The organism is Pseudoalteromonas sp., assembly GCF_036960685.1.
Taxonomy (GTDB): domain Bacteria; phylum Pseudomonadota; class Gammaproteobacteria; order Enterobacterales; family Alteromonadaceae; genus Pseudoalteromonas.
The window spans coordinates 1-57,671 of record NZ_JBALXK010000020.1; the positions used below are offsets into that span (position 1 = coordinate 1).

Consider the following 57,671-nt stretch of genomic DNA (forward strand, 5'->3'; position numbering starts at 1 on the left):
GAGCAGTATACTCACAGCGATGAATTTGGTGAGTTACCCGCCGTGTTATACCGTAAGTCTGTCTGATCAAACGCAGACCTCCAACGGCTAGTAGACATCGTTTACGGCGTGGACTACCGGGGTATCTAATCCCGTTTGCTCCCCACGCTTTCGCACCTCAGTGTCAGTATCGAGCCAGTCAGTCGCCTTCGCCACTGGTGTTCCTTCCCATCTCTACGCATTTCACCGCTACACAGGAAATTCCACTAACCTCTCTCGTACTCTAGTGAGTCAGTTTTGAATGCAGTTCCAAGGTTGAGCCCTGGGCTTTCACATCCAACTTAACAAACCACCTACGCGCGCTTTACGCCCAGTAATTCCGATTAACGCTTGCACCTTTAGTATTACCGCGGCTGCTGGCACTAAATTAGCCGGTGCTTCTTCTGCGAGTAACGTCACAGCTAGCAAATATTACTTACTAACCTTTCCTCCTCGCTGAAAGTGCTTTACAACCCGAAGGCCTTCTTCACACACGCGGCATGGCTGCATCAGGCTTTCGCCCATTGTGCAATATTCCCCACTGCTGCCTCCCGTAGGAGTCTGGGCCGTGTCTCAGTCCCAGTGTGGCTGATCATCCTCTCAAACCAGCTAGGGATCGTTGCCTTGGTAAGCCATTACCTTACCAACTAGCTAATCCCACTTGGGCTAATCTTTTGGCGTGAGGCCCGAAGGTCCCCCACTTTGGTCCGTAGACATCATGCGGTATTAGCAGTCGTTTCCAACTGTTGTCCCCCACCAAAAGGCATATTCCCAAGCATTACTCACCCGTCCGCCGCTCGTCAGCAAAGTAGCAAGCTACTCTCTGTTACCGCTCGACTTGCATGTGTTAGGCCTGCCGCCAGCGTTCAATCTGAGCCATGATCAAACTCTTCAATTAAAAGTTTTTTCTGTCTTCTCCCATAAAGAGAGCCGACACGCTCAATGAATTCTGAATTTATTTAATATCTTTCGATATTGAATTGACTGTGCTGAATAATTATTAAAATAACTATTCTGTTGGTCACTCAGCTTCTCTTTCGAGAAAACACATTGAGACTCTAAATTTTGTGTCTTACTACCTAAGTAGTTCGACTGTTAGAACTCAATCTGTACGAGTGCCCACACAGATGATTGCTTTATATTGTTAAAGAACGTTGCGATTAAAGCGCTTTGCTTTACGTCGCTAGGGCTGCGCATATTACGCTTTCCTATTTTTTTGTCAACACTTAATTTTAAACTTTCTAAAAAATCTAAACTCAAGTTTTACTCGACTTACTAAGTGACTCTTGCCTCGCTAAGCGTTGCTGTCTGCCGTCTCAGTGGGGTCGCATTATAGGGCGCCGCGAATTTTACGCAAGCGTTTTTATGAAGTTTTTTGTATTTAATTAGCATTTGGTACGCTTTTCAAGCGAACGGTATAAAAACACAGCTAAACTAGTCACAAAACAGCCCCAAGAACCAAGTTAACTTCATGGCTGACTAAGATTCCCCCTAATAAAAACTAAAATTATTACTTTAGAAAGCACATTCACACTTGAATATACATAAAATCGAATATACACTTTATCGTATATTAAATGTAAGGCGTTATTTATGAGTAATCAAACTTCAACTAAACGTTCTGTTTTATTTCTTTGTACTGGTAACTCTGCTCGCTCGCAAATGGCAGAGGCATTACTTCGTCACAAAGCGGGCGAGCTATTTGATATTTCCAGTGCAGGCACGTTACCAGAATTGATTGACCCTCGTACCTTAGATGCGCTTGAAAAGTTTGGTTTGACTATAGATGACCTTAAATCTAAAAGTGTCGATGAGTTCTCAGGCCAAGAGTTTGACTTTGTTATTACCCTTTGTGATAAAGCAAATCAAGAATGCCGTAACTTCCCTGGCGCCAAAGCACAATTAGCTTGGGACTTTCCTGATCCTAAAGAGCGACGCTGTAATAACCCTTTTGCGACCACATTAAGTGAATTAAATAATCGCTTGTCGATGTTTCTACTTTTAGAAAGCAAAAACCAGCCTAATAATAAGACGGCATCAAGCCAGCGTATCGATGAACAAATCTCTGAACTTGATACCGTTACTATTGATCCTATTTCATTTTATAAGTGCTTAACTGACGACATACGCTTAAAAACCCTGATGCTGACTAATTATCACGGTGAACTATGTGTATGCGAGTTAATGGAAGCGCTACAAGAAGACAGCCAACCAAAAGTGTCGCGTAATTTAGCTGTTTTAAAGCGAGCGGGTGTTATCACAGATAGAAAGCATGGCCAATGGGTGTTCTATCGTATTAACCCGGACCTACCTATATGGATCAAAAAAGTGCTCAGTGAAACAACTGAAAACAACCTCACACTGATAGCTAACAACCTAGACCATCTCGCGAACATGCGTAACCGTCCAAGTAAAACCGGCTTTTGTCGCTAATCTAGGATTTTACAATGCAACTTCACCCGTTTGACACATTAACTTTAGATAATGGCGCAAAGCTTATTTTTACGCCCTGCCCTGGTACCAAACAAGCATCCCTCGAAGAGTCAGTGATCACACTTAAGCAAGCCGGCACCCGCATGCTACTTACACTAATGTATGACCATGAGATTGCTAAAAATAACATTGAGCAGCTATCCACTATTTGCGCAGAGCATGATATCTCTTGGCTGCAACTGCCTATATTAGATGATGATGCCCCCGATAAAGAGTTTGAAGCGCAGTGGTTACAACATAAAGAGGCCATTCTAAACGCACTAAAGAACCAAGCAACTATTGCGGTGCATTGTAAAGGCGGCACTGGCCGCACAGGTTTAGTGATTGCGCTTATTTTATTAGCCTATGGCTGGCCTGCGGCGCGCATTGTTGAACACGTGCAATTGATCAGACCCAAAGCATTAATAAACACACAGCAACTAAATTACTTTAACTCGCAATTATAAAATTAAGGACTTAACCATGACAATAAAAGTAGGTATTAACGGTTTTGGCCGTATGGGCCGTTTATCAATGCGTGCGGCTTTTGATTGGGATGATATAGAAATCGTTCATATTAACGACCCTGCAGGTAATGCTGAAACGTTCGCCCATTTAATGACATTTGATTCTGTACACGGCAAGTGGCATCACGAAGCAAGCCACACCGACAATGCCATTATTATAAACGGTAAAGAAATTGGCTTTAGTCAAAATACTAAAACACAAGAGACTGATTGGTCACAATGCGATGTGGTAATTGAAGCTTCTGGTAAAATTAAAACAAAAGCACTACTGCAAGCTTACCTAGATCAAGGCGTAAAGCGCGTTGTTGTGACAGCTCCGGTAAAAGAAGACGGTATTTTAAATGTTGTAATGGGTGTAAACGACCACCTTTATAATAAAGATACTTACCCAATCGTCACGGCGGCATCATGCACAACCAATTGCTTAGCTCCTGTGGTTAAAGTTATTCATGAAAAGATTGGTATCAAACATGGTTCAATCACCACGATACACGACATAACCAATACTCAAACAATTATTGATGCCCCACATAAAGACTTACGCCGTGCGCGCTCATGTGGCACAAGTTTAATTCCTACCACTACAGGTTCAGCAACAGCTATCACGCATATTTTCCCTGAGTTAAAAGGCAAATTAAACGGTCACGCGATTCGCGTACCACTTACTAATGCATCTATCACTGATTGTGTGTTTGAACTTGAGCGTGGCACAACGATTGATGAAGTAAATACCTTACTAAAAGATGCAGCCGCAGGTGAGCTTAAAGACATCATGGGCTATGAAGAACGCCCGCTAGTGTCTATCGATTATAAAACTGACCCTCGTTCAAGTGTTATTGATGCACTTTCAACCATGGTGATCAACAACACACAAGTAAAACTCTACGTGTGGTACGACAATGAGTGGGGTTATGCAAACCGTACAGCTGAACTTGTGCGTAAAGTTGGTTTAGCAGACAAGGAATAAAACCGTGGATCGATTAAAAGCTCTTCCGCCACAAATAAAACAATACTTAATAATTACCGGTAATTATTGGGCGTTTACCCTTACTGACGGTGCACTGCGTATGCTTGTAGTGCTGTACTTCCACCAGCTTGGTTACAGCCCACTCAGCATAGCGATGTTATTTTTGTTTTATGAAATTTTTGGTGTGATCACTAATTTAGTGGGCGGATGGCTTGGCGCTCGGTTCGGCCTCAATAAAACCATGAACATTGGCTTGGGCTTACAAATAGTTTCTTTAGCCATGCTCATGGTACCTGTTGATGCCCTCACCGTTATTTATGTTATGGCAGCACAGGCACTATCTGGAATAGCCAAAGATCTCAACAAAATGAGCGCAAAGAGTGCGATAAAACTCCTAGTACCAAAAGATGCGCAAGGCCAGCTATATAAATGGGTGGCTATTTTAACCGGCTCTAAAAATGCACTCAAAGGGGTTGGCTTCTTTTTAGGTGGCTTGTTGCTTAACTTACTGGAGTTCCACGGCGCAATTCTTAGTATGATCATTATGCTCACTGCGGTCTGGCTATTTAGCCTCTTTGCTTTAAAAGAAGACTTAGGCAAAGCTAAAAATAAAGCCAAATTTAGTGAGCTGTTCTCAAAAAGCAAAGCAATAAATGTACTCTCTGCTGCACGGCTATTTTTGTTTGGTGCTAGAGATGTGTGGTTTGTAGTGGCACTACCAGTATTTTTAGCTGCAACATTTGGCTGGGAGCATTGGTGGGTTGGTGGCTTTATGGCAAGCTGGGTTATTGGTTATGGCATAGTGCAATCTTTTGCGCCTGCTTTTACTGGTAAAAAGTCTGGGCAAGTACCTAATGGTCGTAGCGCCTTTTTATGGGCCAGTTATTTAACCGCCATACCAGCATTAATTGCCATCGCCCTGTGTTACGACTTTTATATACAAACAACTATTATTATCGGCTTACTGCTATTTGGCGCTGTATTTGCTATTAACTCATCATTACACAGTTACTTAATCGTTAGCCTCGCCAACAGTGATGGCGTATCGTTAGATGTAGGCTTTTACTATATGGCCAACGCCATGGGCAGGTTGATAGGTACAGTGTTATCGGGCTGGGTGTATCAACAATATGGACTTGAAGCCTGCTTATGGATCTCAAGCTGCTTTATTGCGCTGGCAGCCTTACTGTCATTGGCGTTACCAAAGAGTGATCAATAGTCAATAAAATCAACGGTTGGTAAACTCTCAAAGCCAGGTTTAGCAAATAAATACCCTTGCATTAACTCAATACCTGCGGATTTTAGCCATGTATATTCTGCAAGGGTCTCAATCCCTTCAGCTAGCGGAGTGATATTTAGATCACGGAGCATATTTAAACTATGGGTAACTATTGATTGGCGTATTTTGTCTGAGTCAATATTACGGATCAGTTCCATATCGAACTTAATAATATCCGTTTGAAAATCAGCTAATAAATTAAGTCCCGAGTAACCAGCTCCAAAATCATCCGTAGCGGTTGTAAAACCTAATGACTGATAGTACTCAACGACTCGCTTTATGTGTGCGCTATCCGTAATTTTTTCAACTTCGGTAAACTCAAACATAATTCGCTGCGTAGGAAAGTTATATTTTTTAGCTGCTTCTAAGGTGGTACGAATACACCGCTCAGGCTTATAAATAGCATTGGGTAAAAAATTGATGCTAAGCATAGAATCAACTCCCAATTCAGCGGCTAAAGCAATCGCTTTTATCCGACAAAGTTGATCAAAAGTATAACGGTTATCCTCATTTACTTTTGAAATAACAGAATAGGCAGACTCACCATTAATCCCACGCACAAGGGCTTCATAGCCAAAAATAGTGTGCGCCTTACAATTTATAATTGGCTGAAATGCCATTGTGAAATCAAACCCTAAGCTTGCTTCGTCTTTACAGTTATTACAAAAGATTTTTTCACACTCTGTTAGTTTGTCATTCATGTAATAAAACCCGTTTTAGTCTAATTTATTAGCCTAGTTGAATTAAAAGAGAAAACCAGCCTTACCTTAACTCTGCCATACAGAGTTAAATTGTGAGCGCTTTATTAAATCTACGTTATAGTTAATTGCACTAATGAACTTTATTTAGAATTGTAGCCTATGTTCCTCACACGACTTATTTACGCTAGCACAAAAACAGAGCACTTCAACCCGGCCTCGCTGGAAGAAATCATTGAAAAAGCAGCATCAAATAATGAGAAAAACGATATAACTGGCATGCTCTGTTTTAACCGTAACTATTTTTTGCAGTGCATTGAAGGCTCTCGCACCAACGTAAATAAAACCTACAATAAAATTCTAAATGACAAAAGGCATACACAAATCATCCTACTCGACTACAGCGAAATAAATACTCGCGAATTTTCAAACTGGTCAATGGGCTATGTACCTACTTCAAAGCTAAGTGCCCAAATTAATTTGAAATTTTCAGGATCAAGTGAATTCAGCCCATACAAAATATCAGGAGCTAGCGCGTACATGATGATGTTAGAGCTTAAAAAATCATTACCATCAGTTTAGTAAAGCATAGCTAAACAGTTATAAATATAGAATTAATGTATTTGCTTCTAGTACTGACGTAAACAAGTAAAGTATCTCTTTATCACTGCATTGTATTTTACTATGCAAATCCCCCCTAACGCTGCACTTTGAATAATAGAAACCATGTTTCAAGCCCCCAAATATGGAACACTTAATGCATTAACTTTTTAAATCAAAGAACTTGTCAACTTTTTGCCGCTCGGGACACGCAATGAACCTAACAAATATACCTTCATCACTTCTTACAGATCCAAACTATTTAAAGCAAATACAAGCAGGCACACAACAAACAAATGACAAAGAACAGCTAACTTCTTCCACTGAAGTGGAGAATAACGATGAAAACACGGCTGAAAATAAAACTGACAACAATGAGACGGTAGAAAGTACACAGCAACAAATGATTAAAAACATTAAAGAACTGCAAGAAAAAATACGCGCACTTGAAGCTGACAGCAGCCTTTCAACAGCAGAACAACAAGCACAAAAAGCTGAATTACAAAAAGAGTTAGACAAAGAGCTGGTTACGATCCAACTTAGCGTAAAAAAGAACGTATCAACCTTGATGGGAAGTTTATTTACGTCTGCAGGAAACACCAGCTCAGGTTTATTGTTTAATCACAGTGCTTAAAACTGTTTTTAACATAGCAATGAGACATAATAAACTCATAATGAGTGTCACTAGCTTTAGTGACACTCATTACAAAAAATGCAAAGCTACAACACATCTAACGACTGATTTATTTACTTTGTTTGTCAGAGACTAGTTTTTGTAACCAATAACCATCGTGCTTCTCAAAAATATTAAGCCCTTCTTTGGTCTTGACTAAAATATTATTACCAACAGTAGTATAGTAAAGTGGGTTTGGATCAATCGATATTAATGCATGTACTCTGCCTAGCATATCATCTGAAAGATGTTGCTCTAAAATGCTAACGTCTTTAATGCCAATAGTGATGAAGTCATATAGCTGTTTAGTAGTTATCTCGGATTCTATTTTTTGTACTGAGGCATCTGCGACACCCACACAATTTGTATAAAAATCCATTCCCAACATAGTTTGTTTGTTTTCACATAACGATAAGTCTGAAAACTGTGCAAAACATGTACTTGGGAGTAATAAAATTAATAACTTTTTCATCGAGCGATCTTAATTTTATTTGACATAACATTCCCTCATTTAATAAAAATAAAAAGGTACATCAATTTTTTTTTACTTTCCACGCTTGAATTATTTTGCCGATTAGAAACAGGTAATAGTTAGTCACCTTTTGCAATTTTAAAAAGTAGCACAGAGGTAACACAGTATAATTTCTGTTAGTCGGTATTTACTTGGAAAGCTTTGAAAAGTGGTGGCCCCTCCCAGACTCGAACTGGGGACCTAACGATTATGAGTCGTGTGCTCTAACCAACTGAGCTAAGGGGCCATTTTGTATTAGCTTCTGTTTTTTTGAACAAAGGCTAAATTTTTGAAGCGTTTAACCACCACAGCGGTTAAAGCGGGTTGCAGTATAAAAAGTTTTTACTGGCTTGTCACTAGCAAAAACCTTTATTTTAACAATCAACAAGCTAACTGCTCAAATTGTAGTCGCAAAGAGCTTTTATTGGTGACTAAAGCCATTCACACGAGTACTTATATCACGTAAGAACGACTTTAGTCGCGAATGTTTTATCTTGTTCGTACCGATTCACAAAAAAGATAAAAAACGCTACGCTAAAGTTAGCCCTAAATAGCTGCCAACGCTTTGTTTTATAATGCTTACTAACTCTTTATCCATATATTGGTATTCATCAGCAATATCTAATACTTGAATATCTTTATACGTTAATAAATATCCAAATTGCGCTTTAAGTCTATTTTTGTGTTTTTGCTCCATAACAAATATGACATCAGCCCATTGCATCATTTTGGCATTCACCGTTCTCTTTGCATTAGGACTGGTGCCTGCTGAGCTAACAGCGAGCTCTGGGTGGTTTTTCCATACTTGTTCACCCGTTGGGCTTCGCCATTGATTGCGACTACATATAAACAGCACATTTGTTACGCTATGTTCCTTCATTAATTATATACTCCTTCATTAACTGAGCAGTCATGGTTTAAAGCAAACTTTTCACCTATGAATGTTTTTACAGGATTACCACGTTCAACTTCCCAGTGCTGTTGCCAACGTACTGTTTCTTGCTGAGCCATTTTGTCTAATGCTAGTTGCTCTAGTTTTTGAAACAACAACACACTTGCTAAGCGCTTATTGGCATGCTGACTACGCTCACTTTCAACACGTACCGAAATACCCGTTGCTGTGTGGGTTGCTCTGACCGCTGAATCAGTGGTATTAACATGTTGACCGCCTGCACCAGACGCGCGACATGTTTGAAAAGTTACGCCTTTATCAAGCTTACTTTCATCAATGTCGAACAGTTGCCCACTAAAAAACCAGTTTTTACGTTTATGCTTAGGCCGATACTGACTTTGACACACCCACAACATAGTACCTTGCCATGACTGAGCTAATTGCTTAGCCTTGCTATTGGCTGTTGAATCAAGTTGCAATAAAATCGATTTTAAACAGTCTCGTTCGGTTGCGCTAACAGCCTCAATAATCTCAAGCTTTACACCTTGTACTAGGCATTGTTTTTTAATCTTTTTTAACGCTAAACTGACAGCTTTACAGCACTCAATAGGTCCTTGCCCTGCTGATAATTGCAGTAATATCATGATCAACAACCTCCATTTGTTTTGAAGGTTAAAACGGGTCGTAACTTAGCGACCACTTCTATTAACCCTGCATCAACCATGTCACTTATAACCGTTTCACATTTTTTGTACGCTTGGGGTGCTTCGTCGTATAGCAATTCTTTATTACCACAAATAACTCTGCTACCTAACGCTGTACGGTATAAATCTTCGCGCTTATATTTATGGCCTAATCGGCCATGGCATTCACCACGTTGCCATTTACGCCCCGCGCCGTGCGCAAGTGAAAATAAACTGCTATTGATACTTTCCTGCACAGCTAGATCATTATCACTCAACGCTGTAAATACTGGTTTTACAAGATAACTGTAATCACCACGAGAACCAGGGATCACTACATAACCTTTATCACTCGGTGTTGCACCTTTTCTGTGTAACCAGCCATCGCAACCATTAATATTTTTAGCCGATACTAAATTATGGTTAATATCTAAGGTACACTCACCATTGGCTCGTATAGCCTCTAAAAACCGCTTAGCAATCAACTCACGATTAAGCTCTGCAAAGCGCACCGCTTCATCATGCTTGCTCATGTAATCTTTAAAGTCAGCATCACCTTCACATAAGCCATCGTGATTATGACCCGCTATATGTTCAACCAATATTGATTGCCCTAACCCACGCGAGCCTGAATGAACCAATAATTGAAGATGCTTTTTACTTAGCCCTAACTCATCTAAGGCACTTTGATTGTATATCTCATCAATAGCTTGAAACTCAGCAAAATGATTACCGCCACCAATGGTGCCCAAGGCACTATCATAACCCTTGGTAGTAATATTTTTTGCCGCTTTGCTACTTTCTATGATTGAGAGCCAACTTTCATCGAGTGGCAGCTCAATATGTGTAAATTTTTTGGCAAGTTTATCTAGATTTACTTTTGCTACTTTTGCTGTGGTTTGCCACAGCGCCATACCACAGCCAATATCGTTACCCACTAATGCAGGGTAAATTTTGTTGGTAGTGAAAAATGCAGCCCCGATAGGATACCCTCTACCTGGGTGTAAATCAGGCATGCCCGCAACACGTTGCATACCATTTAACTCTGATGTTTTGATCAGTTGCTGTATTGCCAGCCCTTCAATCCACGTATCAGCAGACGCAATAAGGCTAACTTTATCAGTTATTTTTTGGACGGATTTGCCCATAATACCAATTCCTTTTTCTTTGTTAGAAAAATAGGATTAAAACGAAATACGAATTGGCAGGTCTGGATCTATTTTGAAATCAAACGAAAGGAACGCGTTTAAACGCAATACTTACCTAAATGTACTTAATATATAACAGCGTGTTTAAGTAACAAGTTTCTTATCGGATAAGACCTGCAAAGGATGTTGATGTAATTGTCATAGTATTTTCTCCTTCACAGTTAGTTGATGAATCCAACACTTAGGGTAAGTGCTGAACAATTGAACGAGCGCATGTTAATCTGTTGTTGAACATAAAGCAAACACAAAATTATGCTATGTTTGCTTTATTTTCGATATATTCTAATTTTTGTCACTAACAATACTGCCCTGCCGCGAAACCGCAACTCCAAGCATATTGGAAGTTATACCCCCCCAACCAACCTGTTACGTCGGTAACTTCACCAATAAAATACAGGCCCTGGGCTTTTTTCGCTTCAAAGGTTTTTGAACTGAGTTCGTCGGTGTCTACACCGCCTAGGGTTACTTCCGCTGTGCGATAACCTTCGGTGCCGTTGGGTTTAATTTGCCAGTTATGAATGTAATTAGCGAGCTCGTCAATTTGGCTATGGGTGAGCTGGTTTACATTGCAATCTGGAATGGCTTTACTTTCGTGAAGTATTTCAACGAAGCGTTTTGGTAAAATAGTGGCGAGGCTATTTTTTAATGATTTTTGTGCTTGGGTTTCTCGCCATATTGCTAGTTGCGCTGTTAAATCAAGCTCTGGTAGCAAGTTGATGGTAACTGCTTGCCCTGCTCGCCAAAATGAGCTGATTTGTAATATGGCGGGGCCTGATAAACCACGGTGAGTAAACAGGATATTTTCTTTAAAACTTGTGCCGTCTTCACTACTGACGATACAAGACACGCTAATACCCGATAACCCTTCAAAGCGGTCTTTATCATGTTGATGCAAAGTAAATGGCACAAGTGCTGCCATGGTTGGTAATACTTTTAAGCCAAATTGCTCAGCAATTTTATAGCCTATTGGTGTTGCGCCTAATTTTGGCATGGTTAAGCCACCAGCGGCAACAACCAGTGACTCACAGCTGTATGATTGTTGCTCGGTGCTCACTAGATAGCCAGTATCTGTTTTTTCAACACTTAGCACTTCGTTACGAAGCGCCACATTCACACCAGCCCACTCGCATTCAGTTAATAAAATATCAACGATATCTTGCGCGCTGTTGTCGCAAAATAATTGCCCAAGGGTTTTATGGTGGTACGCCAAACCGTGTCTGTCTACCAGCTCGATAAAATCATGCTGGGTATAACGGCTTAAACACGATTTAACAAAGTGTGGATTACCACATAAATAGTTTTCAGGGCTGGCATTTTCGTTAGTAAAGTTACAACGTCCGCCGCCGCTAATGAGAATTTTACGGCCCGGCTTTTTGCCCATATCAAGTACTGTAACACTGCGGCCACGGTAACCTGCTTGCGCTGCACACATTAAACCTGCGGCGCCGGCACCGATCACTATTACATCTACTTGGGTCATTTGTTCGTCTCATCAGAAAATTTCTGCAATTGTAGCAAATTTAAAAGTACAAACTGAGCGGTATTTCACTATTTAATTATTAACAATAAAGGGTGAAAAAATAAATCCCCTTTCTGCGAACCTACAAATTAATTAATACTTTATAACCAATAAAGTAGCATAACAAAAACCATAAAAGCGTATTTAGCCATATAAACATCCTCATATAACTAAATTAGAGACATTAATAATAAAACGTTATTTTAACTATTTTAACAGATCATTTACTTTTGTTCCCCTTCACGATAATCCATCGTGGAGTAAACCATAACAATCTAGGGATCATTATGACAACAACAACATTTAAAAAATGTGCAGTAGCGCTAACGTTAAGCACGTTATTTGCTGCAACGACTAGTATGGCAAATCCAAGCCAAGCGATGATGCCATCAATGGCAGAAACCACAGCAAAACTACAGGGCCAAGATCCTCTTGGCACACGCTTTATCATCAAATATAAAAATAACGCTGATGAAATGAGCACGATGTCGGCTGCTGAAACTAGCCCATTAATGATGAACAAAAAAGCGCAAGGCTTTGTTAAAAACTTTACCAGCAAAAAAGGTAATGTTAAGGCGCAGTATGTTCGTGCAATGGCATTGAACAACCACCATGTAATGCGTGCAAATAAAAAACTGAGTGCAGACGAAGCACAACAATATATGCAAGAAGTAATAGCTTCTGGCAACGTAGAATATATTGAAATAGACCAAATGTTAAAACCATTTGCCACGCCTAATGATCCACGTTATGACGATCAATGGCACTATTATGAGCAAGCTGGCGGGTTGAACCTACCAACAGCGTGGGATACTGCCACAGGTAGCGGTGTAACTGTTGCCGTACTTGATACAGGTTATCGCCCACATATCGATCTTAATGCCAATATTTTACCTGGCTACGATATGATCTCTGATACCTTTGTTGCTAATGATGGGGGCGCTCGTGATAGCGATGCGCGCGATCCGGGTGATGCGATCAGCGCTAACGAATGTGGTTACACTCATGGCGCACAAAGCTCTAGCTGGCATGGTACTCACGTGGCAGGTACTGTTGCGGCAGTCACCAATAATGGCGAAGGTGTTGCCGGCGTTGCTTATGACGCAAAAGTTGTCCCTGTGCGTGTGCTTGGTAAATGTGGTGGTTTAACATCAGATATTGCTGACGGTATTATTTGGGCGTCTGGCGGCTCTGTTTCTGGCGTACCTAGTAATGCGAACCCTGCTGATGTTATCAATATGAGTTTAGGTGGCAGCGGCTCGTGTAGTTCAACCACACAAAACGCGATTAACCAAGCACGTAATAACGGCACTGTAATTGTTATTGCTGCTGGTAATGATAACGACAATGCCAACAACTACAATCCGGGCAACTGTAATGGCGTAGTGAATGTTGCTTCGGTTGGCCGTAACGGTGGCCGTGCTTACTACTCAAACTATGGCACATCTATCGATGTTGCTGCACCAGGTGGTGCGCAAAGTTTTGCGAATGATTCGGAAGGTGTACTTTCAACTCATAACTCAGGTTCATCAAGCCCTTCAAGTGATAGCTACCATTACTCACAAGGTACATCAATGGCTGCGCCGCACGTTGCGGGTGTTGCAGCACTGATCAAACAAGCTAAGCCAAATGCAACGCCGGATCAAATTGAGAGCATTTTAAAATCAACCACACGTTCGTTTGCAGCATCATGTAATAACTGTGGTACTGGTATTGTTGATGCAGCAGCAGCTGTTGCCGCAGCAGGTGGTACAACACCGCCACCACCAACAGGTAATGAGTTACTTGATGGCCAAGCACTAACGAGCCTAAGCGGCAGCGCAAGCAGTACTACTTTCTATACTATGACCGTACCAAGCGGCGCTTCAAATGTTACTTTCACTATGAGTGGCGGTAGTGGCGATGCAGATATGTATGTACGTGCAGGCAGCGCACCAACAACATCAACCTATGATTGTCGTCCATATAAAAATGGCAACAATGAAGAGTGCTCTATCGATAATCCAACAGCAGGCACATACCATGTCATGCTAAGCGGTTACTCAGCTTACGCAAATGTGAGCTTAGTAGGTAATTTAACAACCTCTGGTGGTACAGGTAATCCACAAGCTGGAGGTGGAACTGTCTCTGATATCACAGCAAGTGCTGGGCAATGGAAACATTATACCTTAGATGTGCCAGCGGGTATGGCAAGCTTTACCGTAACAACGTCTGGTGGCTCTGGTGATGCTGACTTATTCGTTAAATTTGGCAGTCAACCAACCAGCTCTAGCTATGATTGTCGCCCTTACAAAAATGGTAACGCTGAAACATGTACGTTCAGCAATCCACAAGCTGGCACTTGGCACATGAGTGTGAATGCGTATAAAACCTTTGCCGGTTTAACGCTTGATGCGCAATACCAACCGTAAGAACTAAAAACGCGAGCTTCAGTTGTACTGACGCTCGCGCTTTGGTGAACCAGTTTCCCCTGGTGATTTTTAGCCGAGTTTTACTCGGCTTTTTTTATTACAATTGTTCTAAAATAGCTTCTGCACGACTTACTACAAACTCTTTATCTTGTTCAACAAACAAACCAGTTACGGTTTGGTTTTCAACAATCATCGCATAACGGGTTGAGCGAACGCCACCAAAACCGGCAGTGTCTTTATCTAAACCAAGTGCTTTGGTAAAGCTGGCATCACCATCGGCAAGCATTTCAATGTGCTCGGCATTGTGTGCTTCACCCCATGCTTTCATAACAAATGCATCATTCACTGATACACAGTAAATAGCATCAACGCCATTGGCTTTAATTTTATCAGCAAGGGTAATAAATTCAGGTAAATGCGAATTAGAACACGTTGGTGTAAATGCACCAGGAACAGCAAATAACACCACTTTTTTGGCAGCGAATAAATCGTCATTAGTCAGTGTTTTCATGCCGTCTTCGGTTAATTGCGTAAGACTGATTGCTGGTAATACTTGGCCTTGAGAAATCATGTTCTTTCCTTAATCTTTAATATGAAAGCTAAGTGTAGTGTGCTTGTAATTACAATGCGATGAATTTCGTGCATACCGCTCACTATAACCCTAAGCTACTACGAATAGTGTGCATTTGCTGTTGTAAACGTTGATGAATGTCGGCCACTAATAGGCTAGATTCACTCACTTGGCCTTTCATGCTTTGCATTGACTGACTAAAGTTATCTAACAATGCATTTTGTTGTTTTGCTAACTCCATTGCTTCAAACGCGACTTTATTAGCATCTTGGGCATTATCAGCCACCCCTTCAGAGTTACGTTTAAGCTCTTGGGCATTATCTGTTTGTTGTTGAGCATCCTCTGCAAGCGCTGATATTTGCGTTGAAACCATACTAGAGTTTTCACTGAGTAAATTAAGTTGATTATTGATATCACTCAATGAACCTTGAGTTTGCCGAGCCAGCTTACGTACTTCATCAGCAACCACCGCAAAGCCACGGCCATGCTCACCAGCACGGGCTGACTCAATAGCCGCATTAAGTGCCAGTAAATTGGTTTGATCGGCAATATTGCGGATCATTTCAATAACTTGTCCTACATCTTGTACGCCACTGAGTAGCTCTTGTAGGCTGTGTAAACCTTGGCCTACTCGCTGCTGCGTATTCGAGCTGGCACTTAGCATATTTTCAGCAAAGCCTAAGCTTTGTTCCATTGCTGAAAAAGTGTGTTTCGCGTTATCAGCTACTTTGCCATTAATATCATTAACTTGTTCGCCTATCTGTTGAATATCAGCCAATAATTCTTGGTTTTGCTCAACTTGATGGTGACTGGCATCGGTTTGCTCACTGATTGAATGTAAGTGCTCGCTCATCTCCTGCATAAAGTCATTAATCACTTTTAGCATTTGCGCGCGCTCATCAGCTTCGTGGCGCTGCCGCTCAATTAGCTGATTAAAGTAAGTTGCGATTTCACCCACTTCGGTTTTTGGGTTTTTACTTACTATATTTTTTAGCTCATTGCTTTCAATTAAAAAAGCAAAACCATCTCGTAACTGTCTAAGTGGTGCTAACACTTGATTACGCTGCACAAAGTAAACACCAATGGCCAGTACCACCAACATACCGATGGCAATGCAAAACACCGCCAGCACTTGCTGTTTTAAAATACCTTGCTCGGTTTTAAGTTGCTGCTCAGCGTTTATTACCGTTCCTGAAAGCGTGCTAATTTGTTTGCGCAGCGCTTGCATACCAATTTGACGTTGCTGAGCTTGTGCAATGGTATTTTCTAAATCTCGAGGGTAACGATTTGGCCAGCTACTAAGTTCTGCTTTAATTTCATCGGCTAAATCTTCAGCTTCTTCGTCGATAAACAAACTATCTTCATCAACTTCACTCATCACCCCAAGGTTTTCAAGGTTATCTATCTGCTGCGCTAAACGATTTAGGTTAGTGATACTTTGCTGCAAATTAGCTTGCGTATCTTCATCAAAGCTAAGCAATAATTGATAAGTAAATAACGATAAAGTTGTGACTTCGCGATAGTAATCGCTGGCAAGCTGATAATAATCAGGCGCATGTGTATTTAGTTGCGCCGCTTTGTTGGCATAACCAATTAAAGAAGAAGCAGAACCCGCCATTTGCCTAAGCGCATTATCAAGCAATGCGGTTTCATTACCTGAGAGCTTACCCAAGGCACGGTATTTACCCTTTATATCGGTATCAAGCTGAGTTAATTGCGTATCTAATTGCTGTTTTAAGTCACTTGGTAAAGTGGCCAACTGGGTATTTTTTACTTGGCTAATAAGCTCCGCCGCTTGCCCTAAATACTGGCTATCGCCCTGCGCTAAATAGTCTTCAAGCAAGCCTTTTAAATCGACAAGTATTTTGTTTTTTAATTGATTATAAGATTGGTCTTGTTGTTCAAGTTTAACTAATGTTTGACTTGCCCAGTACAAAGTTCCGCCTAACAGCAGGCTGGCTAATGCCAATAAAATAGCTAGTAGTCGGGTAAATGATGACACGCGCATGAAATTAAATTCCTTTAAATAACTGTGCGTACACTATTAACTATTTATGACAACTTAATGAAAAGCAGCATTAAATACAGGGGTGTGCCACATGCTAAATTTGAAGAATCGTACTATTGTGAGTTAAAAACTGTCTAGTGAAGTCTGGGAAGTGCTGTTGTATTTTAAATGTTTTAAGGGAATGCCCTGTGCAGAGCCGCATGCAGGGAGTTTTTTAGGGGCTGTGAGGTTAGAGACTCGGGTTACCCGATTAAAGCATTTGGCAGGGATTGTCAGTGCTCTTTACCGGATGATGTATCTATTTTGACTGACACAATTCAATATCCCATAGTTTCATTAATTCTGTAATGGAATCGTTGAGATCCGAGGCATCCACTCCGTCCCTAGCTAAAATCGATACACCAAGAAGGAAACTATTAAAGGCAATTCCCATAGATCTAGCATTCGTTTTTTTGGACAGTTCACCCATAGTTATTGCGCGTTCGACGCATCGCACAAACCCTTGAAGCGTTCGTGATCGCGAGGCGGCAAGTGGTTCAGCAACGTGAGTAAACTCTGGCGAAGGTGCACTCATTGTCCCCAAAGACACCATACATCCCTTTGGATGCCCTGATTCACACTGCATTTTTGTCGAGCGGCGGAGCGTAAGCTCAACAGCGTCTCTGGGTGAAATCTCGTCGTCCCATAGAGCGTCTGTTACGCATGCGTAAGTTTCCAAGTAGCACTGTACAGCTTCATTGAATAATTTCTCCTTTGAACCGAATGCAGCGTAAAAGCTTGGTGTAGAAATCCCTCCACCAATATTAGCTTTCAGTTGGCTTAGAGAAGTCGTTTCGTAGCCATGCTCCCAGAAAATATACATAGCTTGCACAACCGCTTTCTGGCGATCAAACGTTCTAGGTCTGCCCATCTTTGCCATTTTTGTCTCCATTTCATCTATGACTTATATACTACTCGATACATAAATCATTGACAAGACTTGGTAGCTTGCTATACATTTGTATCGATCGATATATAACTATACAGGCACATAAGTGCCAACGTGTAACCCACCAATTTTTTAAAGGATAACTTTTTTGTGAATAACTCTCTCAATAAAGCAAATGAAGATCCGGATCGCTTACCTATGTCGGCACTGCTCGCATTGGCCATGACCGGATTCATTTGTATTGTCACAGAGACATTGCCTGCGGGGCTGCTGTCTCAGATCAGTGCAGGTCTGGAAATCAGCCAGGCTATAGCAGGTCAAATGGTAACGGCATATGCTTTGGGATCCTTGCTTGCGGCCATTCCCTTGACAATTGCGACACGTGGCTGGAAGCGGCGTAACGTTCTGCTGCTGACCATCTTCGGTTTCTTCATTTTCAACTCGGTTACCGCTTTATCAAGCAACTATGTTCTAACATTGGTTGCTCGCTTCTTCGCGGGTGTTGCAGCTGGACTTGCTTGGAGTCTATTAGCTAGTTATGCGCGCCGGATGGTCCAGCCCCATCAGCAAGGCCGTGCAATGGCTGTCGCTATGGTCGGTATCCCTCTTGCTTTGTCTTTGGGTGTACCTCTTGGCACATTTATGGGAGCGACTATCGGTTGGCAAACTGCATTTGGCGTCATGTCAGGTTTGGCACTTGTCTTGATCGTCTGGGTGATAGCGAAAGTTCCTGACTATCCTGGGCAGTCCGCTCACGAGCGCTTACCGTTGAAGAAAGTATTCATGAGTCCCGGGGTACGACCAGTACTTTGCGTGGTTATCACATGGATGTTAGCCCACAATATTCTTTATACCTATATTGCACCGTTTGTGGAGCAAGCAGGGCTTGGGAAACGAATTGATTTAGTTCTACTTACCTTTGGTCTTGCGGCCCTTGTCGGTATTTGGTTTGCAGGCATGCTGGTGGACCGATATTTACGGATTGCAATTCTAACAAGTCTCTTAGCATTCGCTTTAATTGCTTTGCTATTTGGATTTGGTGCTCAATCTCCAGAAATTATCTATATCGGTGTCGTAGTTTGGGGCATCACTTTTGGAGGCGCATCCACCTTTTTGCAAACCGCATTGGCCGATGCTGCAGGTAGTGGTGCTGATGTGGCGCTTTCTATGAATGTTGTTGCATGGAATTCAGCTATTGCCGGCGGAGGAATCGTTGGCGGGATACTGCTTGATTCAGTAGGTGTTAGCTCTTTCCCTTGGTCTCTGCTGGCCTTACTTTCAGTCGCATTTTTAATAGCTTGGTCATATCATTCGCACGCCTTTAAATCTGGGGCGCGTATCAGTGAAAGTTCTGTCGTTGGACATTGATTGAAAAATGTCTGATTAAGCAGGTCTGACAATGTAAGGAAGTTTGACTAAGTATTATTATTTTCGCTAGCTCTTTGTAGCGATCGAAGGTTTGAGTTACTTCGTTTTAAAACCACACTCCATAGTGGGAGTGTGGTTTTTACTTAGCTTTCGCAATAGTTAAAACACAGCCCGATAAATTTTTTATTTCATCTTTCAGGGGGATTCAACAAGAGCGTTTTAGAGTCATTTTGTTCCCAGACATTGCCTTGGAGCAAGGAATGAATGCTAAAAATGCATGATGTCGCTAACACTGCTTGCACCGACAGACAATGTCGCTGCTGTAGCTGTAAAGCTATGTTTTTATTATGTCAAACTATGGTTTCAGTGACATTGCTGGTAATAAATTTAAAAAATACGAATCAAGAATTAAATCATCGCCGCTTTTACATAAACATCAAAGCGGTTCTTTTTGGTTTTAATTTGCATGCTGGGCGTTTGGTCATTCAAAAATGGGGCGTAATCGGGGCGCTTTACAACCACTCGTTTACTGGCAAGTGGATAAGCAAATTCAAGTAATCCATCGGCGTCGTTATCTGCGCCTACTAAGTCTTGGAATACCCGCATTTCTTTTTTAACTAATGCTGATTTTTCTCGATGGGGGAACATCGGATCAAGGTAAACTACATCTGGCATACTTTCGCATTGTGCGAGTAAAGTATGGCTTGAGCCAAATACTAAGCTCATGTTTTGCTGCATCCATGGGCCAATTTCTGCGTCATTGTAAGCGCGTTGCAAGCCATCATAAAGCAATGCGGCAACAACTGGATGGCGTTCATGCAAAATGACCTTACAACCAAGAGATGCCAGTACAAAGCCATCGCGGCCAAGGCCAGCTGTGGCATCAAGTACAACTGGGGTTGCGCCTTTATTTAAACCAACCGCTTTGGCGATAGACTGCCCTTTACCGCCACCAAATTTACGACGGTGAGCCACCGCACCGGTAACAAAATCAACACTAATAGCGCCGAGTTTTGGTTCATCCGTTTTACGCAAGCTTAAGCCTTGATCATCATAATGTAATGAAAACCCTGCGGTGTTTGCCGCCCACTCAGCCAGCCCAAAACGCTGCTCTATTTCATTAAGATAAGGACGTACTTCTTTAAAAGGACACTGTATAACCAAAATAAACTCCGACCGTAAATAGCCCGCGAAGTATATCAACTGCTAAGCGCCATAGCACTAAAATAGCTCAATATCCGTTTGTGATGTAACGTCTTGAGTGTGTTCGGGGCTGGCAATTTTACTCAAACTGTCGATCAACTCACTACGCGAATCAATAATATGGTTTAGTTGATGCTTAATGAAGTCTAAATCATCATTTAAGGCGGCTAACTGTAATTGCGTTTGCTCTAATTGCGTTACTTGTAATGCCAAGGCTTGATTATCAGCGGGGCTTTGCTGCAACAGTGCCCGTAGCTCAGATAGTTGAGTTGCCAATTTTACTACGCTATCTTCACGCGCCTCGCTGCAAACAAATAACTGCGAAGCAAGCTGATTAAAAGCATTACCAACCGCATGCGCTTGTGCTAGGGCTTTTTCGTTCACTTCCATATCTTGAATTTTAGCGTTGGTGACTTCCAAAATATGCGGGAATAAATCTTTATAGCGACCATACAGTGCGGCATCATCAAGGGGCATATTTTTAATTAAAATAGATACTTTAGGATAATTAATAATTGTACGACTACTAAAATCAACAAACCGGTTTGAATAGCGGTGCTTTTCTAGCAGCTCTTGTTCGAGCGGACAAACACCACCGTCATCAGTACACACAACCCCAACATCTTGATACCAAAAAGCCACCACCACATCGAGGTTTAACGGCCGAAAGAATTCAAAAAAATAGCTCGATAACGATTGCAGATCGTGAGCGTGATAAGTTTGCCCAACATAACGCATGATCCTGCCCATATCGCCTGAGTCGGTCATGGCTATTTCCGCGGTGATCTGCGCCCGCTCAACATCATTTTTAAGCTTGATCGAATGCTGACGATACTGATACAAGATGCGAATACGTGCCATTAATTCTTCGGCATTAAAAGGTTTTACAATGTAATCGGCAGCACCGGCGTTATAGCCTTTAACCCGCTCTGGTAACTCACTCTTACCCGATAAAAACATCACTGGGATATCTTTAGTTTGCTCATTACTTTTAAGCTCTGTACATACTTGGTAACCACTTTTACCAGGCATTTCTACATCCAGTAAAATAATATCTGGATTATATTTTTGTGCTTGTCTTAATCCTTCATCGCCATTTTTAGCATGTATTAGCTGACAAAAACCTGCTAATGATTCTTCAATTACATGGTGAACATATTTATCGTCATCAATTGCCAGTACCAGTTTTGTCATGCCCCATTCCTTTTTATTAATTACCTAAAAAGCATAGTACGGAGCTATTATTTTGCGAAGAATTATTAGCTTAAAAGTAAAAAAGCGCCAAACGGCGCTTTTAAAACAATAAAATCAACTTACGATTTAGGCGGCAATACCACTGTGACGTAATAATGCGTCAACACTTGGCTCGCGACCACGGAAGTTTTTAAACAGTTCCATTGGCTCTTCACTGCCACCTTTTTCTAAAATATGCTGCATAAAGGCTTGCCCTGTTTGTGGGTTAAAAATGCCTTCTTCTTCAAATTTAGAAAACGCATCAGCCGAGAGCACTTCAGCCCATTTATATGAGTAATAACCCGCGCTATAGCCACCAGCAAAAATGTGGCTAAAACCATGTTGAAAACGATTAAACTCAGGTGGCTTAACTACCGATGTGTGACTACGCACTTCATCGAGTCGCGCTTGAATTTGGCAATCTTCGCCCGCTTGGTAATCGTTATGAATTCTAAAATCAAATAATGAGAATTCAATTTGACGCAACATTTGCATGCCTGAGTTATAATTTTTAGCCGCTAGCAGCTTATCCAATAACTCTTTAGGTAATGGCTCACCCGTTTCATAATGGCCTGAAATAAAGTTAAGTGCCTCTTCTTCATAACACCAATTCTCTAAAAACTGGCTTGGCAGCTCAACGGCATCCCATGCAACGCCATTAATGCCTGCAACCGGTGCGGCATCAACTTGCGTTAGCATATGGTGAATACCATGGCCAAACTCATGGAATAATGTGGTTACTTCGTTATGAGTGAATAATGCCGGCTTATCGCCAACTGCTTTATTAAAGTTACAGACTAAATACGCCACTGGCGTTTGTAACTGGCCATTAGCACGCACTTTACGGCCCATGCAATCGTCCATCCACGCACCACCACGTTTGTGATCACGCGCGTATAAATCAAGATAAAAACGACCACGCAAGGTATTACTGCTGTCGTAAATTTCAAAAAAACGAACATCTTTATGATAAGTATCAACGTCTTTTAGCTCTTTAACGCTGATACCAAATAAACGATTTACCGTTTCAAACAAGCCGCTTAGTACTTTATCTGCGGGGAAATACGGACGCAGGACTTCGTCTGATATTGAGTATTTCTCTTGTTTTAGTTTTTCACCGTAATAGCCATAATCCCACGCAGCAAGTTGCTCAATACCGTGTTTTTCTTTGGCGTACGCTTGTAGCTCAGCAAGCTCTTGCTCAGCTTGAGGTTTAGATTTAGCAGCTAAATCTTCTAAAAATGAGAATACCTGCTCTGGTGTTTCAGCCATTTTAGTGGCGAGTGACTTTTCTGCATAACTGGCAAAACCTAACAGTTGCGCTATTTCATGACGTAGTGCGAGTTCTTCGCTCATTATTGCTGAGTTATCAAATTCGCCCGCGTTAGGTCCTTGATCAGACGCACGGGTTACAAATGCCGTGTACGTTTCTTCACGTAATTCACGGTTATCTGCATAAGTCATAATAGGTAAATACGACGGGAAATCTAACGTAAATACCCAGCCATCTAATTCTTTGCTTGCTGCTGTATCTGCCGCAAGGGCTAATGCAGATTCAGGTAAACCCGCCAGCTCACTCTCATCGGTAATGTGCTTTTGCCAAGCTAGTGTGGCATCCATTACGTTATTACCAAATTTAGATGCCAGCTCTGATAGGCGGGCACTAATTTCGCCGTAGCGTTTTTGCTGTTCAGGAGCCAAAGCAATACCTGACAACTCAAAGTCACGTAAGGCATTGGTGATGGTTTTTTGTTGAGCTGTATTTAAGGTTTTGAACTCGTCGCTATTGTGCAGAGCATTGTATGCTTCATACAAGCCTTGATGTTGACCAACAAAAGTAGAATATTCAGAGATAAGCGGTAAACACTGCTCGTACGCTTCACGTAGTTCATCAGAGTTCACTACTGAATTCATGTGCGATACCGGAGAAAACATGCGTGAAAGCTTGTCGTCAGCTTCTTCAAGTGGCAATACTAAATCTTGCCAAGTAAACGATTTTTTAGCCAACACGTCATCAATTTTAGCGCGGCATTCACTAATGCCTGCTTTTAGCGCTGGAACAACATGTTCTGGCTTAATTTTAGAAAATGGCGGTAAGCCTTCTAAACCTATTAAAGGATTATTCTGGGTATCAGTCATGTTAGCTCTCAAGTCTGTGCAATTATGATTTTGAAGTTGGGGCGAATTCTTGAAATACAAGGGGCTTTTAACGGGTCTTGCTTATGCTATCATCGAACTAATATGACCATTCATCTTTGAGGAATAACTATGGCTCAGCATTTTGACTACATTGCAATTGGCGGCGGCAGCGGCGGAATAGGTTCAGCTAACCGTGCGGCAATGCGTGGCGCAAAAGTGGCACTAATTGAAGCAAAACACATGGGCGGTACCTGTGTGAACGTAGGTTGTGTACCAAAAAAAGTAATGTGGCATGGCGCTCAAGTTGCTGAAGCAATTAACTTATACGCTCCAGATTACGGTTTTAATGTTGAAGTAAAAGACTTCAACTGGAGCAAGCTGGTAGAAAGCCGTGAAGCCTATATAGGCCGAATTCATAAAGGCTATGACAATGGCCTAGCTAAAAACGGCGTAACAGTCATTAAAGGCTTTGCTAAATTTGTTGACAGTAAAACAGTCGAAGTAGACGGCGAGCTTTATACCGCTGATCATATTTTAATTGCCGTAGGCGGTCGCCCTAGCATTCCAAATATCCCAGGTGCTGAACACGGCATTGATTCAAATGGCTTTTTTGAGCTAAATGAACAACCAAAACGCGTTGCAGTTGTGGGCGCCGGTTATATCGCGGTAGAGATTGCTGGTGTACTTCATAGCCTAGGTACTGAAACCCATTTATTTGTTCGTAAGAGTAAACCACTGCGCACCTTTGACCCATACATCATCGACACGCTTGTTGATATTATGGCTAAAGAAGGCCCGACGCTGCATACCGAGTGTTCACCAAAAGAAGTGGTTAAAGAAAGCGATGGCAGCTTAACCATTCACTTTGAAAACGGGTATAGCCAAAACGTTGACCAAGTAATTTGGGCGATTGGCCGCACGCCAACGACTGATAAAATTAACCTAGTAGCAGCAGGCGTAGAAGTTAACGAAAGCGGCTATGTAAAGGTTGATGAATACCAAAATACTACCGCTAAAAACGTTTACGCCGTTGGCGATATCATCGAAGGCGGTATTGAGCTTACCCCAGTTGCCGTTAAAGCAGGCCGTACATTATCAGAGCGCTTATTTAACAAAGAGCTACCTGATGATTTAAAAATGGATTACAGCTTAGTACCAACCGTGGTATTTAGCCATCCGCCAATTGGGACAATTGGTTTAACGGAGCAAGAAGCGATTTCACAGTACGGCAACGAGAATGTAAAAGTGTATAAATCAAGCTTTGCAGCTATGTACACCGCCGTTACTCAGCACCGCCAAGCATGTAACATGATGTTAGTGTGTGCCGGCGAAGATGAAAAAGTAGTTGGCTTACACGGCTTAGGCTTTGCGGTTGATGAAATGATCCAAGGTTTTGCGGTAGCCATGAAAATGGGCGCTACCAAAGCTGATTTTGATTCAGTAGTGGCAATTCACCCGACTGGGTCTGAAGAATTTGTGACGATGCGCTAGTTAAAGCGCTAAAGGCTAAAGGCTAAAGGCTAAAGGCTCAAAACATAAAACCTTGCAGTTAACGCTGCAAGGTTTTTTAGTTTTGGCTGGTGACTTTACTTACTATCCATACCTACAAAGCTAATTCATCAATTTTGTTTTTTAATCTTGGTGATGCGAAATCTAAAAAGCTTTTCATTTTTTGTGGCATATATTTTCGAGATTTATGCAGTAAATGCACAGGAACTTTCGCGGGTTCAAATTCAGCTAGTATGACCTCAAGCGCGCCTTGCTCTAGTGCATCTTTAACTTGGTAATGTAGTTGCTGGGTTACACCTACTGAATTTATAGCAGCAGTAACAGCTGATTTACTATCCGTAATCGTTAATCGAGATGATATATTTACATTAAAAGCAATTGTAGAATCCGGAACAAGGTAACTCCAAGGTGGAGTTGTCATCGCCGTATTTAGTGATATACACGGGTAGTGAGTTAAATCAGCCGGTGTTTTTAACGTTTTGTGGGCAGCTAAAATCGATGGGCTTGCACAGGTTACCACCCGAATTTCACCTACTTGAGTGGCTATCATTGAGCTATCTGGTAACGCACCAATTCTAACCGCCATATCAACATCATTATCAAACAAATTAATATTTCCATCCGACAAAATTAACTGCACATTTATGCTGGAATATAAGGACAAAAACTCAGTAACTATTGGCAATACATATAATCTTCCAAACATCACTGGTGCAGTGATGACCAACTCCCCTTTAGGCTCTGAATATTCGCCTTTTACCCCTTGTTCGGCCTCTTCAACTTGCTCGATAATTGCTTTGCAAGCACGAATATAATTTGCCCCAAAGTCCGTTAACGATAACTTTCTCGTTGTTCTATGTAATAGACGCACACCGAGCTGGTTTTCAAGTTCTGATATTTTTCGGCTTAGGGTTGGCAAAGGAACATTTAGCTCTTTACTTGCCGCAGAAAAACTACCAACTTCCACAACCTTAATTAACATAGACATTGCTTGTAACTTGTCCATTGATTATCTCATTTATTGAAAATATCCTTATCAAATTTACCGTATTATCTTTTAAATAACAAAATGTCATAGTGCAGCTATCAAATAAAGATAGGAAACATACTCTATGAACACTTTATCTCCTGTAAACCCTCAAGCAGCTCTTGCCTATGATCATGTTGGTATTCGAGTCAGCAATAGACAAAAATCAGTCCACTTTTATGAACGTCTTGGATTCAAAGAAACCTATCGCATTGCAGAAGGCGAAGCGAATGAGATGGTTACTGCGAGCGGTGTTCGCATTAATCTTATTTTTAATGGTGCAAAAATAACAGGGCAAAAGAACACACTCCTAGATGAGCCGATAAAAAAACCAGGGATCACGCATCCTGCATTCATTATTAATAACATTAATGAATTTCAAGCTTGGCTATCTAAAGAAGGGATCACAATCACTGAGGGACCAAAAAAACTCGGCCCGAGAAGAATCGCTTTATTTATCCGAGATCCTGATGGGAATGTTCTTGAGTTCAATCAATTATTATCAGAGGAGACAAAAAATGAAATTATATGATTTAGAGTTATCAGGCAACTGTTACAAAGTAAGGTTATTTGCCTCACTGATCCATACACCATTAAATATTATTCCTGTTAACTTTATGCAAGGCGAGCATAAGCAAAATAAATTAATGAAATTAAACCCTTGGGGAGAAATTCCAATACTTGAAGATGGCAATATAGTGTTAAGAGATGGGCAAGCGATATTAGTCTATCTAGCCAATAAATATGGCGGTGAAGCATGGTGGCCTAGTGAAGCGTATTTACAAGCAGACGTTATGCAATGGTTGTCTATCGCGGCTAATGAAATCCAACATGGACCGAATAAAGCTCGGTTAATTAAAAAGTTTGCAGCCGAGTATGATCATGCTCAATGCGTGCTGCAATCAAATAAAATACTTACATTAATCGATTCTCACCTTATGAATAACCATTGGTTAGCTGCAAATCGCCCGACTATCGCTGACTGTGCAATTTATCCCTATATATCCATCGCCCATGAAGGAGATGTTGAGGTAGATAAATACCCGCATATTAAAGCGTGGATGAAAAGAATTGAGCAGCTACCTGGCTATATCCCTATGCCTGGTAACTAACATTGCCGCGTTTTATGCAGGCCTAAACAGTCGCTACATTAAGGTCGCCACGAAACCTTGCAGCTCTGTTGCAAGGTTTTTAAATCCATGATTATTTAACAGGGCAAGGTCAGTCATGGATGTTGTTTTAAGTATGACCAAGTCATGATTATTAGCTGGCACAAACCTTGTATTCACTTAGAAACACTGAACAACAAGCGCATTTTGTTTATGTTTACTGCGTAATTCGGTAATGATTACGTAGTCGGCTTTACATTTTTACAAGGAGGCACTGTGTCTAAGTCTGCAATTTTATATCGTATGGTTACCGATGAGCATATTTGCCCGTTTGGTTTGAAATCAAAAGATCTGTTAGAACGTAATGGCTACGATGTTGATGATCGCCACCTTACCAGCCGCGAACAAACCGATGAATTCAAACAGCAACATGATGTAAAAACCACCCCGCAAACCTTTATTGATGATACACGTATAGGTGGGTACGATGATTTGCGCGACTTTTTCAATCTGCCTAAAGCGGGTCAACAAGGCACAAGTTACACCCCGGTGTTAGCTATATTTGCAGTCACACTATTACTCAGTTGCGGGTTTAGCTATGCCAGTGGCGATACTTTATTGTCGATGCAAAACTTAATGCTGTTTATTGCACTATCGATGGCAGTTTTAGCCATTCAAAAGCTGCAAGATTTATATAGCTTTTCAAACTCATTTATTACCTATGATTTACTCGCCATGCGGATTGTGCCCTATGCTTATGTTTATCCTTTTATCGAAGCCTATGTTGCCATCGCTATGGTAGCCAAACTTCCGGCCTTAGCGGTGGCGCCATTCTCGTTATTTATTGGTGGTATTGGTGCTGTGTCAGTATTTAAAGCTGTGTATATCGATAAACGTGAGCTGAAATGTGCGTGCGTTGGTGGTGACAGTAATGTGCCGCTGGGCTTTATTTCCCTTAGTGAGAATTTATTTATGATAGCAGCGGGTATTTGGATGCTAATTAGTTGATAAACATATAACGGTTTTGCCACATTCTTACTTGTCTATCATGGTGGAATTAGCAAAATTTAGTTAGTATGGCTACGAGCTATTTTGATTAACGCACTCCCCATTAGGAAGTTATGAGTAAAGATATACTGCTACACCCGGTTTTAATTTCATTGGCAATTTTCGTTATTGCGTTTTGCCTAAAGGTGCTAGTTGATAAGTTAGCGCGACATCGCGCCGAAAAAAAGCAACGAGATATAAGGTACATTTCGCACAATATTAAGCACTTTGTTAACTTAGCAACAGTGCTGTTGCTGCTGTTTGTTTGGTCTACTGAAATCCAGAACTTTGCGCTGTCGATCGCGGCTTTTGCGGTAGCCATTGTGTTTGCCACCAGAGAGTTTATTCAATGTATAATTGGCTTTTTCTACTTGGTGACAACACGGCCATTTAGAGTTGGCGATTGGGTGCAAGTTGGTGAGTATTACGGTGAAATTGCTGAAACCGATTGGATCAAAACCACTATGCATGAAATTGACATGCATACCTATCAGTTTTCTCGCAAGACCATTTATATTCCGAATAATAAACTGATCACCAGCCCAATTAAAAACTTAAACTTTGTAAAACGTTTTACCACACATCATTTTAGTATTGTGCGTAAGGAAAGCTTTAACCCGTATCCCATCTACGCCACGTTACTCGATAAAGCGAAGCATTATTGTGAAGACTTTCATGATGTAGCAAGTCGATATAATGCAATTATCGAGCGAAAATTGGACGCAAAGATTTCTGGCCCTGCACCTGAAATACACTTTAGCACCACTGAGTTAGGTGAGTTTAAAGCAAGCTTCACGTTATTCTGCCCAACCGATCAAGCACTAGAAATAGAGCACAAGCTAACCGAGTATTTTATGGAGCTTTGGTACGATGAAGCTGCAAAAAGTGAATTAAAAAACGTACCTTAAATTCATTTATATAAGCACAATTACAACAAGCTCGTCACCATGAGAGACGAGCTACTACAGATTTTTCATCAGCAAGCAGCGAAAACGACCAACCATTACGCTCGCATAGTCGTTGCACAATACCTAAACCTAATCCATAGCCATGAGGCGATGCATCGCTTGGTGAATATTGCTCAGCAGCGGCACTGACCAGTTGGTTGGTGACTAACAATTGTTGTTGCTCTATACGAATGGTGATCGGCCCCTGCCCTGCGAGTGTATGCTCGAAGGCATTTCGCACTAGATTATTAACCGCGATAGAAAAAGCTTGTGGATGACCATAGACTCGGGGGTTTGCGAGTTGTTCGATTTCAACTTCGACCAACTTTCGACTTAGTAAGTGGCGCTGAAGATCTATCACGTTGCTTACCAGTGGCATTACTAAAAACTGCTCATCATACAAGCCCTCGTCAGTTTCACGAGCAAGACACAAGAACATCTCAATAGTGGTTTTCATATCGAGTGTTGCGCGTCGCACCCGATCCAATGTTTTCATATCAGTCGCTGACAGCTGGCTTTGCTCCAGCAGTTCAAGCGCGCCTGTAATTACTGTAATTGGTGTGCGCAATTCATGACTGGCTGAACTGGTAAAGTAGCGTTCTCTAGTTACAAAGGCACTGATACGCTCAAGTGTCTGCTCAATGGTCTTGGCAAGCATACCAACCTCATCATCGGTGAACCGGCTAGAATCAATGCGCTTGTGGTCTTCACTTGACAGTTTTTCTGGGTTAATCTCGCCGACGGCTTTAGCGAGCTGCGTTACAGGGGCAACCGCTCGTCGCATCACTATAATGCCCAGCCCAAAACCAACCATACCAAGCGTACCTACGACACTGCTAATAATAAGCAGCAACCACCAATCTTCTGACGACGAAGCCTCAATGCCTGCAACATCAAAAACCACAAATCCGCGTAACTGTTTATTGTCGATAGCTATCACGGCAACATGCAATTCTTCGCTATCGAACTCGTACAATCCCAGTTCAGGGTTTGTTTTCGCCCACTTTTTCAGTGATTGGGGTAAATTAGCGACCTTGTCATAGCCGCGCAGGTTTGTTGTTATAGAGGGATAGTTGTCGGCTGCAACCTGTAACTGTTGCGTCAGCACACGGTCTTCACTTAACCTGACCGCTGCAAAAAAAGCGAAGCCCCAGGCAATGCTAAGTACCGCAACACAAAGTGCAAATGCAATGGCGACACGTTTGCGTAAACTGTGTCGATACATTATTGCGTATCCTCGGCAATTCGATACCCGATACGATGCACAGTATGGATCAGCGGGCTGTCAAATGGCCTATCTATAGCTTGGCGTAACTTATACATATGTGAGCGAAGCGCATCACCATCGGGACGCTCGTCAGCCCACAATAAGGTTTCAAGCGTATCGCGAGCCACCACAGACGGCGCCTGCTCCATTAAGCGCTGCAATAGTTTCATACATGTTGGGTTGAGTTCGACACGTCGCCCAGCACGATGAACTTGTAAAGTGGATTTATTTAGAGTCAGTTCGCCCACAATTAACAGGTTATCGGGCTTGCCATGACTGCGTTTGTACAGCGCTTGCAATCGTGCATGTAGCTCTTGTAATGCAAATGGCTTGACCAAATAATCATCGGCTCCTGCCGCAAATCCCTTCAGTTTATCATCCAGTGTGTCTCTAGCCGTTAGCATTAGGACTGGGGTTTCTAGTTTGGCGTCCGCTCGTAACTTTTGGCAAAAGCTTATGCCATCCATACCTGGCAGCATCAAATCGAGTACAATCACATCAAACGGATTGGTCAACGCTAAGTGCATTGCACTGATACCATCATAGGCAAAATCCAGTATATAACTGTGCCTTTCAAGATAGGCGGCAATGTTTTCACAAATGTCGCGGTTATCTTCAACAATCAAAGCTCTGATCGGCGTTGCACTATGTGCGTTAACCATCTTCTATACTCCCTTACCAGGCATAATCTAATCGCAAACCTATAAGTGGCTCTGCTTCGCTATCGTCTACGACCTCAATGCCTCGGCGGTAGTCAAACTCAGTGTCGTCACTTGATGACGCTGCCGTTACGTTGATAACATCGAGAAAGGCGGTTACATCTATGGGGCCAAATGCACGTCGATAGTCAACACGAAGATTCAGCGAACCGGAACCACTTTTGCGACCAACATTACGCTCAGTGATCTCTTTAGAGTAACGTAACGGTTGGCCTGGCCCCAATACGTCTGAATGAATTATAAATTCGTCATCTGGCCTACCAGAAAGGTATTTGTAGCGCCCTGCGACTTTCCAACGATCGCTGATCTCCCAAGTTAAACCTAGAGTAGCGACATGCTCACGACTAAATTCTGCAGCTACATCACCGCGACCATCTTTACGATCAATTACAGCATCATTGTAAGAATAGGTTGCACTTGCGTAAAGGCCTTCATAAATTGCACCATTAAGGACAAAATCAACACCATAGGATGTGCCATCACCAATATTTGCATAAGTTCCGCTGGTTCGATCAAGATCAACTACTAGATCATCGAGAGTTTGATAATAAGCTTCGCTTAACAGTGACCAATTAATGCTCGGAAAATATTTGAAACCGACACTCGCGTGGGTGATTCTTTCGGTTTTGAGATCATTGGACTCGTTCGCTGCAAGCTCTAAATAGCGTGGTGATTGATGAAATAGCCCTGCTGTTGCAAAATATCTAACTGTATTACTCGGCTGCCAGTTAACGTTAAATCTAGGCGATGCGAAACTTTCATCAGCAAAACCGTCCCGTTCGAAGCGTAACCCAGTACCAAAATCCCAATCACCGAATTCAAATACCTGATCTACGTAGCCAACATAGCTGGTTTCTTTCTGGTTCATTGTGGAGTTGATGCTTTCAGGTGTTAGCACGATAAAATATTGCTCTGGATCTGGTCTAAAGTCATCTTCATCGTAGACATAGCGATTCCAATCACCATCTAAAACGGTACTGTAGTCCAGTTCAATTTGCGTTATGCGTACCCCAGCACTAAATAATCCCCATTGATTTACTGTCTCAAAATCGCTTCGCCAGCCAAGCTCAGTTTCACCTTCAGTAATGGTTATAATATCCTCCCTTACTGGGTAATCAGAGGCTGGTGTTTCTGCTGGTACAAGATCAGGATAAGCTTCACCTTCTGAGCTCACTTTGTCACTTTTGCGATAATAAACCTTGTTTGTCAAAACAGCGCTATCACCAAGCAAAGTTCGCCAAGTTAGACCATATAAATCACTATCTTGCTCAGAGTCTTGCAGCGCTGTATCTTCAAAATTAGGTGATTCGGCAACGTGTTTAACACCCCGAGTGTAGTCTTCGTGAGTATCCATCAGCAGAATTTCAACGGTGTTATCTTGATTAATGGGGATCACTGATTTTAGTATCACATCCCTTAACACTGGTTCACCAATATCTAGCTCTTCAATGGTTTCAAACAAAGCACCAAAATCTAATCGTCTTGCAGAAAAAAGCATCGTTGCATCATCTGTAATACCCATAGGCCCATCGTAACCTACTTCATAGCCGGCAAGGTCATAACGAAAGCTTGCTGAAGGACTTGGATTACCATCAGCGACATCAAGTTGCAGTAGTGATGCTGCACGGCCCCCATAAGCAGGCCCCCAGCCACCAGGGGAAAACTCAGCTGTGCTGATAACATTTGGTGCAAAAATCGAAAAACGGCCGCCTCCGCCAACATCTTGTTCTTCACCTAGTGTCGCATCAAAATGTATAGCTTTATCAAAAGGGAAGTCATCTACGAATAACAAATTATCTCTTGGTCCACGGCCACGAACACTGAAACTTGCGAACTCACTGTCAGATGCAAGCCCTGGTAACCCATCCAACGACAGCAATGGATCCGCACCACCGCCAACCGCACTTCGTAACGACTCTCTGTCAAGGTAAGTACTAGAACCTGATGAAAATACATCAGCTTGCTGTGCCCGCACTTCTACAACTTCAATAGTCTGTTCTTTAAGTGCGAATTCTAGCTTAATATTTTTACGTGTAACAACACGCACGCTCGGTTCATACAATGAAGCAAATCCACTTTTGGCTACGTTGACTGAGTAAAGGCCTGAGTCAAGTTGCGCCACAGTGATGCGACCTTGTTGATCTGTTGCTAAAGTTTGCGTGAATGCGGTTTCTCGTTTCTTGATAGTGATCTGCACATTTGCCAATGGCCTATCAGTTGCGTGATCTTTCACTATAAAGGTCAGCTCTCCTGGCGCCTCAGCCGCATGGCTAAATAATGGCAAACCTGTTAGCAATACCAACAAAGTCAGCCACGACAGCAGTCTTAGTTGCCCGTTCATATCGCTATCCCCCTAATTGTTAACCACACGACCTCTTTTAACTGCCTGCTCATTTTACTCTCCTTACAAAAATCAACTATAGCGCTGTAATGAATGTAAGGAGTCTAGCAGTGCAAATGTGACTAAAAAGTCGCTAAAATGTAAAAGTTATTTAAAAGGGAGAATTATTTTCAGCGATATCGCAAAGTTATATTGTGAAAAATTTCAAGCTGTAACAGCTCTATTATGGCAAGAAAATTAGATGCTAAAACTGCCACCACTTAGGCAGAAATACAATTAAGAAGAATTGGTTAAATTTTTAACTATAACACCGTTGCTTGACTCACTTGATTAAAACAAAGTGAGTCAAGCAGTTAATACTAGCCGCCTGTTCTAAGATCTTGCTCAAACTCGGTTTCAGTTTTCACTGGCTGGCAATGTGTTTGTACAGTACTTTTGTTTGCCTCATCTTTGTCGGTGCTAAAAATGGTATAGTTGTAGTCTGTTTCTACTTCACCACCTAGGCACTCATGCTCTGCATAAACCCCGTTTTCATAGCCGTCTTTTACCTCTTGTGATGCACACCCTGCTAGGAGTAAAAACACAATTAACACTGATAAAAATTTCATAACAACTCCAATAAGGTAATTTCTAGTAAATTATAGTTCATATTCAACATGGAATGAGGGAAGCTTGTTAAGTAATGGCAATAGTGATCTTTCTCTTATTAAATCATCACGCTCATCATCTAACATTTCTCGTTCCCGATGCAGCTCTTTACGTTTATTACTGCCAACCGTTTCGGCACTTAATTCATCCCTAATGGTATTAAGCCGCCAATCTATTTCATCAAGTCGCTGCTCTATTTCAGCTTTTCTTTCCTCAAGCTGATAACGATCATTACCCTCTTGCCACGCTTTTCTAAACTGTGTGTTATTACACACACCATTATATGATTCGCCACGGATACCCAGAGTAAAGCCATTTTCAGGTTCACAATACACAGCAAGGCCTTGCTGGTAACTTGCCTGATACTCATTTAACTGCGCGGTAATACCAAATTCACGGCAAGTGGATATGATTTCTTTGCCTCGCTCATATGTATAGCCTTGTTGGCCATGGCTATAACCTAACTGCTGCCAATTAGCTTCTGCGCACTCTTGTTGAGATAAAGAAGTACATCCTGATAGCACTATGAAAAATAACAAAAACAAAAAACGATGAGACATTTCACTTCCTAAAGTATCAGGGGTTATTCAAGTACCCATTTTGTAGCACTTTTTAAATAAAGTGAACAATATAAGTGTAACTAGATGTTTTACCTTTTAATTATCACTTTCCTTCCTTGTAACTTAATGATTAAAAATACAATTACAGAAAGTACAAAAAAAAGCCAAGATAATGGTATTAAGAAAAACGCTTCCACTAACATGCCATTCTCATCAATGTAACCACCTTGTAAATAGAAACTAATAGCGCACAATAGACTCAAAAACAAACAACCAACCACATATTTATAACGTTTAATAAATGACCACATATCAGGCTCCTCTATTTAAATGTACGTGCTGGATTAGTAGGCACATTTTTTTGCTTTATTATCCAACGGGCTATGTTATCTTTTCGCATGAACTTAACACCTGTATGCTGTTTTGCATACTGGATAAAATCATCAAGCGCTTTTACCCGTGCAGGCGTTCCTGCAATACGGTCATGAGCACTAATCGACATCATCCGTCTTCTATGCTTACCTTCGGCGTATAACACATCAAACTCATCCTTTAACTCTTGCAAGTACGCTCGAGCCGTCATAGCTGTGCTTCCTGAGTAGCGCGCAATGTCGTTATTACGAAAAGTATAAGGTACAACCACAAAAGGCTTATTATTTAAAGGTGTAAAAGAAGGCTCATCACGCGATAGATCATCAATATGATAAATAAACCCAAGCTCTTGCAAAAGCGTAAGTGTATTTTCTGAGTGTCTCATCCAAAATGCATTGAAGCCAACTGGCCGCATTCCTGTCACTTTTCGATAATATCTGCACTTTTAATATATGAAGCGCGCTCTTGTTCAACACTCATCGAATATTGTGGTGTCCATGTTTGGCCGTGACCCGATGCTTCATGCCCTCGTGAAACCACTTCTTTAGCAAGTGCTGGATTTAATTCCACAGCCCTGCCCACCATATGAGAGGTAACTTTAATATTATGTTTATCCCATAGTTCAAGTAATCGTGGGATCCCTTCATTCATCCCATACTGATACCAAGTAGGCGAAATAGTATCGTGATAACCCTGCTCTATTTGAGGAAACGGCCCTGCATCAGAGCTATCTTGTGCTGTTGCTTCAAATTGCATTGAAATAGAAATCACTAATTGTGCATCATCAGGCCAATAATCTGATTTCTCAGGTAGTGGGGCTGCATTTAATAGCTTACTGCTGCACAGTGCCATTAAAAGAGTGAGTAAAGGTAAAGCCTTCATTTTTATCTCCTTAACTAATTAACGCGGTCCTGCCGTTACTGTGATCTCGGCTGTTTGCAAAGAATGCTGATGTAAGAAAAATCCTGTAAGTGCACTTGTTGCCCCTTGTGGAACAGCTAATTTTTCTACATCCAATGCATACACTTTATAGGTGTAGCTATGCTTGCGTCCTTCTGGTGGACATGGCCCAAAGTATCCGGGCTTCCCCATATCTGTATTACCTTCAATGGCTCCTTTGGGTAAAGTCGTTGAAGATAGTAAGTTACTAGTAAGAGGAATATCATGTACTACCCAGTGCCAAAAACCACTGCCAGTTGGTGCGTCATTGTCATACACTGTCACGGCAAAGCTTTTGGCTTTCTTAGGCGCATTTTGCCATTTAAGTTGTGGCCTAACATTACTCCCCTGACAACCAAAGCTATTCCAATATTGCTCACTCTTTATTGCCTGACCTGGCTGTAAATCAGGGCTCGATAAACTAAATTCAGCTGCAAAACTGGCACTACTAAACAGCCCGCTGATCAGTAAAGTAACTACTGAGTTTGAAAAATTAACCATTTTTAGCCCTTATATTTTCAGTTAAAACGAAAGTTACTTTTGATACGCTGGGTAATCGGTATAACCTTTGGCTGTACCGCCAAACAATGTACTCCCATCGGCAATCGTGTTTAGTGGCAGTTGCTCTTGAATACGATACGGTAAGTCTGGGTTGGCAATAAAACGACGACCAAATGCAATGTAATCAGCAAGACCTTGTTCAATAAGCTGCGCACCTGAATGCTCGGTATAATTACCGGCAACAATAATCGCGCCACTAAAATACTGACGAAGTGCGACTCTAAACTCTGGTGTTACACTGGGCGCATCGTCCCAGTCCGCTTCGGCAAGATGAATATACGCAATACCAATTTGCTCAAATTGCTTTGCTGCTAATAAAATAGTGTCAATTGCTTCACTATCATCCATACCACGCTGAGTGATAAAAGGCGCTAATCTAACTCCCACTTTATGAGCTCCAATGGCATTACTAACTGCGCCAATAATTTCACAGGCAAAACGAATACGGTTTTCTTGGCTACCGCCATATTCATCTGTGCGTTTATTCGCTGAACGTCTTAAAAACTGATCAATTAAATACCCGTTACCTCCATGTATTTCAACGCCATCGAAACCAGCCTCAATCGCGTTAATTGCCGCTTGCTTATAATCATTTACTATTTCTTTAATTTCTTTAACACTTAGTGCTCGAGGGGTTGGGCAGTCAAGCATCCGTCCTTCTCCATCATCGCCTACCACCCAAACTTGTGCATCTGGAGCAAGTGCAGATGGGGCAACTGGCGTTCCATCATGATGAAATGAAGAGTGCGACATTCTACCAACGTGCCAAAGTTGTAAAAATATTTTACCGCCTTCTTTATGCACAGCTTGTGTTACTTGCTTCCAACCTTCGATTTGTTCTTGCGTGTAAATACCTGGCGTAAATGAGTAACCTTTGCCCTGAGCAGAAATTTGTGTAGCTTCAGAAATAATCAGCCCTGCAGTAGCACGCTGCGCATAATAAGTGGCCATCAGTTCAGTGGGAATATCACCCGGTTGCGCAGTTCGCGAACGGGTCATAGGTGCCATCACAATTCTATTATGCGTGACCATGCCACCGAGTGTTTTAGCTTCAAATAAGGATTCAATAGACATAACTAACTCTCTTATAAATAATGTTTATCTGGATTTAAATTAAATTTCATCACTACTAAATAGCATTTCAACCTTTATCTCTTCTGGTCCAGGTATAAATACTTGCTGCTCTAATAGCTCTGGCACGGTTCGCTCAAAGTAGCTTATACCTGTTTTCGCTAAGCGACTTTTCAATCCTTGGTAACCCATGCTACGAATGGCAATGTGCTCTACCACTCCTCGCCCTTGGATTTTGCTGTTAAATGCTGATAAGTACCCCTGTTGCGCTTTATTACCCGCGGCATTAACCAGATGAATCAAAGCAACGTTATCGCTGCCGTATAACCACGCTCCCTCGAAAGGAAAAGGCGGACGATACCCTTCACTTAGCCCAACTGAATTAATAAAGAACTGTCGCATCGCTTGGTAATCACAACTAGAAATTAATACATGATCTAAACGCATAAACTTTCTCTGTTGATAATGAGTACAACCAGTTTAACTATTTACTTAAATTTGATAATTGAGTTAATATCAAAAACACTATTCATTAATACTGAACTATAAAGAGTAAAGAACGATGGCAAAGATTGATGATATGCAGCTTTTTGTTCATGTGGTGCGCTCTGGCGGGCTTGCCGCAGCAGGGCGAAAAGTCGGTTTATCGCCTGCTAGTATGACGTCACGTATCAACCAGCTTGAAAATCACTATCAAACCCGACTCTTAATACGTAATACTCGCAGTATTAAATTAACCGAGACTGGAGAGCAATTTTATCAAGGCTGTTTAAGAGTGATTGCTGAAATTGATGCCGCAGAACAAAGTATTCAGCTTAGTAAAAACACCCTTTCGGGTAGTCTCAAAGTAACCGCGCCCTCTGACTTTGGTAAACAGTTTGTTGCCCCTGCAATAGCTAAATTTGTAGCACAGAATCCACAAGTTAAACCACACCTGCATTTAACCGATGGCTTAGTCAATTTAGTTGAAGAAGGCATTGATATTGCTATTCGCTTTGGAAACTTACCCGATAGCAATTTGATTAGCCGAATGATCAAAGCCAATAAACGCGTGTTATGTGCTTCAGCTGAATATTTAAAAATACATGGCCAACCTTTGCAGCCAAGCGATTTATTAAATCATCGCTGCCTAGTAATGGAGCGATTTGGTCAATCGATGAATGATTGGCACTTTAAAGATCAGGTAATTCGCGTGCCTGTGGCTATGAGTAGCAGTGATGGTGCGGTGATCAGACAGTGGGCAATTGATGGTGCCGGGGTTGCTCTAAAATCAATGGTAGATATTAGTGATGATCTAACTAACGGTAATTTAGTGACGTTACTTGATGACTATATTCTCGGTTTTAGTAATAAAGATAAACAACAGATTGGCTTGCAGTTTCTTTACCCATCAAGGCAATTTCAGCCACGGCAAGTTGTCGCATTTATGGATTTCTTTCAGCAGCAAATTTAACTTTGAAGATAATAGACTCTAATAAAAAAACCTTGAGAGTTTGCACTTTCAAGGTTTTATTTAGAGCGTTTGACAGTTATAAAAATTAAGCCGTGCCACCTACTGTTAGGTTATCTATTTTCAGGCTTGGCTGACCAACACCTACTGGCACGCTTTGGCCATCTTTACCGCAAACGCCCACGCCTTTATCAAGGGCTAAATCATTACCTACCATAGAGATTTGTTGCATAACCTCAGGGCCATTACCAATTAAAGTAGCACCTTTGATTGGTTGAGTAATTTTACCGTTCTCAATTAAGTAGGCTTCTGAGGCACTAAATACAAACTTGCCTGAAGTAATATCTACTTGGCCGCCACCAAAGTTAGGGGCGAAGATACCTTTTTTAACTGTACTGATAATATCGGCTTGGCTGTGATCACCGCCTAACATATAAGTGTTGGTCATACGTGGCATAGGTAAATGCGCGTATGATTCACGACGAGCATTACCCGTTGGGTTAACACCCATCAAACGCGCATTCATTTTATCTTGCATATAGCCTTTTAAAATACCGTTTTCGATAAGTACGTTGTACGCCGCTGGGGTGCCTTCATCATCGACATTTAGTGAACCACGACGATCGGCAATAGTACCATCATCAACTACAGTACACAGCTCTGATGCGACTTTTTCACCCACTTTACCGCTAAATGCTGATGCACCTTTACGGTTAAAGTCGCCTTCTAAGCCATGACCTACTGCTTCATGCAATAATACACCCGGCCAACCGGCGCCAAGTACCACTTCCATAGTGCCCGCAGGTGCATCAATGGCTTCTAGGTTTACTTTAGCTTGGCGTACCGCTTCTTCGGCATATTCCATCCAACGAGGCTTACCTTCTACTAACTCTTTAAAATAACCATAATCTAAACGTGCGCCGCCACCGGCACCACCGCGTTCACGACGGCCATCTTTTTCAAGTAACACAGAGCAATTTAAACGAATAAGTGGACGAATATCGGTGGCAAATGTACCATCACTGGCCGCGATTAATACTTCTTCATAGACCGCTGACATTGAGCTGATCACTTGCTCAGCATCGGGGGATAGTTCGCGAATATAGTTTTCAAGCTCACGTAATAAACTGACTTTGTCAGTATCGGTCATGCTTTGAATTGGTTGGTGTGGAGCAAACTGTTGTTTTGCGGCCACATCACTAAATACTTGAATCGCTTTGCTTTCGCCTGCTTCGGCAATGCTACGCGCGGCGGTTGCGGCTTTATTTAGGGCTTCGAGGTTAATCGCATCAGAGTACGAAAAACCCGTTTTTTCACCGCTCACGGCACGTACACCTACGCCACGTTCAACGTTGTAAGAGCCTTCTTTAACTAAACCGTCTTCAAGCACCCAGGATTCATGGTGACTTGATTGAAAATACAGATCCGCATAATCAACGCTATGCTGATGAATAAAGCCGAGCGTTTTTTCGAGTTCTTCTCGATTTAGCTGGCTGTCGTGTAATAAATGCTGTTCAACCGAATTCATAATAAATGCTCTCTAAATCGTTGGTGAGATTGCACTGGCATATCTCGACGAATGGCGTGCACGCGGTTTAAATCTGGCTGGCAGCCAATAAACCCGATGCCATTTGCAAGCTCGCTGAGGACATCGCCCCAAGGAGAAATAATAATACTGTGGCCATACGTTGCACGGCCATTTTCATGTTGCCCCGCTTGTGCGGCAGCAATCACATAACTTTGGGTTTCTATTGCCCGCGCTGTTAGTAACGGCTGCCAATGAGCGGCGCCGGTTACCGTTGTAAAAGCGCTGGGCACTAAAATGATTTCAGCCCCTGCACGTTGCAAGGCACTAAATAGGCCACTAAAGCGCAGATCATAACATACTGTTAAGCCTATTTTACCAAACGGCGAATCCACTACAACGATATCATTGCCCGCTTGCGTATAGTTAGACTCACGATACGCCCCCGTACCATCCGCCACATCTACATCAAATAAATGCATCTTATTGTATTGTGCAACCACATCACCTTGGTTATTAAATAATAAAGATGCTGCTAAATATTTATTATTTGTGGCAATCGGTAATGTACCAGCGGCTAACCAAATATCATACAGGCGACATAAGTCAGCTAATTGCTGTATATAAACATCGCTTTGCTTGGCAATCGCGAATGTCTGTTGGCCGCTTTTACTAAATACTAAAAAGCTTTCAGGTAAACAGACAAGTAATGGCCGAGTTGTAGGGAGTTGTTGTAACAGCTGGTTAAGTTGCTCAATGTTGGCATCAGCACACACTCCGGAGCACATTTGCAGCGCGACGATCATAGCTTGCTCCTTACTGCGTGGCTGTAGCAGCGGCATCTTTGAGTGTTAACTCATGTGATGTAGACGCTTGAGGTTGATTTTGTGCGGCTTGTGGCAATGTCACTTCACGACTCTTACGATCGATTTCTTTAACAACAGGATCGTTCATACTGCCGCTCACTTTAAAATTAATTTCTGAAATAACCCGCGCCGAGTGAATTACTTTATCTATCGCCAGTGCAGCAAGCCCAGTTACCGGATTAACCATCCACGCTACGATCACCGGAATACTTGAGGTAACTTGTGGGGCAACGGCTAAGTCGTAATCTATTTCCATGGTATTGAGGTTAGTATGGCCTTTAATGGTTAAATCAGCAGGCACGCCGTCCATTTTTGTATCCTGAGTGTAGGCAACGCCTTTATCTAGCTGCATAGTACCTTGTAGGCTGTTATAGAAAAATCCCTTCGAAAATACATCTCTAAAGTCGAGCTTTAACTTACGCACTAATGAATCAAGACTGAGCAATGAGAATACCCGTGCACCGCCATCGCTTATCTCAGCTAAGTGTCCTTCGCCTAAGCGCCAATCTAAATCACCCGACAAACTTGCTACATCAAATAAATAAGGGGCATCTTGCCACGCGAGATCAAATTTAATATCCGCAGTTGAATCTTTAACTGTAGTAGTAATATCAAACTCATCAAATAGTTCGCCAATATCATCGCTTTGCATATTACCGCTAAACTGGCTGATGCTATTTTGCCATTGGCCTTTGGCACGAAGAATATGCTCGCCTTTATCCACCACTAACTCTGACACAGTTAGTTTATGACCATCACCATAAAGTGAGGCACTGACTTTATCGAGCTGATAACTTGCTACCTTACAGTCAGCACATTCAAATTCAATGGCCGGTAAGTCGCTCAACCAACTATAGTCTTGAGCTGTTTCGGCTGGCGCTGATTGATCCGTGGTTGGCATAAAATTAACGCGCAAATAGTCGCTGGCAATATGAATTGGCCGACTTGATTTATCAAGTGGTATTAATACTTGTGAGCGGAGTTCTTTGGCGTTAAGGCGCAAGCTCAAATCATTGGCAACTGGCGCTAAGCGCATTTCAAAATCATTAAAGGCGATATCTGCTATGGTTAATTGTTGTATGTTACCGACAACTTCTTTTAGTGGTGGCAACACACCTTGTTGCTCACCCTCAGCTTGGCTAATTGTGATGATCTGCTGGATCAAATCAAGCCAAGGTAATAAATCTGTTTGCTCTAAATTTATAGCAACAGTTAAGTCTTGCTGATTTAATCCTAAATCTTGTTTGCCTAAGATGATGTGTGCATTGTTTAACACGCCGCTGCTGTTTTCTAAAATGCCATTAAAATATAAATTGTTATTGATATTGGCCGTGATCAAATTAGAGATATCATCACCTTGAACAACCGCTGTTAGCGGCCAAACCTGATCCGCGATTTTACCATAGGGGGCAGGTAACTCACTGCTCAGCCCTTCGAGTTGCGAACTAACATTAGCGCGGTAATTAAAACCATCAGTTAAAAAGTTGAGCGCCAGCTTAATGGCAACTTCACTTTCACCATGTAAGTAACCTTTTAATAAACCTTGGCCATGAGAAATTAAGGTATCAGCATCTAACTGTGCTTTGATATCAATGTCGGCACGGTAATTTTGTGCAATATTTTTACCACTAAAATTTACTTTTAGTGGCATACCTAGCCAGCTGGCTTGCGCATTTTTTAAGGTAATTTGATCATCATTAAAGTGCAACTTGCCGGTTACGCCTTCAAGCTGTAACCCTGGTTGCGCTAAATACACGGGCAGATTGTTTAAATTAACAGTGCCTTTGGCTTTTACATCAAGATCATTAAGATCGACCAGTAACTCAATATTAGCACTGGCACTGCCTTTGCCTTGGATCACTGCAAATACATTCGCTAACGGATCCGCAATAGGGGTGGCTTGAAAAAACGGTAACAGTTTTTGTGCATCAGCACGTTTATTAATTTTTACACTCAGTACATCCGCATTCATCAAATCGGCAATACTGACATGTACCGCATCAGCAACAGCTAAATTAACCAACTCCCCTTGCTGAGAATAAATGTCCATCCGCTGATTTTCAAAATGTAACTTTGCACGGCCATTAGTTACTGCTGGCCAATCTGGCGCAAATTGATAATTGGCGTTATCGACCTGCGCTAACACCTCAAACTGTCCTGAGTTATCAGCAAACGGAAAACCTGTTAATGGTCCTGAAAACAAGACTTGTGCCTGAGTGAGCTCGCCCCCCTTAATTGCCCCAGTTAAGTAATCAACTAAGTTTTTAGTCATTACTGGACGTGGGAAATAATGGCTGGCGATACTGGCATCCGGTGCGAATGCTTCGGCGTATAGATCTAGTCGCGGTTGTTCGCCCAAGGTTAACTTCATTTCGGCGGCAACGGTGACTTCGTCATTATCAAGCCAAATATTATCACTGCTTATCTGCCAACCTTGTTCGCTATTGGCTAAATCAATTTGCATATTAAGCTGGTTATATTTAATTGGCTGACTAAAGGTATCACCGGTCAGTAGTTCACTATTTTCACCAAACAGGTTTATCCGACCACGGTCTTGGTTCAGCAGTCCATCAACTAATAAGCCTTGTACTGCGGGCACTCCTTGCTCAGCAAGCCAACCTAACTGTTGCGCTTCAAACCATAATTGCCATTGCTGCGCTGAGCTAAATTGCAAATATGCATGCTCAACTTGGCCACTGGGCTGTCGAGTTAAGAGTGGCTCTAATGCAGCAAAGTCACTAAGTTGCGCCAGTTTTGTCACTAACTCAAAGTCCAGCTGTTGTAACCAAAACTGCTGTTGATTGTTATCTAGCTGTGCTTCAAATTGAAAGTCTGGCCACTGTTGTTGATCATTTGCGATGGTCAGCCCTGAGCTTTTTAAACGCCAACCTTGTTGCCAAGGATGAAGCACAAAGCCCCCTTCACTTAAACTAAATTGGTGACTTTTAGTATCTTGTTGCCAATGAATAAAACTCGGTAACCATTTAACGGTGACATCTTTGATCAAGCCATTTTCTATGCTTAACCATGACTCTAAATTGATATCTGAATTAAACTGCTCTTTCTCGGTATTTATGTATTGTGCTAACCATTTCGAGACATCAACATTACTGGCTTGCACATAAATATCGCCTAGCATGGTCTCAAGCGTTGAGCCTGTTAACGCCAAGCGCGCATCAAATGTGCCCACTGAAATACCCGGTACAGCGAGTGTGCCACTGCCTAAGTGTTGCTCTGGTTGGTTTTGCCAAACAATGTTTTCAAGAATTAAATGGCGCTCTTTACCATCACCTAGCATAAAGTTTAGGCTACTATTTTCAATAGCAAAATGCCCGGTTTCTCCAAGAAATAGCCCTTCGATCAGCTCTTTTTGCTCAAACGATACGTCACCGCTGTTTGAATCTAGCATAGTCGGCATATCAACATTGGCATGAAAGCCGTTGATCACAAAGTAACTGGATTTTAACTGTCGGGTTTTAATGGTTTCCCATATATTTAATTCAAGGCTAGCTTTAGCAATAGTCAGTGCAATAGGTGAGGTTTTATTATCTTCAAAGCTTATCTCTTCCAATACTATGGCAGGGCCTTTGCCATGCCAACTGGCGGAAATAGCACCTATTGATAAATTTACGGCAAATTTGTTATACAGGTAATCTTCAAGGTCACCTTTGTAATCATTGGCGTAAGGTAGTGTATATTTAAGAACTGAAACAACAACGGCCAGCAATACCAGTGTTATGGCACATGCTTGCCATAACTTACGGATACAAAAAAAACAGACCGTTTTTGCTTTCATTACATCATAACCACATCAAACTGCTCTTGGCTGTAGAGGCTTTCGGTTTGAATACTTACTTGCTTGCCAATAAAGAGCTCAAGCTCTGCTAGGTTATGATATTCGTCATTTAATAAAGCCTCGCTGACCGCAGGTGCGGCGTAGACCATAAACTTATCTGCAGCGTAAGCACGGTTTACGCGGACAATTTCGCGCAGTATTTCGTAGCATACGGTTTCCACGGTTTTTTGCGAACCACGCCCAGAACAAGCCGGACACACATCACATAAAATATGCTCAAGACTTTCACGGGTACGTTTACGGGTCATTTCCACTAAACCCAGCGCAGATAAACCATTAATATTTGATTTAACGCGGTCTTTGCCCAGCGCCGATTCTAATGAATGTAATACGCGGCGTTTGTGCTCTTCGCTTATCATATCAATAAAGTCGATAATGATAATGCCGCCTAAATTGCGTAGCCTAAGTTGACGAGCAATCGCCGAGGTTGCTTCAACATTGGTATTAAAAATGGTTTCTTCAAGATTACGGTGACCTACAAATGCCCCCGTATTTACATCAACTGTGGTCATCGCCTCAGTTTGATCGATAATTAAATAGCCGCCCGACTTTAAGGTTACTTTGCGGTGTAGCGCTTTTTGAATTTCATTTTCAACATCAAACAAATCAAAAATAGGCCGCTCACCTGGGTAATACTCTAATGCCTCTGAAAGAATAGGCACAAACTCTGCGGTAAAGCTTTTCAGCTCTTCATAGGTAAGCTTTGAATCAACCCGAATACGCTCCATATCTTCACCTACGTAATCACGTAAGGTCCGAAACGCTAGTGTTAAGTCTTCATGAAGAATGCTTTCTTTACTGGTTTTTTTACGTTTAGTGACAATTTTTTTCCAGAGTTTTTTTAAAAACTCTGCATCGTGACGCAACTCAGCCTCACTGGCCCCCTCTGCGGCAGTACGGACAATAAAGCTGCCATCTTCGTCGCCATATTCACCAACAATGCTTTTTAAGCGCGAACGCTCTTCTTCAGTCTCTATACGCTGGCTCACGCCAACATGGGTGGCGTCGGGCATAAATACTAAGTAGCGCGAAGGAATTGTAATATCGGTGGTTAAACGTGCGCCTTTAGTCCCTAACGGGTCTTTAACCACTTGCACCATAATGTACTGGCCTTGGCGAACGAGTTCACGAATGTCTTGTACTTTTTTGATTGGCTGCTCGTCAACACCTTCAACAATCGAGGCGCTGTTAACAATATCCGAGGCATGTAAAAAAGCAGCTTTATCTAAACCGATATCTACAAATGCGGCTTGCATACCCGGTAATACACGGCTTATTTTGCCTAGGTAGATATTGCCAACAATACCTAGGTTACCAATGCGCTCTAGTTGGATTTCTTGCAGTACACCGTTTTCAATCAGGGCAACACGGCTTTCACTTGGGGTGACGTTGATCAGTAATTCTATACTCATGTTACCTACTTAAGAATTCGCTTAATAATTTTTCGCACTCATATAAAGGTAAGCCGACAACCGCAAAATAGCTACCCGAAATATGAGTAACAAAGCGCCCGCCTAATCCTTGAATGCCATAGCCGCCGGCTTTATCGTGTGGCTCACCACTTTGCCAGTAGGCTTCTAATTCTTGTTCTGAGAGTGTTTTAAAGCTCACTTGCGTAGTTACAACACAACTCATTACCTGTTGCTCAGTAGCAAAGGCGATAGCGGTTAACACTTCATGGCTGCGACCTGACAAGCGTTTTAGAGTTGCCATAAAATCGGCTTTATCTCGAGGTTTACCCAGAGATTGGTTGTCAATCACCACCACAGTATCACTACCAAGCACGGGGCGATCGATGTATCCCATCGTAACCCCTGTTTGGGCTTTTAAACGCGCTAAACGTTCTACAAGTTCAACTGGGGTTTCATCTACTAATGGGCTTTCATCGGCATCAACACTAAATTGTGAAAATTCGACGCCAAGCTGAGTTAGCAACTCTTTGCGCCGAGGCGAAGCTGACGCTAAATAAATGGCGGTTTGCATTATCTGATCCTGAAATGACGGCGATATTTACGTAGCAATAAGAAAATCCAAGGCCAACTTAACATGCCAGTTACGACCGGCCATAAATACTGCGGGTTAAAATAAACATCCATTAAAAAGTGGTTCAACCAAAACTGCATTAAGTGGTAGAGCGTTAAAAATAAGCCAACCAGAATCGCTTGCTGCCAAATTGAAAAATTACGGATCTTTTGAAAGTTACTGGCAGTGACAAAAATACAAATTGAATAAGTCAGTGAATTAATACCCAGTGGTGAGCCAGTAGCCAAATCAATCAATAAGCCAACCACCCACGCAGTACCAATATTTAATCTATGCGGTACCGCTAAAGACCAATACATTAACACCAATAACACCCAATCTGGGCGAAATGGTTCAAACGAAAATGGTAATGGCATCAATGCCATGATCAACGCAAAAAAGATGCTCACGGCAATCAATAAAAAGTAACGACTATTCATTGCTGATAGTTTCCTGCTGATTGCGCCATAACACCACTAATAAACGAATGCGATCCAACTGTGCAATTGGCTCTGCGTAAACTTGTGCAAATGGCTGACCTTCATCGCGATTTATTTCAGTTACCACTGCAACAGGGTAACCCTCAGGAAATGTACCGCCAAGCCCTGAAGTCACCAACACATCGCCAATTCGTACATCTAAACTGTGCGGTACGTGGGAGAGTTTAACTGAATTAATTTTGCCAATACCTTCAACCACAGTACGCACATCATTACGTAAAATACGCACTGGTGTGGCATGGGTTGTGTCGGTCATCAGTAATACACGAGAAGTTGTAGAACCAACTTTGGTAAGTTGCCCAACAACACCCATTTCGTCAATAACCGCTTGTCCTTCACTAAGCCCATCAATGGTGCCACGGTTGATCACCACTTGATGACTATAAGGATTTGAATGTACCGAGAGTACTTGTGCGATTATTTTACGATTAGAATGTTTAGCTGAAGAACCCAATAGCGCCCGTAGCTTTTGGTTTTCTTTGTTTAAGAATTGATATTGCTGGAGTTGTTCACTTTGCAGTAATTGCTTTTTCTTGAGCGCTTCGTTTTCTGTGAGCAATTGATCGCGCGTGTGCAAGCTTTTAGCGCCAAGACTAAAGACTTCATAAGGTAGGTTGGCTAAATACAGTAACGGGCTCACTAGCGTGTTTAAACTGGTGCGTACTGTAGTGCCTCCTTGGGTATAACGATCGCCTACGATCAACATAACACTCAATACGACTGCGACAAAAAGCCGCAGTTGTAAAGAAATGGTACGCCCAAACATTAATTTCATTAGTCGTAACTAAATACGTCACCACCGTGCATATCAATCATCTCAAGGGCTTTACCGCCGCCACGTGCTACACAGGTCAATGGATCATCAGCAACCACAACTGGAATGCCGGTCTCTTCCATTAATAAACGATCTAAATCTTTAAGCAATGCACCGCCGCCCGTTAACACCATACCTTTAGCAGAGATATCTGACGCCAGCTCTGGTGGCGATTGCTCAAGTGCAACCATAACTGCGCTAACAATACCCATTAATGGCTCTTGTAAGGCTTCTAAGATTTCATGCGAGTTAAGCGTGAATGAACGCGGTACACCTTCAGCAAGGTTACGGCCACGTACTTCAATTTCAATCGGCTCATCCGTTTTAAATGCAGAACCGATTTGATGCTTGATGTTTTCAGCAGTTGCTTCACCGATTAAACTACCAAAGTTACGGCGTACGTAGTTGATAATTGCTTCGTCGAACTTATCACCGCCAATACGCACTGATGATGAATAAACCACACCGTTAAGTGAAATAATAGCAACTTCAGTCGTACCACCACCGATATCAACAACCATAGAGCCGGTTGCTTCTGATACAGGTAAGCCAGCACCGATAGCAGCAGCCATTGGTTCTTCAATTAAATACACTTCGCGAGCACCGGCCCCCATTGCTGATTCGCGAATAGCACGCTTTTCAACTTGCGTTGCACCACATGGTACACAAATAAGGACACGTGGGCTTGGGCGCATAAAGTTATTATTATGCACTTGCTTAATAAAGTGTTGTAACATTTTTTCAGTTACATAAAAGTCAGCAATTACACCGTCTTTCATTGGGCGAATAGCTTTAATATTACCAGGCGTTCGGCCAAGCATTTGCTTAGCTTCAGTACCTACTGAGGCTACACTTTTAGGACCACCAGCGCGCTCTTGACGGATCGCAACTACAGATGGTTCATTAAGGACAATGCCTTCGTCTTTGACATAAATTAGGGTGTTGGCTGTACCCAAGTCGATCGATAGATCGTTTGAAAAAATACCACGGAGCTTTTTAAACATGAGGCTGGATGACCTTTGAAAAACGTTCTTATGTTAGCTAATGCACTTTAACATGCTGAATCAGTTCGGCAATAAAAAGTACAGCTACCTTTGTTAATTGGGTAAAAAAGGAAGCATTGCTTCCTTTTTAAATTATTTTTTACCGTTCGCGTACAAGACGAAAACCGATATAATTTGCACGAAAGTCTGGTGCCAAAATCAAACGAGTTGAGGCACGAGCTAAACTAGGCGCAAAATTCCACGCCCCACCACGAACAGTTACATCCGATTGTTCAGCTGACTTATGAGTCCATTCCCATACATTTCCTACCGTGTCGTAGAGACCAAACGCATTAGGTGCAAATGAGCCAGTTGGCGCTGCACTTTTGTTTGACCATTCACTACCACACCAACCACAATTGGCTAAATTCTTACCTATTTCATTACCCCATGGGTATTCAGTCTTCGTACCAGCGCGTGCTGCATACTCCCACTCCACCTCATTAGGTAATCTATATTGCTGACCTGTTTGTCCAGACAACCAATCCGCATATGCTTTTGCATCATTGTAAGTTAAGCACACAGCAGGAAAATCACTGCTTTGTTCAAAACCTGGATTGCGCCAATTTAAATTAACTTCCCACACTGGTTCGCCATTTAAATAATAAGCACAGCCACGATTGCGTTCAGCTTCTGTTTTATAATTCGTATTAGATACAAATTGCTGATAAGCGCCTACTGTCACTTCTTTATTTTGCATAGCAAATGAGCTTGCAATGGTTTTTTCAACAACGGGGCGTTCATTGGCAAGACCATTACCGTTGATATCGCCCATTTCAAACTTACCAGCTGGAATTACAACCATTGCAGCAGCGGCATTACCACCTAGCGCAGTACTGGTTACTGGTGTCGTATTACGTTGCTCGCTAGTGTATGTCGGTGCAGCAATCGACTCAGGCTTTTTTACCAACTTAGCGTGAATTGTCTGCGGCTTTCGCAAGTCAACACGAACGCGATAAGGTTGATACCCTTGCTTACGCACTTCAACATCATGGATACCGCTTGGTAAAGTCGTTGCCAAACGTGTTGAACCAAAACTAACACCATCAATAAACACTTCGTCATCATACACATTTGAACGCAGTGTAAACTCAATCATTTTATTTGCGTCTACCTGCGGCTTAACCGTCGGCATTGGCATAGGTTTAACTGAATAATCATGTATCGGTTGCTCGCTCATACGCGACACCGAAACATTGGCATTATCCTTACTATCACTGAATGTTAACTGACTATCAGTAAAAGTCGTCTCGTAGCTGGTTTGATAACCAGTGCTAAGGGGTGTGCCATACTCTGAGCAATAACGATTATCAACGCTCAATAAGTTACATAAACGGCTGCTGTTTACATCGCCACGCATAGTGACACTTAAGTTTACGTTGTAATTACCTTGACCACTAAATGCACTGTTAACCACATGGCTACTTAAAACCTGTACCTGAGCACCCGCCATATTACGCTTGGGCTCGACTAAACGCTCTTCCGTTAAGTTAGCAAAGATTTGATCAACAAAACGTTTGGTGGCTTTTTGCAGGCCCATTTGCTGGCCACGTTGCTCACACGCTGCTAACGTTTCTGTCCGTTTACAGTTGATTGTATGATTAACTTCTAATGTGCCTTCTCGGGTAAATTCGTTGCGTAAACGCTCAACTCGGGCTGTGGTTAGTTGTTCTTTTAGGCTTTCGAGTGTATTTAACTGGGTATGTTTTGCTACGCGAATTTGTTCAATGTCTTTGCGGTGGGATGCAATTGCCGCCAACTGCATCGCGATATCATCTTTATTTTGCTTGTGATCAACCACAGCCTGCTGATAGCGCGCTTGTGCTGCACTAATATCAATCGTGGGATCGTCAATTAAACGACGATACATTTCATTCATGGCATCAAGTGCTTGATTTTTTTCTTTATCTAGTTCAGTTGAGCGAGTTCTTAATAAATCAAGTTGGCTTTGTAACTGACTTTCTTCTTTTAAGTGTTTTTCAAGTATCTGTGTAGCGTTATCGTATTCAGCTTGTTTAATACTGATCTCAGATTCAATTCCAGTTACTGTGGCTGTATCTTGTGCAAATGCACTCGATGCAAACAAGCTAGCTGAAATTAACAGAGATAAAGGAGCAATTCGCATATATTCCATTCCCAAAAAGCGGCAATTATTTGGTCATTATTTATTTTTTATAATTAAACTCTTATGCTATGTACTTGCAAGGCAAAACACAAGCTTTGTTCAAAAATTATCTGAGTTTACAACTATTCCCGCACTTCATTCCAGTAAATAACCGATTCATTGCTTGAAAACTGCTTATTTTCCACTCCAAACACGAATCATTTTCTTGTCCTTGCCTAATTTGTTAATCTTGCCTGCCATTTATTTTAAGTTACCACTGTGAATTTAATACCTGAGTCTGCATTGCAAACAATCACTAGCCTATTGCTAAGTGAAAAAAAAATATCCTTATCAATAAAACGTGACGATCAACTACACCCGTTGATCAGTGGTAATAAATGGCGCAAACTTAAATACAACCTCATTGCCATGCAAGCGCAACAAAAAACTGAATTACTCACTTTTGGTGGTGCATTTTCAAATCATATCCATGCCTGTGCGGCTGCCGGAAAGCATTTTAACTTAACAACCCATGGTATTATCCGCGGCCCTGAACTTGACCAGCAAAACCCAACCTTACAATTCGCCAAACAATGCGGTATGCATCTGCACCCAGTTACCCGCTTAGAGTATCGTGAGCGACACAATGCTGATTATTTAGCGCAATTACAAAATCGCTTTCCTAATGCCTACCTATTGCCAGAAGGCGGTACAAACAAAGCCGCTTTGCTAGGCTGTAAAGAACTTGCCCAATCATTACCCGTCGCCGACTATGTTATCTGTCCAACGGGGAGCGGAGGCACACTGGCTGGGTTAATTGAAGGGTGTAATAACAGCACTCAGGTTTTAGGAGTCGCGGTATTAAAGCAAGCTGAGTATTTAATCGATGAAATAAAATCGCTCAGCCCAGTAGCAGCACAACAACAAAACTGGCAATTACTCACCCAGTTTCATGGTGGTGGTTATGGTAAGTTTAACCCTGAACTTTGGCAATTTTGCCAAATGATGCAAAGCCAACAGCAACTTCCGCTCGAGCCTATTTACTCAGGAAAAATGATGTTCGCTTTATGGCAGCTAATCGCTCAGGATTATTTCCCTAAAGGCAGTAATATCATTGCCATTCATACCGGTGGCCTGCAAGGATTAAACGGGCTGCGTTATCGTGGCTTAATAACTTGAGTTCATGCACTTAATGAGCTAAAAATCAATTTACCGTCACATTTGTAAACTCTTGCAAAGGTTCGGTAAAGTAAAACCCTTGTGCACCAAGCACGCCCTGCTTTTTAAGCATATTGAGTTCTTGTTGGGTTTCCACGCCAACACCGTATACGGGTAGATTTACTCGCTCGGCCTTGGTGACAATTTGTCGTACCAGTTTTTGTTGTTTTAGGTTCTTATCGATATTGTGAATTAAATCGTAGCTTAGTTTTAGCCCTTTAATCACTTTAAAATGCGTTAATAAAGGGATTTTATCGCTTGATGATACATTATCAATTAGCACAGAGCTGCCAACCGATCCAATCGTACTAAAAGCAAATTTCAACAACTGTCGGTGTTGATAAAAATCGACTTCAGATATCTCAAACTGTAATTTATTAGTCGCTGGCACATCTTTCATTATTTCGCCAAACCACTGCCAGTAATCATCATCAAACCAATTAAAAGCATGTAAGTTAATGCTTACCGTTAAAGAGCTTGGCTCACTTTTTAATAATTTAATAACGTGTTCCAATACCGTTTTATCCAACAAGGTAATTGCGTCATCACTTTTCAATTGCGGAATAAATTGCCGAGCCGACAACATACCCAGTGATTTATGACGAACTCGGATCAACGCTTCATGTTGCAATATATCACCACTGGCAAATTCAAACAGCGGTTGGAAAAAAAGCATAAACTTCTTTTTACCAATGTAATCAGATAGATTTTCAGAACTATTAGCCAACACTGTTGAGCGCGTGTAATTAAATGGCACACGATGAATATGCTGCCAGGCACTTTGTTTTGCGAGGGTTAATGCTGATCTTGTTAATTGATACACGATTGTTTGGTCAGCACCATCACGGTAATTACACACTCCTATTTTAATTTCTTTACGGGATAAATCGCCACGATAGAGCAAAGATGCCTGATAAATAGTTTGGTGTAAGCGCTTAGTGTAAGTATCAATATCAGTCTGAGGTATATTCTCTAAGGTAATTGCCAAACCGCCTGATGATAGTAACTTCACAGATACCCGCGACAGTTCTTTAAAGCCTTTAACTACAATCAGTTTAAAGTGACTTTCTAAGTCCACGTTAGCTGGAAATGGCTGCGCCCAATAAAGTAGAGCAAAGAGGTGGTTATAATTATTTTGAATGCCATACATACCTTTGATTGCTGCATCATCTGAAGATACCGGCTGCGGTTTTGTCGCAACAGTATTGTCGCCAGCTATCGCCATATTATTAACAGGTAAGTTCACAGCCAGCTGTGTATTCAAAGCGTTAAAATCGTTAATTTCAGCAACTGTATCGCGGCGTTTAAAAAGCACTCGCCACCAGCGATATCCCCATAGAATCGCGCCAATCATCACTAAATTTAATAAAATAAACAGGTGACTTTCTACAATCCAAAAAGGCCAATGATAGAGCTTTAAGCTCACCGTTTTATAGTTGAAGGTTTCACTATCTTCCGTCATAAAGGCTGAAAAATGAAACGGCATACGCCCTGGCTCAAGCATAAAACCATGATCGTCAGCAAGTGCAGCAATGATATCTCGATCTGCGACTTGCTCTAGTTTTAGGTTATATACTTGCTTCGCTAATTGGCTGCCTTCGATGTGTACTTTTTGATGCAATATCTCGCCTAATAAGAGATTAAATATCGTTAGTAAAAGCATAAAAGCAATCACATAAATACTTAGCATCCGTACTTGTGCATTTTTAAATTGAGTCACCATGGCTGTTACGCTGTTTGTACTAATAGCTAAAGTGTTGTTCAAGATCCTTATAAACACAAGGCTACAGCATGATTAAAGATGGTTTTGGATTCGATAGTTCGAGTAAAAAAGCCAAAACTGACGCTTTTTTAAAGACCTATGAATTTTAAGGTTTCAAATAAAAAATGTAATCAAGTAAGTGGATAACAGACAAAAATTTGTTGGCATGTGATTTTTGCTAACAAAAATAAAAAAGGGTCTGTAAAAACAGACCCTTAATAATAATTACTGATAGTTCACATCCGTTTAGAACGGGATGTCGTCATCAAAGTCGATTGGTGGTTCCATCGGGTTTGATGCGCCGCCTTGTGGGGCATTTTGTGGTTTAGGTGCAAAACCGCCTTGTGGTTGACCGCCACCTTGTGGAGCATAACCGCCACTTTGGTATTGGTTATTTTGCTGCGGTGCTGGTGCGGCTTGCTGGCGAGCTGGTGCTTGTTGTCCAGCTGGCGCGTAACCACCACTTTGTTGTGGTGCACTTTGCTGTGGTGCACTTTGCTGATAACCGCCACCTTGTTGTGAAGCGCTTTGCTGCGGAGCACTCTGCTGTTGGCCGTAACCACCTTGAGATTGACCGCCTTGGCTTTGCTGTTGGCCACCTTGATAACCACCACCTTGCTGGTCGCCACCACGGGCACCTAACATTTGCATCTGGCCAGTAAAACCATCTACTACGATCTCAGTTGTGTATTTTTCTTGGCCTTGTTGATCGGTCCATTTACGCGTTTGTAATTTACCTTCAACGTAAATTTGTGAACCTTTACGGCAGTATTCGCCGACAATTTCAGCTAATTTGCCAAAAAATACCACACGGTGCCATTCTGTTTTATCAACCATTTGACCGGTGTTTTTATCTTTATAGCTATCAGACGTTGCTAAGGTAATATTCGCTACACCATTGCCATTAGGCATATAACGTACTTCTGGATCTTGACCTAAATTACCAACCAAGATTACTTTGTTCACACCGCGTGCCATGGACCTTTCTCCTATAAACGTTATATTAAACCAGCCGCTTTTCGGGCTTGGTCTAGGTCAAATTCTTTATCATCAATCTTTAAATAGCTGCGATTCTCTTCGCATACTACCGTTGCTTCTATTACACCTGGTAAAGCAACTAAACGAGATGCAAGGGTTTGCGCTTGCTGCTCATTACTTAATTCTGTCATTAAGCTTATCATTTTACTTCTTGGCGGGACTTGCATATTCCACGCAAGGATAAGCCATATTAACCCAACAACTGCGGCTGCGGCAAACACTGCTTGAGCAGTTGTTGATTGCGCAACGTAACCTCCTAAAATACCACCTAAAAAAGCACCAAAAAATTGCGCAGACGAAAATACTCCCATCGCTGAGCCTTTTTGATTTGCCGGTGAAAAGCGCGATACCAATGCAGGCATAGTCGCTTCAAGAAAGTTAAATGCCACAAAATAGGCCAACATACATAATGCCATACCTATAATGCTATCAACCCATAACGCCATTGCGGTCATACTCATAGTCAATAATGCAATTGAAGCGATAAAGGCCTGTTTTTCTTTTTCTTTGCGAATGGCGATGATCATCATCGGTGCCATTAACAAAAAGCCAAAGATCAATACCGGAATATATATTTGCCAATGTGCTGATGCCACCAGCCCATTAGTAATTAACTGCCCTGGTAGGGCAACAAAAATAGTCGTTAGAGTTAAATGTAGCAACATAATACCTACATCTAAACGTGCTAATTGTGGGTGTTTAATCAACTTTTTAATATCAGTGAAGCTGGCTAATGTATCGCCTTTGGGGGCTTTATTAACAGCTTTAGGCACTAAAAATAGCACGATAAAAATACCCAAGATAGCCAATGCAGCCGTCAACCAAAATATACCTGCAATGCCCCAAGCAGCGGCGACCATCGGGCCAAGTAGCATGGCAACAGCAAAGCTCATACCAATACTCATGCCGATAACGGCCATCACTTTTGGACGTTGTTCGTCACGACTTAGATCAGAAGCAAAAGCAAGTAATGAACTAGCAATCGCCCCCATTCCTTGTAATGCACGGCCAACAGTAACCATTTGCAAGGAGTCCGCAGTCGCGGCAATAACCGAGCCTAAAGCAAATAAACACAAGCCCCCAACAATCACTTTTTTGCGGCCTATTTTATCTGATAGCCAACCCATCGGTATTTGTAACACCGCCTGTGTTAAACCATAAGCACCAATGGCAATACCAATCCATAACGGTGAAAACCCAGCTAACTCTTGTCCATAAATAGCCAGCACTGGCATTAACATAAATAAGCCAAGCATACGAAATGCAAACACACTCGCGAGCGATACTGCGGCGCGTTTTTCTCGTGAATTAAGTGAAGATGCTGTCATGATTCGCGTGTTCTTGCTGTCTATTAAAATTCGAGCAGGGATTCTAGCACAAGCTTAACAAGAAATAATCGTTTCAAACTGATGATTTTTCATTGATCAAGGATTAATCTTCTCACGTAT

General features: G+C 41.9%; 49 protein-coding genes, 1 tRNA gene, 1 rRNA gene and 1 pseudogene. 15 read left to right on the forward strand and 37 right to left on the reverse strand.

What is annotated here, in order from left to right; all coding sequences use genetic code 11:
- Nucleotides 1-916, reverse strand: a 16S ribosomal RNA gene (locus V7783_RS15495); the annotation flags it as partial.
- A 695-nt stretch (nucleotides 917-1,611) separates the two neighbouring features.
- On the opposite strand from V7783_RS15495, the gene V7783_RS15500 reads away from it, so the two are divergent.
- From V7783_RS15500 to arsJ, 4 genes are read left to right on the forward strand one after another with little or no spacing between them, the layout of a single operon-like run.
- Complete coding sequence (locus tag V7783_RS15500) at nucleotides 1,612-2,451, forward strand: metalloregulator ArsR/SmtB family transcription factor (protein ID WP_335679483.1); 840 nt, start codon at nucleotides 1,612-1,614, stop codon at nucleotides 2,449-2,451.
- Between the two features lie 14 nt (nucleotides 2,452-2,465).
- A complete protein-coding gene (locus tag V7783_RS15505; protein WP_335679484.1) occupies nucleotides 2,466-2,957 on the forward strand; it encodes a phosphatase domain-containing protein in 492 nt (163 codons plus the stop codon).
- Nucleotides 2,958-2,973: 16 nt separating this feature from the next.
- Nucleotides 2,974-3,984, forward strand: a complete 1,011-nt coding sequence (locus V7783_RS15510) for an ArsJ-associated glyceraldehyde-3-phosphate dehydrogenase (protein WP_064668623.1) — start codon at nucleotides 2,974-2,976, stop codon at nucleotides 3,982-3,984.
- Between the two features lie 4 nt (nucleotides 3,985-3,988).
- Nucleotides 3,989-5,203 (forward strand): organoarsenical effux MFS transporter ArsJ, encoded by a 1,215-nt coding sequence (gene arsJ, locus V7783_RS15515; RefSeq protein ID WP_335679485.1) that lies wholly within the window; start codon nucleotides 3,989-3,991, stop codon nucleotides 5,201-5,203.
- Here the strand turns inward: arsJ and V7783_RS15520 are convergent.
- Nucleotides 5,197-5,964, reverse strand: a complete 768-nt coding sequence (locus tag V7783_RS15520) for an EAL domain-containing protein (protein ID WP_335679486.1) — start codon at nucleotides 5,962-5,964, stop codon at nucleotides 5,197-5,199. The genes arsJ and V7783_RS15520 overlap by 7 nt on opposite strands.
- Before the next feature lie 159 nt (nucleotides 5,965-6,123).
- Between V7783_RS15520 and V7783_RS15525 the strand changes: the two genes are divergently transcribed.
- The gene (locus tag V7783_RS15525; RefSeq protein WP_335679487.1) at nucleotides 6,124-6,543 is read left to right on the forward strand and encodes a BLUF domain-containing protein; all 420 of its coding nucleotides are present in this window, start codon (nucleotides 6,124-6,126) and stop codon (nucleotides 6,541-6,543) included.
- 232 nt (nucleotides 6,544-6,775) lie between these two features.
- Nucleotides 6,776-7,195 (forward strand): hypothetical protein, encoded by a 420-nt coding sequence (locus V7783_RS15530; protein WP_335679488.1) that lies wholly within the window; start codon nucleotides 6,776-6,778, stop codon nucleotides 7,193-7,195.
- Between the two features lie 109 nt (nucleotides 7,196-7,304).
- On the opposite strand, the gene V7783_RS15535 is transcribed toward V7783_RS15530, so the two are convergent.
- The 6 genes from V7783_RS15535 to V7783_RS15560 form a co-directional block, all read right to left on the reverse strand.
- The gene (locus tag V7783_RS15535; RefSeq protein WP_335679489.1) at nucleotides 7,305-7,706 is read right to left on the reverse strand and encodes a hypothetical protein; all 402 of its coding nucleotides are present in this window, start codon (nucleotides 7,704-7,706) and stop codon (nucleotides 7,305-7,307) included.
- Nucleotides 7,707-7,915: 209 nt separating this feature from the next.
- Nucleotides 7,916-7,992, reverse strand: a tRNA-Ile gene (locus V7783_RS15540).
- 282 nt (nucleotides 7,993-8,274) lie between these two features.
- Complete coding sequence (locus tag V7783_RS15545) at nucleotides 8,275-8,625, reverse strand: low molecular weight protein tyrosine phosphatase family protein (protein WP_335679490.1); 351 nt, start codon at nucleotides 8,623-8,625, stop codon at nucleotides 8,275-8,277.
- Nucleotides 8,625-9,281: a peptide chain release factor H gene (gene prfH / locus V7783_RS15550; protein ID WP_335679491.1), complete on the reverse strand. Its 657-nt coding sequence runs from the start codon at nucleotides 9,279-9,281 to the stop codon at nucleotides 8,625-8,627. Before prfH ends, V7783_RS15545 begins: the two co-directional genes overlap by 1 nt.
- 2 nt (nucleotides 9,282-9,283) lie before the next feature.
- On the reverse strand, nucleotides 9,284-10,468 hold the full coding sequence (locus V7783_RS15555; protein WP_335679492.1) for an RNA ligase RtcB family protein: 1,185 nt from the start codon (nucleotides 10,466-10,468) through the stop codon (nucleotides 9,284-9,286).
- A gap of 355 nt (nucleotides 10,469-10,823) precedes the next feature.
- The gene (locus tag V7783_RS15560) at nucleotides 10,824-12,008 is read right to left on the reverse strand and encodes an NAD(P)/FAD-dependent oxidoreductase (RefSeq protein WP_335679493.1); all 1,185 of its coding nucleotides are present in this window, start codon (nucleotides 12,006-12,008) and stop codon (nucleotides 10,824-10,826) included.
- 326 nt (nucleotides 12,009-12,334) lie between these two features.
- On the opposite strand from V7783_RS15560, the gene V7783_RS15565 reads away from it, so the two are divergent.
- Entirely contained in the window at nucleotides 12,335-14,458 is a 2,124-nt protein-coding gene (locus V7783_RS15565; protein WP_442961384.1) for a S8 family peptidase, read from the forward strand.
- A gap of 97 nt (nucleotides 14,459-14,555) precedes the next feature.
- Here the strand turns inward: V7783_RS15565 and V7783_RS15570 are convergent, their stop codons facing one another.
- From V7783_RS15570 to V7783_RS15580, 3 genes are all read right to left on the reverse strand, one after another.
- Complete coding sequence (locus V7783_RS15570) at nucleotides 14,556-15,029, reverse strand: peroxiredoxin (protein ID WP_335679494.1); 474 nt, start codon at nucleotides 15,027-15,029, stop codon at nucleotides 14,556-14,558.
- An 82-nt stretch (nucleotides 15,030-15,111) separates the two neighbouring features.
- A complete protein-coding gene (locus V7783_RS15575) occupies nucleotides 15,112-17,037 on the reverse strand; it encodes a methyl-accepting chemotaxis protein (protein WP_335679495.1) in 1,926 nt (641 codons plus the stop codon).
- Nucleotides 17,038-17,335: 298 nt separating this feature from the next.
- Complete coding sequence (locus V7783_RS15580) at nucleotides 17,336-17,956, reverse strand: TetR/AcrR family transcriptional regulator (RefSeq protein ID WP_089110248.1); 621 nt, start codon at nucleotides 17,954-17,956, stop codon at nucleotides 17,336-17,338.
- 159 nt (nucleotides 17,957-18,115) lie between these two features.
- Between V7783_RS15580 and V7783_RS15585 the strand changes: the two genes are divergently transcribed.
- On the forward strand, nucleotides 18,116-19,333 hold the full coding sequence (locus tag V7783_RS15585) for an MFS transporter (RefSeq protein ID WP_335679496.1): 1,218 nt from the start codon (nucleotides 18,116-18,118) through the stop codon (nucleotides 19,331-19,333).
- Nucleotides 19,334-19,741: 408 nt separating this feature from the next.
- Here the strand turns inward: V7783_RS15585 and V7783_RS15590 are convergent, their stop codons facing one another.
- The 3 genes from V7783_RS15590 to prlC form a co-directional block, all read right to left on the reverse strand.
- Complete coding sequence (locus V7783_RS15590) at nucleotides 19,742-20,497, reverse strand: class I SAM-dependent methyltransferase (RefSeq protein WP_335679497.1); 756 nt, start codon at nucleotides 20,495-20,497, stop codon at nucleotides 19,742-19,744.
- Nucleotides 20,498-20,554: 57 nt separating this feature from the next.
- Entirely contained in the window at nucleotides 20,555-21,730 is a 1,176-nt protein-coding gene (locus V7783_RS15595) for a response regulator (RefSeq protein WP_335679498.1), read from the reverse strand.
- Nucleotides 21,731-21,856: 126 nt separating this feature from the next.
- The gene (prlC, locus tag V7783_RS15600; RefSeq protein ID WP_335679499.1) at nucleotides 21,857-23,908 is read right to left on the reverse strand and encodes an oligopeptidase A; all 2,052 of its coding nucleotides are present in this window, start codon (nucleotides 23,906-23,908) and stop codon (nucleotides 21,857-21,859) included.
- A 129-nt stretch (nucleotides 23,909-24,037) separates the two neighbouring features.
- Between prlC and gorA the strand changes: the two genes are divergently transcribed.
- On the forward strand, nucleotides 24,038-25,399 hold the full coding sequence (gorA, locus tag V7783_RS15605) for a glutathione-disulfide reductase (protein ID WP_335679500.1): 1,362 nt from the start codon (nucleotides 24,038-24,040) through the stop codon (nucleotides 25,397-25,399).
- 112 nt (nucleotides 25,400-25,511) lie between these two features.
- Here gorA and V7783_RS15610 read toward each other — a convergent pair whose 3' ends face one another.
- Nucleotides 25,512-26,423: a LysR family transcriptional regulator gene (locus V7783_RS15610; protein ID WP_335679501.1), complete on the reverse strand. Its 912-nt coding sequence runs from the start codon at nucleotides 26,421-26,423 to the stop codon at nucleotides 25,512-25,514.
- Between the two features lie 106 nt (nucleotides 26,424-26,529).
- Between V7783_RS15610 and V7783_RS15615 the strand changes: the two genes are divergently transcribed.
- From V7783_RS15615 to V7783_RS15630, 4 genes are all read left to right on the forward strand, one after another.
- Nucleotides 26,530-26,976 carry a VOC family protein gene (locus V7783_RS15615; RefSeq protein WP_335679502.1) on the forward strand — a complete coding sequence of 149 codons (447 nt, stop codon included), beginning with the start codon at nucleotides 26,530-26,532 and terminating at the stop codon, nucleotides 26,974-26,976.
- Nucleotides 26,963-27,556, forward strand: coding sequence for a glutathione S-transferase family protein (locus tag V7783_RS15620; protein ID WP_335679503.1), 594 nt, complete (start codon nucleotides 26,963-26,965; stop codon nucleotides 27,554-27,556). Before V7783_RS15615 ends, V7783_RS15620 begins: the two co-directional genes overlap by 14 nt.
- 273 nt (nucleotides 27,557-27,829) lie before the next feature.
- Complete coding sequence (locus tag V7783_RS15625) at nucleotides 27,830-28,561, forward strand: MauE/DoxX family redox-associated membrane protein (protein ID WP_335679504.1); 732 nt, start codon at nucleotides 27,830-27,832, stop codon at nucleotides 28,559-28,561.
- A gap of 113 nt (nucleotides 28,562-28,674) precedes the next feature.
- Complete coding sequence (locus V7783_RS15630) at nucleotides 28,675-29,508, forward strand: mechanosensitive ion channel family protein (RefSeq protein WP_335679505.1); 834 nt, start codon at nucleotides 28,675-28,677, stop codon at nucleotides 29,506-29,508.
- A 34-nt stretch (nucleotides 29,509-29,542) separates the two neighbouring features.
- Here the strand turns inward: V7783_RS15630 and V7783_RS15635 are convergent, their stop codons facing one another.
- From V7783_RS15635 to V7783_RS15680, 10 genes and pseudogenes are all read right to left on the reverse strand, one after another.
- Nucleotides 29,543-30,772, reverse strand: a complete 1,230-nt coding sequence (locus V7783_RS15635) for a sensor histidine kinase (RefSeq protein ID WP_335679506.1) — start codon at nucleotides 30,770-30,772, stop codon at nucleotides 29,543-29,545.
- Nucleotides 30,772-31,476: a response regulator transcription factor gene (locus V7783_RS15640; RefSeq protein WP_442961385.1), complete on the reverse strand. Its 705-nt coding sequence runs from the start codon at nucleotides 31,474-31,476 to the stop codon at nucleotides 30,772-30,774. The genes V7783_RS15635 and V7783_RS15640 overlap by 1 nt, the downstream gene beginning before the upstream one ends.
- Nucleotides 31,477-31,489: 13 nt before the next feature.
- Entirely contained in the window at nucleotides 31,490-33,874 is a 2,385-nt protein-coding gene (locus V7783_RS15645) for a TonB-dependent receptor (protein WP_335679507.1), read from the reverse strand.
- Nucleotides 33,875-34,233: 359 nt separating this feature from the next.
- The gene (locus tag V7783_RS15650; RefSeq protein ID WP_335679508.1) at nucleotides 34,234-34,482 is read right to left on the reverse strand and encodes a hypothetical protein; all 249 of its coding nucleotides are present in this window, start codon (nucleotides 34,480-34,482) and stop codon (nucleotides 34,234-34,236) included.
- A 30-nt stretch (nucleotides 34,483-34,512) separates the two neighbouring features.
- On the reverse strand, nucleotides 34,513-35,082 hold the full coding sequence (locus V7783_RS15655) for a DUF2799 domain-containing protein (protein ID WP_335679509.1): 570 nt from the start codon (nucleotides 35,080-35,082) through the stop codon (nucleotides 34,513-34,515).
- Nucleotides 35,083-35,171: 89 nt separating this feature from the next.
- Nucleotides 35,172-35,393 carry a DUF3955 domain-containing protein gene (locus V7783_RS15660; RefSeq protein ID WP_335679510.1) on the reverse strand — a complete coding sequence of 74 codons (222 nt, stop codon included), beginning with the start codon at nucleotides 35,391-35,393 and terminating at the stop codon, nucleotides 35,172-35,174.
- Nucleotides 35,394-35,404: 11 nt separating this feature from the next.
- Nucleotides 35,405-36,306: pseudogene (locus V7783_RS15665) on the reverse strand (polysaccharide deacetylase family protein).
- A 48-nt stretch (nucleotides 36,307-36,354) separates the two neighbouring features.
- Nucleotides 36,355-36,894 carry a YbhB/YbcL family Raf kinase inhibitor-like protein gene (locus V7783_RS15670; RefSeq protein WP_335679511.1) on the reverse strand — a complete coding sequence of 180 codons (540 nt, stop codon included), beginning with the start codon at nucleotides 36,892-36,894 and terminating at the stop codon, nucleotides 36,355-36,357.
- Between the two features lie 33 nt (nucleotides 36,895-36,927).
- Nucleotides 36,928-38,028: an alkene reductase gene (locus tag V7783_RS15675; RefSeq protein ID WP_335679512.1), complete on the reverse strand. Its 1,101-nt coding sequence runs from the start codon at nucleotides 38,026-38,028 to the stop codon at nucleotides 36,928-36,930.
- A gap of 39 nt (nucleotides 38,029-38,067) precedes the next feature.
- Entirely contained in the window at nucleotides 38,068-38,472 is a 405-nt protein-coding gene (locus V7783_RS15680) for a lactoylglutathione lyase (RefSeq protein WP_182785115.1), read from the reverse strand.
- Between the two features lie 115 nt (nucleotides 38,473-38,587).
- Between V7783_RS15680 and V7783_RS15685 the strand changes: the two genes are divergently transcribed.
- Complete coding sequence (locus V7783_RS15685; RefSeq protein WP_335679513.1) at nucleotides 38,588-39,478, forward strand: LysR family transcriptional regulator; 891 nt, start codon at nucleotides 38,588-38,590, stop codon at nucleotides 39,476-39,478.
- An 85-nt stretch (nucleotides 39,479-39,563) separates the two neighbouring features.
- Here the strand turns inward: V7783_RS15685 and tldD are convergent, their stop codons facing one another.
- The 9 genes from tldD to V7783_RS15730 all read right to left on the reverse strand — a co-directional run bounded on the left by tldD (nucleotide 39,564) and on the right by V7783_RS15730 (nucleotide 52,226).
- On the reverse strand, nucleotides 39,564-41,003 hold the full coding sequence (tldD, locus tag V7783_RS15690) for a metalloprotease TldD (RefSeq protein ID WP_335679514.1): 1,440 nt from the start codon (nucleotides 41,001-41,003) through the stop codon (nucleotides 39,564-39,566).
- Entirely contained in the window at nucleotides 41,000-41,806 is an 807-nt protein-coding gene (locus V7783_RS15695; protein ID WP_335679515.1) for a carbon-nitrogen hydrolase family protein, read from the reverse strand. The genes tldD and V7783_RS15695 overlap by 4 nt, the downstream gene beginning before the upstream one ends.
- 10 nt (nucleotides 41,807-41,816) lie before the next feature.
- Nucleotides 41,817-45,662, reverse strand: a complete 3,846-nt coding sequence (locus V7783_RS15700; protein WP_335679516.1) for a YhdP family protein — start codon at nucleotides 45,660-45,662, stop codon at nucleotides 41,817-41,819.
- Nucleotides 45,662-47,134 (reverse strand): ribonuclease G, encoded by a 1,473-nt coding sequence (gene rng / locus V7783_RS15705; RefSeq protein WP_335679517.1) that lies wholly within the window; start codon nucleotides 47,132-47,134, stop codon nucleotides 45,662-45,664. Before rng ends, V7783_RS15700 begins: the two co-directional genes overlap by 1 nt.
- A gap of 1 nt (nucleotide 47,135) precedes the next feature.
- Nucleotides 47,136-47,705: a Maf family protein gene (locus tag V7783_RS15710; protein ID WP_335679518.1), complete on the reverse strand. Its 570-nt coding sequence runs from the start codon at nucleotides 47,703-47,705 to the stop codon at nucleotides 47,136-47,138.
- Nucleotides 47,705-48,184, reverse strand: coding sequence for a rod shape-determining protein MreD (mreD, locus tag V7783_RS15715; RefSeq protein ID WP_064667401.1), 480 nt, complete (start codon nucleotides 48,182-48,184; stop codon nucleotides 47,705-47,707). The genes V7783_RS15710 and mreD overlap by 1 nt, the downstream gene beginning before the upstream one ends.
- On the reverse strand, nucleotides 48,177-49,019 hold the full coding sequence (mreC, locus tag V7783_RS15720; RefSeq protein WP_335679519.1) for a rod shape-determining protein MreC: 843 nt from the start codon (nucleotides 49,017-49,019) through the stop codon (nucleotides 48,177-48,179). Before mreC ends, mreD begins: the two co-directional genes overlap by 8 nt.
- Nucleotides 49,019-50,062, reverse strand: a complete 1,044-nt coding sequence (locus V7783_RS15725) for a rod shape-determining protein (RefSeq protein WP_016709506.1) — start codon at nucleotides 50,060-50,062, stop codon at nucleotides 49,019-49,021. The genes mreC and V7783_RS15725 overlap by 1 nt, the downstream gene beginning before the upstream one ends.
- A gap of 139 nt (nucleotides 50,063-50,201) precedes the next feature.
- On the reverse strand, nucleotides 50,202-52,226 hold the full coding sequence (locus V7783_RS15730) for an SUMF1/EgtB/PvdO family nonheme iron enzyme (protein ID WP_335679520.1): 2,025 nt from the start codon (nucleotides 52,224-52,226) through the stop codon (nucleotides 50,202-50,204).
- 267 nt (nucleotides 52,227-52,493) lie between these two features.
- Here V7783_RS15730 and V7783_RS15735 point away from each other — a divergent pair, with 267 nt between their 5' ends.
- Nucleotides 52,494-53,384, forward strand: coding sequence for a 1-aminocyclopropane-1-carboxylate deaminase/D-cysteine desulfhydrase (locus V7783_RS15735; RefSeq protein WP_442961386.1), 891 nt, complete (start codon nucleotides 52,494-52,496; stop codon nucleotides 53,382-53,384).
- 25 nt (nucleotides 53,385-53,409) lie between these two features.
- Here V7783_RS15735 and V7783_RS15740 read toward each other — a convergent pair whose 3' ends face one another.
- The 3 genes from V7783_RS15740 to V7783_RS15750 all read right to left on the reverse strand — a co-directional run bounded on the left by V7783_RS15740 (nucleotide 53,410) and on the right by V7783_RS15750 (nucleotide 57,551).
- Entirely contained in the window at nucleotides 53,410-55,188 is a 1,779-nt protein-coding gene (locus tag V7783_RS15740) for an EAL domain-containing protein (protein ID WP_335679522.1), read from the reverse strand.
- A gap of 243 nt (nucleotides 55,189-55,431) precedes the next feature.
- Nucleotides 55,432-56,163, reverse strand: a complete 732-nt coding sequence (gene ssb / locus V7783_RS15745) for a single-stranded DNA-binding protein (RefSeq protein ID WP_335679523.1) — start codon at nucleotides 56,161-56,163, stop codon at nucleotides 55,432-55,434.
- Nucleotides 56,164-56,183: 20 nt separating this feature from the next.
- Entirely contained in the window at nucleotides 56,184-57,551 is a 1,368-nt protein-coding gene (locus V7783_RS15750) for an MFS transporter (protein WP_335679524.1), read from the reverse strand.
- Between the last annotated feature and the right edge of the window lie 120 nt (nucleotides 57,552-57,671).

Bases quoted from the DNA above. Each gene is read 5' to 3' on its own strand.
- gorA (WP_335679500.1), top strand. From the start codon at position 24,038: ATGGCTCAGCATTTTGACTACATTGCAATTGGCGGCGGCAGCGGCGGA.
- ssb (WP_335679523.1), bottom strand. From the start codon at position 56,163: ATGGCACGCGGTGTGAACAAAGTAATCTTGGTTGGTAATTTAGGTCAA.
- V7783_RS15620 (WP_335679503.1), top strand. From the start codon at position 26,963: ATGAAATTATATGATTTAGAGTTATCAGGCAACTGTTACAAAGTAAGG.
- V7783_RS15500 (WP_335679483.1), top strand. From the start codon at position 1,612: ATGAGTAATCAAACTTCAACTAAACGTTCTGTTTTATTTCTTTGTACT.
- prlC (WP_335679499.1), bottom strand. From the start codon at position 23,908: ATGACTGATACCCAGAATAATCCTTTAATAGGTTTAGAAGGCTTACCG.
- V7783_RS15530 (WP_335679488.1), top strand. From the start codon at position 6,776: ATGAACCTAACAAATATACCTTCATCACTTCTTACAGATCCAAACTAT.
- V7783_RS15545 (WP_335679490.1), bottom strand. From the start codon at position 8,625: ATGAAGGAACATAGCGTAACAAATGTGCTGTTTATATGTAGTCGCAAT.
- mreC (WP_335679519.1), bottom strand. From the start codon at position 49,019: ATGAAATTAATGTTTGGGCGTACCATTTCTTTACAACTGCGGCTTTTT.
- V7783_RS15555 (WP_335679492.1), bottom strand. From the start codon at position 10,468: ATGGGCAAATCCGTCCAAAAAATAACTGATAAAGTTAGCCTTATTGCG.
- V7783_RS15710 (WP_335679518.1), bottom strand. From the start codon at position 47,705: ATGCAAACCGCCATTTATTTAGCGTCAGCTTCGCCTCGGCGCAAAGAG.
- V7783_RS15595 (WP_335679498.1), bottom strand. From the start codon at position 21,730: ATGACAAAACTGGTACTGGCAATTGATGACGATAAATATGTTCACCAT.
- V7783_RS15615 (WP_335679502.1), top strand. From the start codon at position 26,530: ATGAACACTTTATCTCCTGTAAACCCTCAAGCAGCTCTTGCCTATGAT.
- V7783_RS15535 (WP_335679489.1), bottom strand. From the start codon at position 7,706: ATGAAAAAGTTATTAATTTTATTACTCCCAAGTACATGTTTTGCACAG.
- V7783_RS15685 (WP_335679513.1), top strand. From the start codon at position 38,588: ATGGCAAAGATTGATGATATGCAGCTTTTTGTTCATGTGGTGCGCTCT.
- V7783_RS15655 (WP_335679509.1), bottom strand. From the start codon at position 35,082: ATGTCTCATCGTTTTTTGTTTTTGTTATTTTTCATAGTGCTATCAGGA.
- V7783_RS15510 (WP_064668623.1), top strand. From the start codon at position 2,974: ATGACAATAAAAGTAGGTATTAACGGTTTTGGCCGTATGGGCCGTTTA.
- V7783_RS15570 (WP_335679494.1), bottom strand. From the start codon at position 15,029: ATGATTTCTCAAGGCCAAGTATTACCAGCAATCAGTCTTACGCAATTA.
- V7783_RS15525 (WP_335679487.1), top strand. From the start codon at position 6,124: ATGTTCCTCACACGACTTATTTACGCTAGCACAAAAACAGAGCACTTC.
- V7783_RS15725 (WP_016709506.1), bottom strand. From the start codon at position 50,062: ATGTTTAAAAAGCTCCGTGGTATTTTTTCAAACGATCTATCGATCGAC.
- V7783_RS15575 (WP_335679495.1), bottom strand. From the start codon at position 17,037: ATGCGCGTGTCATCATTTACCCGACTACTAGCTATTTTATTGGCATTA.
- V7783_RS15635 (WP_335679506.1), bottom strand. From the start codon at position 30,772: ATGTATCGACACAGTTTACGCAAACGTGTCGCCATTGCATTTGCACTT.
- V7783_RS15700 (WP_335679516.1), bottom strand. From the start codon at position 45,662: ATGAAAGCAAAAACGGTCTGTTTTTTTTGTATCCGTAAGTTATGGCAA.
- V7783_RS15580 (WP_089110248.1), bottom strand. From the start codon at position 17,956: ATGGCAAAGATGGGCAGACCTAGAACGTTTGATCGCCAGAAAGCGGTT.
- V7783_RS15680 (WP_182785115.1), bottom strand. From the start codon at position 38,472: ATGCGTTTAGATCATGTATTAATTTCTAGTTGTGATTACCAAGCGATG.
- prfH (WP_335679491.1), bottom strand. From the start codon at position 9,281: ATGATATTACTGCAATTATCAGCAGGGCAAGGACCTATTGAGTGCTGT.
- V7783_RS15505 (WP_335679484.1), top strand. From the start codon at position 2,466: ATGCAACTTCACCCGTTTGACACATTAACTTTAGATAATGGCGCAAAG.
- tldD (WP_335679514.1), bottom strand. From the start codon at position 41,003: ATGAATTCGGTTGAACAGCATTTATTACACGACAGCCAGCTAAATCGA.
- V7783_RS15640 (WP_442961385.1), bottom strand. From the start codon at position 31,476: ATGGTTAACGCACATAGTGCAACGCCGATCAGAGCTTTGATTGTTGAA.
- V7783_RS15565 (WP_442961384.1), top strand. From the start codon at position 12,335: ATGACAACAACAACATTTAAAAAATGTGCAGTAGCGCTAACGTTAAGC.
- V7783_RS15730 (WP_335679520.1), bottom strand. From the start codon at position 52,226: ATGCGAATTGCTCCTTTATCTCTGTTAATTTCAGCTAGCTTGTTTGCA.
- V7783_RS15645 (WP_335679507.1), bottom strand. From the start codon at position 33,874: ATGAACGGGCAACTAAGACTGCTGTCGTGGCTGACTTTGTTGGTATTG.
- rng (WP_335679517.1), bottom strand. From the start codon at position 47,134: ATGAGTATAGAATTACTGATCAACGTCACCCCAAGTGAAAGCCGTGTT.
- V7783_RS15650 (WP_335679508.1), bottom strand. From the start codon at position 34,482: ATGAAATTTTTATCAGTGTTAATTGTGTTTTTACTCCTAGCAGGGTGT.
- V7783_RS15670 (WP_335679511.1), bottom strand. From the start codon at position 36,894: ATGGTTAATTTTTCAAACTCAGTAGTTACTTTACTGATCAGCGGGCTG.
- V7783_RS15560 (WP_335679493.1), bottom strand. From the start codon at position 12,008: ATGACCCAAGTAGATGTAATAGTGATCGGTGCCGGCGCCGCAGGTTTA.
- mreD (WP_064667401.1), bottom strand. From the start codon at position 48,184: ATGAATAGTCGTTACTTTTTATTGATTGCCGTGAGCATCTTTTTTGCG.
- V7783_RS15610 (WP_335679501.1), bottom strand. From the start codon at position 26,423: ATGGACAAGTTACAAGCAATGTCTATGTTAATTAAGGTTGTGGAAGTT.
- V7783_RS15750 (WP_335679524.1), bottom strand. From the start codon at position 57,551: ATGACAGCATCTTCACTTAATTCACGAGAAAAACGCGCCGCAGTATCG.
- V7783_RS15630 (WP_335679505.1), top strand. From the start codon at position 28,675: ATGAGTAAAGATATACTGCTACACCCGGTTTTAATTTCATTGGCAATT.
- V7783_RS15660 (WP_335679510.1), bottom strand. From the start codon at position 35,393: ATGTGGTCATTTATTAAACGTTATAAATATGTGGTTGGTTGTTTGTTT.
- V7783_RS15675 (WP_335679512.1), bottom strand. From the start codon at position 38,028: ATGTCTATTGAATCCTTATTTGAAGCTAAAACACTCGGTGGCATGGTC.
- V7783_RS15520 (WP_335679486.1), bottom strand. From the start codon at position 5,964: ATGAATGACAAACTAACAGAGTGTGAAAAAATCTTTTGTAATAACTGT.
- V7783_RS15695 (WP_335679515.1), bottom strand. From the start codon at position 41,806: ATGATCGTCGCGCTGCAAATGTGCTCCGGAGTGTGTGCTGATGCCAAC.